Source organism: Luteibacter sp. SVR4-7G (assembly GCF_056755555.1).
In genome coordinates, this window is record NZ_JBPGXO010000024.1 from 1 (window position 1) to 54,866 (window position 54,866).

57 protein-coding genes (1 of these 57 running past the window's edge) are annotated in these 54,866 nt (G+C 66.4%); 23 read left to right on the top strand and 34 right to left on the bottom strand.

Annotation, left to right across the window (positions count from 1 at the left end):
* Positions 1-109 precede the first annotated feature (109 nt).
* A complete protein-coding gene (locus ACR9ZH_RS10760) occupies positions 110-856 on the top strand; it encodes a sulfite exporter TauE/SafE family protein (protein WP_481290739.1) in 747 nt (248 codons plus the stop codon).
* A 12-nt stretch (positions 857-868) separates the two neighbouring features.
* On the opposite strand, the gene ACR9ZH_RS10765 is transcribed toward ACR9ZH_RS10760, so the two are convergent.
* From ACR9ZH_RS10765 to ACR9ZH_RS10790, 6 genes are all read right to left on the bottom strand, one after another.
* Positions 869-1,576 (bottom strand): haloacid dehalogenase-like hydrolase, encoded by a 708-nt coding sequence (locus ACR9ZH_RS10765; RefSeq protein ID WP_481290740.1) that lies wholly within the window; start codon positions 1,574-1,576, stop codon positions 869-871.
* 7 nt (positions 1,577-1,583) lie between these two features.
* Positions 1,584-2,435, bottom strand: a complete 852-nt coding sequence (trpC, locus tag ACR9ZH_RS10770; RefSeq protein ID WP_481290741.1) for an indole-3-glycerol phosphate synthase TrpC — start codon at positions 2,433-2,435, stop codon at positions 1,584-1,586.
* Between the two features lie 48 nt (positions 2,436-2,483).
* Positions 2,484-3,515, bottom strand: coding sequence for an anthranilate phosphoribosyltransferase (gene trpD / locus ACR9ZH_RS10775; protein ID WP_481290742.1), 1,032 nt, complete (start codon positions 3,513-3,515; stop codon positions 2,484-2,486).
* Positions 3,516-3,528: 13 nt separating this feature from the next.
* Entirely contained in the window at positions 3,529-4,125 is a 597-nt protein-coding gene (locus tag ACR9ZH_RS10780) for an anthranilate synthase component II (protein ID WP_481290743.1), read from the bottom strand.
* Positions 4,126-4,268: 143 nt separating this feature from the next.
* Complete coding sequence (locus tag ACR9ZH_RS10785; protein WP_481290744.1) at positions 4,269-5,570, bottom strand: type II toxin-antitoxin system HipA family toxin; 1,302 nt, start codon at positions 5,568-5,570, stop codon at positions 4,269-4,271.
* Positions 5,570-5,818: a helix-turn-helix domain-containing protein gene (locus ACR9ZH_RS10790; protein ID WP_481290745.1), complete on the bottom strand. Its 249-nt coding sequence runs from the start codon at positions 5,816-5,818 to the stop codon at positions 5,570-5,572. The genes ACR9ZH_RS10785 and ACR9ZH_RS10790 overlap by 1 nt, the downstream gene beginning before the upstream one ends.
* Before the next feature lie 184 nt (positions 5,819-6,002).
* Between ACR9ZH_RS10790 and ACR9ZH_RS10795 the strand changes: the two genes are divergently transcribed.
* Complete coding sequence (locus ACR9ZH_RS10795; RefSeq protein ID WP_481290746.1) at positions 6,003-7,034, top strand: aldo/keto reductase; 1,032 nt, start codon at positions 6,003-6,005, stop codon at positions 7,032-7,034.
* 64 nt (positions 7,035-7,098) lie between these two features.
* Here ACR9ZH_RS10795 and ACR9ZH_RS10800 read toward each other — a convergent pair whose 3' ends face one another.
* On the bottom strand, positions 7,099-7,653 hold the full coding sequence (locus ACR9ZH_RS10800; RefSeq protein WP_481290747.1) for a cysteine hydrolase family protein: 555 nt from the start codon (positions 7,651-7,653) through the stop codon (positions 7,099-7,101).
* Positions 7,654-7,787: 134 nt separating this feature from the next.
* On the opposite strand from ACR9ZH_RS10800, the gene ACR9ZH_RS10805 reads away from it, so the two are divergent.
* Genes ACR9ZH_RS10805 through ACR9ZH_RS10815 form a run of 3 tightly spaced genes read left to right on the top strand, consistent with a single transcriptional unit; the run spans position 7,788 to position 9,706 of the window.
* A complete protein-coding gene (locus ACR9ZH_RS10805; protein WP_481290748.1) occupies positions 7,788-8,315 on the top strand; it encodes a DoxX family protein in 528 nt (175 codons plus the stop codon).
* 37 nt (positions 8,316-8,352) lie between these two features.
* Positions 8,353-8,739, top strand: coding sequence for a VOC family protein (locus tag ACR9ZH_RS10810; RefSeq protein WP_481290749.1), 387 nt, complete (start codon positions 8,353-8,355; stop codon positions 8,737-8,739).
* 16 nt (positions 8,740-8,755) lie between these two features.
* On the top strand, positions 8,756-9,706 hold the full coding sequence (locus tag ACR9ZH_RS10815; RefSeq protein WP_481290750.1) for a D-2-hydroxyacid dehydrogenase family protein: 951 nt from the start codon (positions 8,756-8,758) through the stop codon (positions 9,704-9,706).
* A 12-nt stretch (positions 9,707-9,718) separates the two neighbouring features.
* Here the strand turns inward: ACR9ZH_RS10815 and ACR9ZH_RS10820 are convergent, their stop codons facing one another.
* Both ACR9ZH_RS10820 and ACR9ZH_RS10825 read right to left on the bottom strand, forming a co-directional pair.
* A complete protein-coding gene (locus ACR9ZH_RS10820) occupies positions 9,719-10,552 on the bottom strand; it encodes a DUF2884 family protein (RefSeq protein ID WP_481290751.1) in 834 nt (277 codons plus the stop codon).
* A 112-nt stretch (positions 10,553-10,664) separates the two neighbouring features.
* On the bottom strand, positions 10,665-11,303 hold the full coding sequence (locus ACR9ZH_RS10825) for a response regulator (RefSeq protein ID WP_481290752.1): 639 nt from the start codon (positions 11,301-11,303) through the stop codon (positions 10,665-10,667).
* A gap of 389 nt (positions 11,304-11,692) precedes the next feature.
* Here ACR9ZH_RS10825 and ACR9ZH_RS10830 point away from each other — a divergent pair, with 389 nt between their 5' ends.
* Complete coding sequence (locus ACR9ZH_RS10830; RefSeq protein ID WP_481290753.1) at positions 11,693-11,914, top strand: hypothetical protein; 222 nt, start codon at positions 11,693-11,695, stop codon at positions 11,912-11,914.
* Positions 11,915-11,929: 15 nt separating this feature from the next.
* Here ACR9ZH_RS10830 and ACR9ZH_RS10835 read toward each other — a convergent pair whose 3' ends face one another.
* From ACR9ZH_RS10835 to ACR9ZH_RS10855, 5 genes are all read right to left on the bottom strand, one after another.
* Entirely contained in the window at positions 11,930-12,364 is a 435-nt protein-coding gene (locus ACR9ZH_RS10835; RefSeq protein WP_481290754.1) for a PA2169 family four-helix-bundle protein, read from the bottom strand.
* Between the two features lie 65 nt (positions 12,365-12,429).
* On the bottom strand, positions 12,430-13,182 hold the full coding sequence (locus tag ACR9ZH_RS10840; RefSeq protein ID WP_481290755.1) for a DUF2884 family protein: 753 nt from the start codon (positions 13,180-13,182) through the stop codon (positions 12,430-12,432).
* A gap of 62 nt (positions 13,183-13,244) precedes the next feature.
* Positions 13,245-13,787 carry a hypothetical protein gene (locus tag ACR9ZH_RS10845; RefSeq protein WP_481290756.1) on the bottom strand — a complete coding sequence of 181 codons (543 nt, stop codon included), beginning with the start codon at positions 13,785-13,787 and terminating at the stop codon, positions 13,245-13,247.
* A 2-nt stretch (positions 13,788-13,789) separates the two neighbouring features.
* Positions 13,790-14,317, bottom strand: a complete 528-nt coding sequence (locus tag ACR9ZH_RS10850) for a peroxiredoxin (protein ID WP_481290757.1) — start codon at positions 14,315-14,317, stop codon at positions 13,790-13,792.
* A gap of 121 nt (positions 14,318-14,438) precedes the next feature.
* Positions 14,439-14,891 carry a hypothetical protein gene (locus ACR9ZH_RS10855; RefSeq protein ID WP_481290758.1) on the bottom strand — a complete coding sequence of 151 codons (453 nt, stop codon included), beginning with the start codon at positions 14,889-14,891 and terminating at the stop codon, positions 14,439-14,441.
* Positions 14,892-15,073: 182 nt separating this feature from the next.
* On the opposite strand from ACR9ZH_RS10855, the gene ACR9ZH_RS10860 reads away from it, so the two are divergent.
* Together ACR9ZH_RS10860 and ACR9ZH_RS10865 are read left to right on the top strand one after the other, a co-directional pair.
* Positions 15,074-15,487, top strand: a complete 414-nt coding sequence (locus tag ACR9ZH_RS10860; protein WP_481290759.1) for a universal stress protein — start codon at positions 15,074-15,076, stop codon at positions 15,485-15,487.
* Between the two features lie 112 nt (positions 15,488-15,599).
* Positions 15,600-16,421 (top strand): ferritin-like domain-containing protein, encoded by an 822-nt coding sequence (locus ACR9ZH_RS10865; RefSeq protein ID WP_481290760.1) that lies wholly within the window; start codon positions 15,600-15,602, stop codon positions 16,419-16,421.
* A 16-nt stretch (positions 16,422-16,437) separates the two neighbouring features.
* On the opposite strand, the gene ACR9ZH_RS10870 is transcribed toward ACR9ZH_RS10865, so the two are convergent.
* A complete protein-coding gene (locus tag ACR9ZH_RS10870) occupies positions 16,438-17,145 on the bottom strand; it encodes a hypothetical protein (RefSeq protein WP_481290761.1) in 708 nt (235 codons plus the stop codon).
* Positions 17,146-17,253: 108 nt separating this feature from the next.
* Between ACR9ZH_RS10870 and ACR9ZH_RS10875 the strand changes: the two genes are divergently transcribed.
* From ACR9ZH_RS10875 to ACR9ZH_RS10890, 4 genes are all read left to right on the top strand, one after another.
* The gene (locus ACR9ZH_RS10875) at positions 17,254-18,513 is read left to right on the top strand and encodes an MFS transporter (RefSeq protein ID WP_481290762.1); all 1,260 of its coding nucleotides are present in this window, start codon (positions 17,254-17,256) and stop codon (positions 18,511-18,513) included.
* 61 nt (positions 18,514-18,574) lie between these two features.
* Entirely contained in the window at positions 18,575-19,879 is a 1,305-nt protein-coding gene (locus ACR9ZH_RS10880) for a thioredoxin family protein (protein ID WP_481290763.1), read from the top strand.
* 8 nt (positions 19,880-19,887) lie between these two features.
* Positions 19,888-20,571: a glutathione S-transferase family protein gene (locus tag ACR9ZH_RS10885; RefSeq protein ID WP_481290764.1), complete on the top strand. Its 684-nt coding sequence runs from the start codon at positions 19,888-19,890 to the stop codon at positions 20,569-20,571.
* Between the two features lie 95 nt (positions 20,572-20,666).
* A complete protein-coding gene (locus ACR9ZH_RS10890) occupies positions 20,667-20,993 on the top strand; it encodes a hypothetical protein (RefSeq protein ID WP_481290765.1) in 327 nt (108 codons plus the stop codon).
* Positions 20,994-21,069: 76 nt separating this feature from the next.
* Here ACR9ZH_RS10890 and ACR9ZH_RS10895 read toward each other — a convergent pair whose 3' ends face one another.
* Together ACR9ZH_RS10895 and ACR9ZH_RS10900 are read right to left on the bottom strand one after the other, a co-directional pair.
* Positions 21,070-21,678: an NADPH-dependent F420 reductase gene (locus ACR9ZH_RS10895; RefSeq protein ID WP_481290766.1), complete on the bottom strand. Its 609-nt coding sequence runs from the start codon at positions 21,676-21,678 to the stop codon at positions 21,070-21,072.
* Positions 21,679-21,690: 12 nt separating this feature from the next.
* The gene (locus tag ACR9ZH_RS10900) at positions 21,691-22,425 is read right to left on the bottom strand and encodes an SDR family NAD(P)-dependent oxidoreductase (RefSeq protein ID WP_481290767.1); all 735 of its coding nucleotides are present in this window, start codon (positions 22,423-22,425) and stop codon (positions 21,691-21,693) included.
* Between the two features lie 122 nt (positions 22,426-22,547).
* Here ACR9ZH_RS10900 and ACR9ZH_RS10905 point away from each other — a divergent pair, with 122 nt between their 5' ends.
* On the top strand, positions 22,548-23,126 hold the full coding sequence (locus tag ACR9ZH_RS10905) for a TetR/AcrR family transcriptional regulator (protein ID WP_481290768.1): 579 nt from the start codon (positions 22,548-22,550) through the stop codon (positions 23,124-23,126).
* A 71-nt stretch (positions 23,127-23,197) separates the two neighbouring features.
* Here the strand turns inward: ACR9ZH_RS10905 and ACR9ZH_RS10910 are convergent, their stop codons facing one another.
* The 3 genes from ACR9ZH_RS10910 to ACR9ZH_RS10920 form a co-directional block, all read right to left on the bottom strand.
* On the bottom strand, positions 23,198-23,530 hold the full coding sequence (locus ACR9ZH_RS10910; protein ID WP_481290769.1) for a DUF4377 domain-containing protein: 333 nt from the start codon (positions 23,528-23,530) through the stop codon (positions 23,198-23,200).
* Between the two features lie 118 nt (positions 23,531-23,648).
* Entirely contained in the window at positions 23,649-26,342 is a 2,694-nt protein-coding gene (aceE, locus tag ACR9ZH_RS10915) for a pyruvate dehydrogenase (acetyl-transferring), homodimeric type (RefSeq protein WP_481290770.1), read from the bottom strand.
* Between the two features lie 140 nt (positions 26,343-26,482).
* Positions 26,483-28,783 (bottom strand): NADP-dependent malic enzyme, encoded by a 2,301-nt coding sequence (locus ACR9ZH_RS10920; RefSeq protein ID WP_481290771.1) that lies wholly within the window; start codon positions 28,781-28,783, stop codon positions 26,483-26,485.
* A gap of 291 nt (positions 28,784-29,074) precedes the next feature.
* Here ACR9ZH_RS10920 and ACR9ZH_RS10925 point away from each other — a divergent pair, with 291 nt between their 5' ends.
* Positions 29,075-30,703, top strand: a complete 1,629-nt coding sequence (locus ACR9ZH_RS10925) for a reprolysin-like metallopeptidase (protein ID WP_481290772.1) — start codon at positions 29,075-29,077, stop codon at positions 30,701-30,703.
* A complete protein-coding gene (locus ACR9ZH_RS10930) occupies positions 30,622-31,083 on the top strand; it encodes a hypothetical protein (RefSeq protein ID WP_481290773.1) in 462 nt (153 codons plus the stop codon). The genes ACR9ZH_RS10925 and ACR9ZH_RS10930 overlap by 82 nt, the downstream gene beginning before the upstream one ends.
* 6 nt (positions 31,084-31,089) lie before the next feature.
* Here ACR9ZH_RS10930 and ACR9ZH_RS10935 read toward each other — a convergent pair whose 3' ends face one another.
* Both ACR9ZH_RS10935 and ACR9ZH_RS10940 read right to left on the bottom strand, forming a co-directional pair.
* A complete protein-coding gene (locus ACR9ZH_RS10935) occupies positions 31,090-32,370 on the bottom strand; it encodes a peptidase MATCAP family protein (RefSeq protein WP_481290774.1) in 1,281 nt (426 codons plus the stop codon).
* Positions 32,371-32,519: 149 nt separating this feature from the next.
* Positions 32,520-33,266 (bottom strand): FAD-binding oxidoreductase, encoded by a 747-nt coding sequence (locus ACR9ZH_RS10940; RefSeq protein WP_481290775.1) that lies wholly within the window; start codon positions 33,264-33,266, stop codon positions 32,520-32,522.
* Between the two features lie 82 nt (positions 33,267-33,348).
* Here ACR9ZH_RS10940 and ACR9ZH_RS10945 point away from each other — a divergent pair, with 82 nt between their 5' ends.
* The 8 genes from ACR9ZH_RS10945 (at position 33,349) to dbpA (ending at position 41,816) form a co-directional block, all read left to right on the top strand.
* Complete coding sequence (locus tag ACR9ZH_RS10945; protein WP_481290776.1) at positions 33,349-34,281, top strand: ABC transporter ATP-binding protein; 933 nt, start codon at positions 33,349-33,351, stop codon at positions 34,279-34,281.
* Positions 34,278-35,051: an ABC transporter permease gene (locus ACR9ZH_RS10950; protein WP_481290777.1), complete on the top strand. Its 774-nt coding sequence runs from the start codon at positions 34,278-34,280 to the stop codon at positions 35,049-35,051. The genes ACR9ZH_RS10945 and ACR9ZH_RS10950 overlap by 4 nt, the downstream gene beginning before the upstream one ends.
* 4 nt (positions 35,052-35,055) lie before the next feature.
* Positions 35,056-35,775 (top strand): pseudouridine synthase, encoded by a 720-nt coding sequence (locus ACR9ZH_RS10955; RefSeq protein WP_481290778.1) that lies wholly within the window; start codon positions 35,056-35,058, stop codon positions 35,773-35,775.
* A gap of 100 nt (positions 35,776-35,875) precedes the next feature.
* Positions 35,876-37,045, top strand: a complete 1,170-nt coding sequence (locus ACR9ZH_RS10960) for a hypothetical protein (RefSeq protein ID WP_481290779.1) — start codon at positions 35,876-35,878, stop codon at positions 37,043-37,045.
* Positions 37,042-38,028 (top strand): hypothetical protein, encoded by a 987-nt coding sequence (locus ACR9ZH_RS10965; RefSeq protein WP_481290780.1) that lies wholly within the window; start codon positions 37,042-37,044, stop codon positions 38,026-38,028. Before ACR9ZH_RS10960 ends, ACR9ZH_RS10965 begins: the two co-directional genes overlap by 4 nt.
* Before the next feature lie 49 nt (positions 38,029-38,077).
* Positions 38,078-39,154, top strand: coding sequence for a hypothetical protein (locus tag ACR9ZH_RS10970; RefSeq protein WP_481290781.1), 1,077 nt, complete (start codon positions 38,078-38,080; stop codon positions 39,152-39,154).
* A gap of 6 nt (positions 39,155-39,160) precedes the next feature.
* Positions 39,161-40,357 (top strand): hypothetical protein, encoded by a 1,197-nt coding sequence (locus ACR9ZH_RS10975; protein WP_481290782.1) that lies wholly within the window; start codon positions 39,161-39,163, stop codon positions 40,355-40,357.
* An 82-nt stretch (positions 40,358-40,439) separates the two neighbouring features.
* Positions 40,440-41,816 (top strand): ATP-dependent RNA helicase DbpA, encoded by a 1,377-nt coding sequence (dbpA, locus tag ACR9ZH_RS10980; protein ID WP_481290783.1) that lies wholly within the window; start codon positions 40,440-40,442, stop codon positions 41,814-41,816.
* A 221-nt stretch (positions 41,817-42,037) separates the two neighbouring features.
* Here the strand turns inward: dbpA and hrpB are convergent, their stop codons facing one another.
* The 12 genes in view from hrpB to gspE are tightly spaced (at most 60 nt apart) and all read right to left on the bottom strand, a layout consistent with a single transcriptional unit that may run on beyond the window.
* The gene (gene hrpB, locus ACR9ZH_RS10985) at positions 42,038-44,548 is read right to left on the bottom strand and encodes an ATP-dependent helicase HrpB (RefSeq protein WP_481290784.1); all 2,511 of its coding nucleotides are present in this window, start codon (positions 44,546-44,548) and stop codon (positions 42,038-42,040) included.
* Positions 44,549-44,588: 40 nt separating this feature from the next.
* Positions 44,589-46,781 (bottom strand): type II secretion system secretin GspD, encoded by a 2,193-nt coding sequence (gspD, locus tag ACR9ZH_RS10990; RefSeq protein WP_481290785.1) that lies wholly within the window; start codon positions 46,779-46,781, stop codon positions 44,589-44,591.
* 35 nt (positions 46,782-46,816) lie between these two features.
* Positions 46,817-47,590: a hypothetical protein gene (locus ACR9ZH_RS10995; RefSeq protein ID WP_481290786.1), complete on the bottom strand. Its 774-nt coding sequence runs from the start codon at positions 47,588-47,590 to the stop codon at positions 46,817-46,819.
* A complete protein-coding gene (gene gspM, locus ACR9ZH_RS11000) occupies positions 47,587-48,189 on the bottom strand; it encodes a type II secretion system protein GspM (protein ID WP_481290787.1) in 603 nt (200 codons plus the stop codon). The genes ACR9ZH_RS10995 and gspM overlap by 4 nt, the downstream gene beginning before the upstream one ends.
* On the bottom strand, positions 48,170-49,318 hold the full coding sequence (locus tag ACR9ZH_RS11005) for a PilN domain-containing protein (RefSeq protein ID WP_481290788.1): 1,149 nt from the start codon (positions 49,316-49,318) through the stop codon (positions 48,170-48,172). Before ACR9ZH_RS11005 ends, gspM begins: the two co-directional genes overlap by 20 nt.
* The gene (locus ACR9ZH_RS11010) at positions 49,315-50,166 is read right to left on the bottom strand and encodes a type II secretion system minor pseudopilin (protein ID WP_481290789.1); all 852 of its coding nucleotides are present in this window, start codon (positions 50,164-50,166) and stop codon (positions 49,315-49,317) included. Before ACR9ZH_RS11010 ends, ACR9ZH_RS11005 begins: the two co-directional genes overlap by 4 nt.
* Entirely contained in the window at positions 50,166-50,825 is a 660-nt protein-coding gene (locus ACR9ZH_RS11015; protein ID WP_481290790.1) for a prepilin-type N-terminal cleavage/methylation domain-containing protein, read from the bottom strand. Before ACR9ZH_RS11015 ends, ACR9ZH_RS11010 begins: the two co-directional genes overlap by 1 nt.
* The gene (locus ACR9ZH_RS11020; protein WP_481290791.1) at positions 50,822-51,256 is read right to left on the bottom strand and encodes a prepilin-type N-terminal cleavage/methylation domain-containing protein; all 435 of its coding nucleotides are present in this window, start codon (positions 51,254-51,256) and stop codon (positions 50,822-50,824) included. The genes ACR9ZH_RS11015 and ACR9ZH_RS11020 overlap by 4 nt, the downstream gene beginning before the upstream one ends.
* Positions 51,253-51,696 (bottom strand): GspH/FimT family protein, encoded by a 444-nt coding sequence (locus ACR9ZH_RS11025; protein WP_481290799.1) that lies wholly within the window; start codon positions 51,694-51,696, stop codon positions 51,253-51,255. Before ACR9ZH_RS11025 ends, ACR9ZH_RS11020 begins: the two co-directional genes overlap by 4 nt.
* Positions 51,697-51,756: 60 nt before the next feature.
* Positions 51,757-52,182, bottom strand: a complete 426-nt coding sequence (gspG, locus tag ACR9ZH_RS11030; RefSeq protein ID WP_481290792.1) for a type II secretion system major pseudopilin GspG — start codon at positions 52,180-52,182, stop codon at positions 51,757-51,759.
* A 25-nt stretch (positions 52,183-52,207) separates the two neighbouring features.
* On the bottom strand, positions 52,208-53,425 hold the full coding sequence (gene gspF, locus ACR9ZH_RS11035) for a type II secretion system inner membrane protein GspF (protein WP_481290793.1): 1,218 nt from the start codon (positions 53,423-53,425) through the stop codon (positions 52,208-52,210).
* A gap of 10 nt (positions 53,426-53,435) precedes the next feature.
* Positions 53,436-54,866, bottom strand: partial view of a type II secretion system ATPase GspE gene (gene gspE, locus ACR9ZH_RS11040; RefSeq protein ID WP_481290800.1) — the 3' portion only. It continues 285 nt past the right edge of the window; the window shows 1,431 of its 1,716 coding nt (coding positions 286-1,716); its start codon lies beyond the right edge, outside the window; the stop codon is at positions 53,436-53,438.

Here is a 54,866-nt window from a genome sequence, read left to right on the forward strand (position 1 = left end):
GCTAGCCGTGGCGCGATGCCGCGTGCAAGCGCCAGAAGTCGCCCTTCATGCCGTCGTGTCGTCCACCTCGTATATGGTGGTCTCCGGATCCATCGGAGGACGAAAAACCATGGACTGGAGCCAGTTCCTGATCTTCGTCGGCGTCGGCCTGCTCGCGCAGCTGGTCGACGGCGCGCTCGGCATGGCCTACGGCATCGTTTCGAACTCGGTGCTGCTTGCGCTCGGCCTCCCTCCCGCAGTGGCCAGTGCGACCGTACATACCGCCGAGGTCTTCACCACCGGCGTTTCCGGCGGGGCCCACGCCCTGTTCGGCAACGTGGACTGGAAGGCCTTCCGCCGCCTCGCCATACCGGGCGTGGTCGGCGGCGTCATCGGAGCGTGGTTCCTGGCCAGCGTGCCTGGCGAAGCGCTGAAACCCTTCGTCTACGCCTACCTGCTGATCCTGGGGGTGGTGGTGCTCGTGCGCGCGGCCGGACGTGTCGTGTCCCACCACCGCGTGCGGCACAAGGGTATCCTCGGCTTCTTCGCGGGCCTTCTCGACGCCATCGGCGGCGGTGGCTGGGGCCCGATCGCCACCTCGACCCTGCTGGCCCGCGGAGGCCCCGTGCGGCAGACCATTGGCACGGTGAACGCGGCGGAGTTCGTGGTCACCGTCGCCATCTCCACCACCCTCATCGCCCACATGGGCATCCAGCATTGGCCCATCGTGCTCGGCCTGCTCACGGGCGGCGTACTGGCAGCACCCCTCGCCGCCTGGCTGGTAAGACACCTGCCGCCGCGTTACGTGATGACGGCCGTCGGCTGCCTCATCGTCGGCATCAGCCTCTACCAGCTCGGCCGCTACGCCCTGGGCTAGGGACACCGGGCATCAGTACCAGTGCAGTACCTCGAGCCTGTCCCCAAGCAGGCGGCTGGCCTTCTTCACCGTCTTCGCGGTGGGATTGACCAGGCGCGCCGCATCGGCGGCCTTCAGCAGCGGCACGTCCGAAAGGGAATCGCCATACGCGACGGCCCAGGGGCGCGGTACCGCCGCGCGATCCAGCGCGCGCACCTTGGCGTGACCGACGTTGTAGGAGAGGAAGCGCATGCCGAACAGGCCCATGCGGGCCTGCGAGGCCACCAGTTCGCAGCCTCTGAGGTTCACCTCGTCGAGCATCGCCTCCACCATCTTCTGTTCGTTGGCCGTGACGATCACGACCCGGTCGCCGGCATCGACGTGTCTGCGCAGGGTGACCACGGCATCGCGGCAGAACACGCCCGGACGCCGGGCATAGGCGCGCCCGAAGGCGTTCATCAGGCGCCGGCATCCGGCTTCGCTGCGGCCGAAGGTGACCACGCGAAGGAAGAAGACGGCCAGCAAGCGGTTGCCCGCGACGCTGCCGATGAGCAGCGGCACGAAGGGCAGGAGCGGAAGCGCCAGCAACGCGCGCCAGCGCCCAAGGCCGGAAAGACGGTCGCGGTAGAACAGCTCCAGCGTCTGGTGGCGGACGATCACGCCATCGAAATCGAACAATACGACGCGCCTCGCGTCGGCGGCGGAGTCTTCGACTACCGTCGCTTCCATCCCCTGATTCATGCGTTCCTTAGTGCTTGTGCACGGCGGCGTGCGGACGAACGCCGAACAGCTTCTGGAGTTCGGCACCGGGGTCGGCCGCGCGCATGAAGGCCTCGCCCACCAGGAAGGTGTGAATGCCGGCCTCCCGCAGCTTGCGCACGTCTTCCACCGTGTGGATGCCGGATTCCGCGACGATCGCCGTTTCCGAACCGACGCGGTCCTTCAGCCTGAGCGAGGTGCCGAGCGAGGTCTCGAACGTGCGCAGATTACGATTGTTGACGCCGATCAACGGCGCCGGCGTGCCGAGCGCGATCTCGAGTTCTTCTTCGTTGTGCACTTCCATCAGCACGTCGAGATCGAGTTCCGCGGCGAGCAGCGAAAGCTCGGTGAGGCGGCCTTCATCGTAGATGCGATCGCCGTCGGGTTCCTTCTGCGCGAAGGCGGCCACGATGAGCAGGATGCAGTCGGCGCCGATCGTGCGGGCTTCGTACACCTGGTACTCGTCGATGATGAAATCCTTGCGCAGGATCGGCAGGTTGCAGGCCGCGCGTGCCTGGCCCACGAAATCCTCGTGACCCTGGAAGAAGTCGGCGTCGGTAAGCACGGAGAGGCAGGTGGCCCCGCCCTGCTCATAGCTGCGCGCGATGGCGGCGGGATCGAAATCCTCGCGGATCAGGCCTTTGCTCGGGCTGGCCTTCTTGATTTCGGCAATGACCGCCGGATCGCCGTCGTGCAGGCGGGCGTCGATGGCGGCGACGAAACCTCGCGTCGGTTCCAGGTCGGCGATGCGGGCGGCAAGGTCGTCGAGGCTGCGCTTGCGGCTGCGCTCTGCGATCTCTTGCACCTTGCGGTCCAGGATGCGATGGAGAATATCGGACATCGGGGAGTTCCTTGGGTAAGGCCGGGGGACTGGGGAGCCCCGACGATATCAGGCACCGAGCCGCTGCGTCTCGGCCACGAACGCTTCCATTTTTGCACGGGCCGCGCCGCTCGCGATGGTGGCGCGGGCAAGATCGATCCCGGCCTGTATCGACGGCGTGACGTCGGCCGTATAGAGCGCCGCGCCCGCGTTCAGGCAGACGATGTCCTGGGGCACGCCGGGTACGCCGCAGATGGCGTCCAGGAGCATCGCCTTCGAACTATCGGCGTCTTCCACGCGCAGGTTGCGGCTCGATGCCATCGACAGGCCGAAATCCTCCGGCTCGATCTCGTATTCGCGCACGACGCCGTCGCGGAGCTCGCCCACGAGGGTCGCGGCGCCGAGCGAGATCTCGTCCATGCCGTCGCGGCCCCAGACCACCATCGCGTGGCGCGCGCCCAGCGCCTGCAACACGCGGATCTGGATGCCCACGAGGTCGGGATGGAACACGCCCATGAGGATGTTCGGGGCACCGGCCGGATTGGTCAGCGGGCCGAGGATGTTGAAGATGGTGCGGACGCCCATCTCCCGGCGTACCGGCGACACCACCTTCATCGCCGGATGGTGGTTCGGCGAGAACATGAAGCCGATGCCCACGTGCTCCATGCACACCGCCACCTGCGCCGGCAGCAGGTCGATGCGCGCGCCGAGTGCCTCGAGCACGTCGGCACTGCCCGACTTGGAGGACACGCTGCGGCCGCCATGCTTCGCCACGCGGGCGCCCGCGGCCGCGGCGACGAACATCGACGCCGTCGAAATATTGAACGTCGAAGCACCGTCGCCGCCGGTGCCCACGATGTCGAGGAAATGAGGGTGCGGGCCGGTTTCCACCTTGGACGAGAGGTCGCGCATCACGCGCGCGGCACCGGTGATCTCGCCGACGGTTTCCTTCTTCACGCGCAGGCCGGTGAGGATGGCGGCCGTCATGAGCGGGCTCACGTCGCCACGCATGATCTGGTGCATCAGCTCGATCATCTCGTCGTGGAAGATCTCGCGGTGCTCGATCGTGCGCTGCAGCGCCTCGGAGGGAGTGATGGCCATGGAGCGCGGATCCTTACGCGGCGAGCGGCAGCGGCATGCCGAGGAAATTGCGCAGCAGGTCGTGGCCGTGCTGGGTGAGGATGGATTCCGGATGGAACTGCACGCCCTCGATGTCCAGCGTGCGATGGCGCAGGCCCATGATCTCGTCGATGGAACCATCCTCCCGCTCGGTCCAGGCGGTGACTTCGAGGCAGTCGGGCACCGAGTCCTTCTCCACCACCAGCGAGTGGTAGCGCGTGGCCTCGAACGGATTCGGCAGTCCGGCGAACACGCCCTGCCCGCGGTGCCGCACCGGCGAGGTCTTGCCGTGCATGATCTCGCGGGCGCGGATCACCTTGCCGCCGAAGACCTGTCCGATGGCCTGGTGGCCGAGGCACACGCCGAAGATGGGCAGTTCGCCCGCCAGCTCACGCAGGATGTCGATCGACACACCGGAGTCGTCGGGCGTGCCCGGCCCTGGCGAGATCATGATCCGCGAGGGCGCCAGCGCGCGGATGTCCGCGACGGTAAGCGCGTCGTTGCGTACGACCTTGACCTCCTGCCCCAGCTCGCCCAGGTACTGGACGAGGTTGAAGGTGAAGCTGTCGTAGTTGTCGATCATGAGGAGCACGGCGACCACCAATGCGTTGTTCTACAACGAAAGATAGGGAATGAAACCGGCGTGGATGGGGGCGGATGCGCGCCATCCCTTCGACCGGGGAAGTTCATTATCCATGGAACTGGACGTCCATCGATACCTCGGGGGGGGGCGAATTATCCCAGCACCCGCATGCGGGCCCTGATGCCCGCACCGATGGATACGTGCAACGCTTGCGGGAAGCCGGCGGGCAATTCCCCTTCCAGCGAGGACAAGGCAGCCTCCATGCGGGATACCACGTCCTCTATGGCGGCCTCGACGAGTGACTTGGGAACGCCGGCCTTGGCCGCCGACTGGAAAAAGTGCCTGGGCTGGATTTCGTCGACGCGGTAATGCCTGTTCTCGCCCACCGACATGGCCAGCTTCATCTGCTTGCGCTCGATCTGGCGCGCATCGAGGCTGGGTTGTGCGCTGATCACATCGTAGAGCGGGGTCAGGGCATAACCGCCTCCGGGGTACAGGAAGATGCTGAAGTTCTTCGCATGTCCGTCGGTGGCTCCGATCAGCCAGAAGACCAACTGTGCCTGGAACAGCGTGCGGTGAGCCTCGGCAGGCGAGTCGCTGCCCTTGAGCAGGGTCGCGATATCGACCATGCCGGGGCCGCCATCGCTCTGGTATTTGCGCGCCGGCGGCACGGACAGGGCCTGGCAGCAATCTTCCTGAGGCAGTCGCAGCAAACGGCCATTACGCCAGGCCCGGTCGAATCGCTCGACCACCAATGCCTTGGTGCGACCGAACGTCATGACCGCAGCGCGCGCGACTGGCAGCCCGAGATGTTCGAGAAGCTTGAGGCAATAGAACTCGTTCTCGACGCTGTTCGACAGGTCGAGTCCGTTGGGCAGCTTTCCGATCTGTGTCTTGAACAGATGCGTGGTCGGCGTCGTTCCGTGCGGTTTGATCCATTGGCCATCGACACGGAGCAACGCGGTTTTTTCTTGCGCTCCGGCGACCGAGATTCGGAAGTCGTCGTCCCGGGAAAGCCCCAACGGTGCCTGTGAGAGGGAGTTGAGGAGCCGCTCGACGGCCTCTTCGTCGAGAGACTCGCCGGATATGGCTTCCGAGCTTTCCGGCTCCGCCTCGTCATCCGCGATGAATTGCAATGCGCCGATGCAATCCCTGCCGATAACGGCCAAAAGGCTGTACGGATCGGAGCCAGCCGCACCCACCTTCTCGGCGACGCGCCTTCGCAATGCGTCCGAATCCGGCAGCAGATTTTCGAAGACCGCCACGACGGGTTCGCCCCGCCACGACTCTTCGCGCAACGGTAGAGACAATGAAATCGGAAAGGCGGTTGATCGCGCCAACCACGTCTCGTCGTAACGGAATGAAATCGCGCCACCATGTGCCTTGGCCAGATGCCCGACGAGCCGGTCGTTCTGGTAAACCCGCAAGGGCGCATGCCGGCGAATCCTTGCCATCAGCCGATCAGATCGTCGATGTCATGACGGCGGCTACGGTCGGCCACCTGGAGCTCCAGATCGAGAGCCGCGAGCAGCGCCAGCAATGTGTCCAGCCGCGTGGCCGGATTCCCGGTTTCGACCAGGGAAATGGTTTCCTGACGCAGGCCGGTTCGCTCGCCCAAGGCACTTTGACTCAGGCCGAGGCGTTTGCGGTTACGGCGAATCAGGGTGCCGATCTGACTTGGCGTACGAGCGAGTTGCGACATGGCGACCTCCGTGGCGAATATGCGCCAAACCCGATAATTAGGCAATATCGGAATTAACGCATAAAATTCGTTTATGCGATATGGCGCATAAGCCGCCTTCGGTCCGACAATTCCTTGAGACATGGTTGTGGAGCGGCAGCCCCCGCCCCATGCTGAAGAGCGCTTCTCCCCACAAGGACCCTTCATGGAACACCGTCAACTCGGCCGCTCCGGCCTCAAAGTCCCCGTCCTCAGCCTCGGCACCGGTACCTTCGGCGGCTCGGGCGAATTCTTCGAACGCTGGGGCTCCACCCAGGTGAACGAAGCCCGGCGCATCGTGGACTTGTGCCTCGAGCATGGCCTGAACATGTTCGACACCGCGGACATCTACTCGCGCGGCATGGCCGAGGAAGTGCTCGGCGAGGCGCTCAAGGGACGCCGCGACCAGGCCCTGATCGCCACGAAGTCGACCTTCTCGATGGGCGATGGCCCGAACGACAAGGGCTCGTCGCGGTTCCACATCATCCGCTCCTGCGAGGCCAGCCTGCGCCGCCTGCAGACCGACCACATCGACCTCTACTTCATGCATGGCTTCGACGCGCTCACGCCGGTGGAAGAAACCCTGCGTGCGCTCGACGACCTGATCACCAGCGGCAAGATCGGCTACATCGGCGCCTCCAACTTCTCGGGCTGGCACCTCATGAAATCGCTGGCCGTGTCGGAGAAGTATGGGCTTGGCCGCTATGTGGCTTACCAGGGCTACTATTCGCTGATCGGCCGCGACTACGAATGGGAACTCATGCCTCTCGCACTCGACCAGGGCGTGGGCACGATGGTGTGGAGCGCGCTCGGCTGGGGCCGCCTGACCGGCAAGATCCGCCGCGGCAAGCCCGCCGACGCCGGGCGCATTGCGTCCGGCGGCGCCGTGGGTGGCCCGCCGGTGGACGACGAGAAGCTCTACGACATCGTCGACGTGCTGGACGCCATCGCCCAGGAACGCGGCAAGACGATCACCCAGGTCGCCCTCAACTGGGTGCTCAGCCGCCCGTCCGTGTCCAACATCGTGATCGGCGCGCGCGACGAGGCCCAGCTCACGCAGAACCTGGGTGCCGTCGGCTGGACGCTCACGCCGGAGGAAATCGCACGCCTCGACACCGTCAGCCAGACCACGCCGCCGTACCCCTACTGGCACCAGAAGGGCTTCGACGAACGCAATCCGAAGCCGACGACGTGGTGAACGCAGCAATCCGATAAGTACGTGCCCTGCATAACCCCGCCTTCGGTCCCGGCCGGAGGCGGGCTCAGGCTTCGAGCTTCGCCAGCAGTTCCGCCGTGGTGGTCGTTTCCGCCAGGCGCGGGAAGATCTTCGTGATGCTGTTTTCGTGCACGCCGATGTCGAAGTCGGTCATCGCATCAGTGACCATCACTACGTGATAACCGTGCTCGCTGGCAAAGCGCGCCGTGGATTCCACGCCGATGCTCGTCGCGATGCCGACGATGACCACCTGCTCCACGCGCTTGCTGCGCAGCCAGGCATCGAGGTCGGTGGTGAGGAAGGCGCCCCAGCGCTTCTTGGTGACGACATGGTCGCCGGACGCCTGTTCGAGTTCGGGAACGAAGGCGGCAAAGTCGGGATCGTCCGGAAGCTTACGATGACCGGCATCCGTGCGCCCGGGCGCGCCGGCATCCACGTTCACCAGCACCACGGGATGGTTTCTTGCACGAAACGCGCGTGCGAGTGCAGCGGATCGTTCGATGATCTCCGCGGAAGGATGCACCGTGGGCATGGCGACGATGCCCTTCTGGAGATCGACGACGATCAATGCGGCGTTGCTGTCGAGTTGGGTAAGCGGCATAGGAGATGGCCTTGGGGAAGGGAGCAGACCGTTATTGTCCTTCGTGTGCCGCACGTTTTCTTGCGAAAGCGTCTGAAAGGATTTCCTGGAACAGCCGGTCAGCCTTGATTGAACCCGACCAAGGACCATCCACGATGAGCGCATCGCCCGCCGGCAGCGGCCTGGCTTCCCTGTTGTTCGAACGCCCCTCCCGTTTTTCACGCTGGGCGCCGCTGGTGCTTCGCCTCGTCATCGGCGGCGGGTTCATGCAACACGGCTTCGCCAAGCTCCTGCGCGGGCCGGAGATGTTCGCAGGCATCCTCGCCGCCATCGGCGTGCCCGCCCCGGAGCTGATGGCCTGGCTGACCGTCGCCATCGAAATCCTCGGCGGTTTCGCCGTCGTGATCGGCGCCTTCGTCACGCTTGCGAGCATTCCGATGATCGTCGTGCTGCTCGTGGCGACCTTCACCGTGCACCTGCCCTATGGCTTCAGTTCGATCAAGCTGCAGTCGGTGCACAACGGCATCGCACACTTCGGTCAACCGGGTTACGAGTGCGATCTGCTCTATCTGGCCGGGCTCCTCGCCCTAATGCTCTACGGTGCCGGGCCATGGAGCGTGGATGACGCCATCGCGCATGCACCGCGTAAGCTGATGCGGGCGACTTGTCCAACGATGTTGTAGCGAGGATGCTTGCCGTCCCTCTTGGCCGGAACCTCCTATGCCCACGCTCGGCGCCATCACCTTCCTCGTCCACGATTACGACGAAGCCATCCGTTTCTTCATCGACGCCCTGGGCTTCGACCTGCTCGAGGACTCGCCACTGGAAGGCGGCAAGCGCTGGGTCACGGTGGCGCCTCGCGGCTCGCGGGGCACGAAGCTACTGCTGGGTCGCGCGGTGAACGACGAGCAGCGCGCGCAGGTAGGAAGGCAGGGCGGTGGACGGGTGTTCCTGTTCCTCGAGACTGACGACTTCGCCGCCGACCGTACACGGATGCTGGCGCACGGCGTACGTTTTCGCGAAGAGCCGCGAAATGAACGTTATGGCACGGTGGCTGTCTTCGAAGACCTCTACGGCAACGGCTGGGACCTGATCCAGCCGGCCTGACCTGGAAAAACACACCATGAGCGAAGCACGCATCCGCATCGCCATCCTCGACGATTACCAGAACGTGGCGATGCACAGCGCCGACTGGTCGCCGCTGGACGGCCGCGCCGACATTACCGTCTTCCATGACCACGAGGCCAAGCACGAGGCGCTGGTGCGGCGGCTGCAGCCTTTCGATGCCATCTGCGTCATGCGCGAACGCACGCCGTTCACGGCGGCGCTCATCGACGCCCTGCCCCGCCTTCGCCTCATCGCATCCACCGGCCGGGCCAACGCCTCGATCGACCTCGACGCGGCAGCCGCCCGCGGCGTGGAAGTCGTCCACACGAATTATTCGTCCACGCCGACCATCGAGTTCACCTGGGCCGCCATCCTCGGCCTCATGCGCGGCATCGCCACGGAAGCGGCCTCGGTGCGCGCCGGCGGGTGGCAGGTGGGGCTTGGCTCGGAACTGCACGGCAAGACGCTGGGCATCCTCGGCCTGGGACGCATCGGTTCGAAGGTGGCGCGCATCGGCCAGGCCTTCGGCATGCAGGTGATCGCGTGGAGCCAGAACCTCGAGGAAGAAACCGCCAGCGCACTGGGCGTGCGCAGGGTTTCGAAGCCGGAGCTTCTCGCCGGATCGGACGTCCTGACCATCCACGTGCGCCTCAGCGAACGCACACAGGCACTGATCGGCGCAGCCGATCTCGCCGCGATGAAACCTGGGGCAAGACTGGTCAACAGTTCGCGCGGCCCGATCGTCGACGAGTCCGCGCTCGTGGAAGCGTTGCGCACGGGACGCATCGCGGGCGCGGCGATCGACGTCTACGACGAGGAGCCGCTGCCGGACGACCATCCCTTCCGCACCTTGCCCAACGTGCTCGCGACGCCGCACATCGGCTACGTCACTGAGGAAATGTACCGGACCTTCTACGGCGACACCGTGCGCAACCTCGTGGGCTGGCTGGATCGCCAGCCGGCCTGAGGTACCGGCGGATCAGGACGAGGCGACCTTCTTGCGTTCGTCCTCGTCTCCATCGCTCTTGTCGTCGCTGTGCCTGGGCTTGATCGTCATCAGCTCCAGCGGCTTGCCGTCGTCCAGGCGGACCTTCCAGCCACGCTGCAGCTCGGCAAGCTCGTTGAGGCGCGGGCAAATGGTCTTGGCCTTGGCTTCGAGCGCATTGGAACGTTTGTCCATCTCGCGATTCATGGTCTTGTCCAGCGACTCGGCCCTGGCCTGCAGCGCCGCCACCTTGCTCGAATCGCCCGACAGGGCGGCCGTCACTGCGCTCGACGTGACCGAGCCGACGAGTTCGCCGACGGAATCGGAGACCGAACCGGCGAAGGTTTCGGTCATGCGGTCGGCCGACCAGTGGCCGGCACCGATGCCATCGTCGATCTCGCGCAGCGCCTGAGCCTGCTTGCGCTTGAGCTTCTCCAATATGCCGGCGCGCTGGTCGCCATCCGCGAAGGTCAGGGTGACCCTGGTCATCGCCGAGAAGCCCATCTGCACGCCATCCCGCGCGATCTCCGCCACCTGGGGCATCAGCTTGCGTACCCCGTCTTCGTAGCGGCGCAGGGCATCGGCATCCGACCGCGACACCGCGACATCCTTGCCGTCGACGCGCAACGCACCGTCATGCAGGAAGATTTTCGCCGGGACGCCATCGGTACGATGGAAGGAAAGGCCTGCGGATGTCACGTCCACGTCGTAGGGCGTGGAGTACTCATGGTCGCAGCTGGTACTGAAGTTGAGGGTCCCGGCCTGCGCGGCCGAGGCGGCAAGGGACAGCGCGAGAACGGCGGCGCCGGCTATGAACGGGTGACGCATGGTCCTTCTCCCCAGGGTTGGCACGGGTGGGATGCGCCCGGCCACCCCAGGGTTTAAGCCGATCCTGCGGCCGATGCATGGGCGGTTGGTCACCCCCTGACTTCCGGCAGGGTCAGGAAGAGAGACCGCGCTCGCGTGCGTACTCGGAAAGGCGGCTGTCGTGGTCGATGCCGAGCTTGCGCATGGCGTCGCGCTTCTGCCGGCTTACCGTCTTCACGCTGCGGCTGAGCCGTTCGGCGATCTGGGTGATCGACATGCCGCTGACGTACAGCCGCACTACCTCGATTTCCCGCGCCGACAAGCGGGCCGCGTCGGTCTCGGTCTGCACGCCGGCTTCGTCGAACTGGCGGCGGATCGTCGCGCTGAGATAAGGCCGCCCTGCCGCGGCATGGCGCACGGCGACCGCCACTTCCCTGAGCGGCGCGCGCTTGTCGCAAAGACCCAGCGCACCGCGGGAGCGGATCGTCTGCAGCACCGCCGCATTGTTGACCATCGTCAGCACCACGACCGGAAGGCGCGGATAGCGGCGGCGCACGAGATCGATCAACGAGAGCCCGTCGCCGTGACGGCCACCGGGCATCGAGAAATCGGTGACGACCACATCGCAAGGACGCGATGCGAGAAGATCGACAAGCTGGTCGCCGTTGGCCGCTTCGCCGACCACCTCGATATCGCCCGCTGCTTCGAGCGCAGCGCGGGTGCCCATCAGGACCACCGGATGATCGTCGGCAATGATCGTGCGCAGAATCATGTCTTTCCTCGCCGGCGCAAGCTGCTGCCGCCGTCCGTGATGTGTCGCTCGGTACGGCGCGCAGGTTACCGTAAACGTTCGCGAGTGTTCGAAGGAACGCCATGAAGCCGTTGAGATTATTGGTCATTCCACGACGCGCGCGCAGCGCAACGACGACCAGTCGTCGCTGACATGCATGCACGCTCGCATCCGACCATCCACCCGCTGAAATACGGTGATCGGCTACGCCCGCTGCTTACACGACACCGTGGGCGCGAGACGGGAAAAACGATTGAGGATTAGCTCAAGAAAAAAGATCCAAACTTTCAGACTTATCTTATTCTCTCGCTGGCCTCGCGCAGGCCATCCTGTGCGGAACACGCCGTCATGGCACACGCCGGGCCACGCCGATGCTTCCGCATACCATCGAATATCATATCGCCGACATAGGAAATGCCTGGGGCGTCTTTCGCGAAGGCATGCAGATCGCCGTCCGCCTGGACCCTGCGGACGCCATCGCCTTCGCCAATTACTTCGCGGACAGGGAAACCCTGATGTCGCCGCATCGCGTTCGCGTGTCGGCCGACCTGAACCTGCATCGCGCGCTGCGCGAACTTCGCACGGCGGCCTGAGTCGCGAACAGGGAATCAGCGCCCGGCGGCGCTTCCCAGGTTCGTCATATCCAGGTGCAGCAAACGCAGCCGCGCGATATGCCGCCCCACCATGGCGCGATCGCCCGAGGTCGCTTCGAGGCGCAGGAAGGCGTCGAGCAGGCGACGCTCCATCTGCTCCAGCGTACGGATATAGGTTACGTCGGGGTCGTGGGAAAGCTTCGCCGATGCATCCATCATCGTGCGGCGCACGCCGCTCATGGGGCCACCGGCGGTTGCCGGACGCCCGCCGGTCGCACTCACCTGGCCCTGGAGCTCGGCCGCGATCGCGGTGAGCGAGTCGGCGGATTCTTCGAGGATCACCTTGAGGCCAGGCTCGCGCACGCCTCGCGCGGCCTGGCGATAGAGGTCGCGATCGGCGATCACGCGCTTTATCAAACCGTTAACGACGCGATTCGAAGTGCTTTCCATGGGCGGACCTTAGCCCTGCGGCACTTAGCCATCGCTAAACGCGGCGGATCTCGGTCAGCGCGCGGTCATTCGCCTAGTTCGACAAGAAGCAAAGGCTTACCCGAGGCGTCGTGGAGGCCCGATTGCAGATCGACCAATTGGCGGATCGAAGGGCATAGCGCCTGAATCCGCGGCTTCAGCGCGGCCTCGAGCTTCGCCACGACCCGCGCCTGCCCGCCGGTCGACACCGCCGAGACACGGTCACGCAAGGCGGCGGCCCCCTGCAGGTCGCCGTTCATGGCCAGCTCCATCGCCTCCCCGCCGACTTCGTTGGTGAGGATGGGGGCGACATCGGAGACGATTTCCTGCGCGTAGGCGCGCATGGCATCTTCCTGCCAGTCGCGGGTGCTTTGGCTTGCCGCGATGCGGCGCTTGATGTCCGCCACCCGGCTGTTCAACACCTGGTCGAGCCCGCCATTGGCCACCGCGGCCGGCGCCGCAGTGGCGGCTTCGTCACGGACCGCCCGGGCGGCCAGGTCCACGCCGTCGTTGGCGAGCGCCTTGACCTTCGGCACGAGGGCGCGCACCTGGCGCTCGAAAAGCGCCACCCGGTCCTGCTCGTCGGGACGCAGCGTCACCGGCCTGCCGTCGGTTTCCAGGGCGCCGTCGTGCATGCGGACCGCGCGCGGCGCCACGTCGGCCCGGTCGAACACGAGGGCCTCGGGACGAACGGTCAGGTCATAGGTGCTGGCGATACGGCACGTGGTCCCGAGGTCCTGGGCGCCCGCGCCGCCCGCGAAGCAGAGCAAGGCTACGAGGATGGGAAAGCGTGCGGTCATGGCTTGGCCCGGCGGGAAAGCCCACTCGATACCGGGCCGCCGGCGAACGCCCGCTGAACCGTTCAAAGCGGCAGCCGGGCGAACTGCTGGCGGACGCCCACGCTGCCCAGTACCCAGGAGAGCCAGCCGAGCACCGGTACCGAAACCACCTTGAGGACCAGTCCGACCAGAAGGATCGTCCGGTGCTTCTGGCCCATCGCGAGCAACTGGGCCGGAAGCCCCGTCTGGCCCAACACCGCGCCGAGCTGCTGCCACTGGTCGTAGGCCACCCAGGCCGTATACGCCGACCAGGCCAGCAGCAGGAGAGCGATGACGCGCATCGCCCGCCGTCCCCAGTCGCGCCAGCGCAAGGTCGCAAGGGAGACGACGACGACGACGAAGGCAGCCAGCGCATAGGCCAGCGACCACATCACGCCGACCCGCGGATCCCCCGCACCGGCGGCGATGGCCTCGGCGCTCACCGCGCCGACGGCATTGGCGAGGATCACGGAGGCATAGGTATTGATGACGAAGCCGACGGCGGCCAGCAGCATCACCAGCCAGACCACGATGCGCCAGGGCGCGAAAGGACGGGAGCGCTGTGCGCCCTTGGCGGCACCGAACACGATCAGGCGCCCGCCTTCTTCAGCTCGGCGAGGTCGGCCAGCACCTGGCCGGAGTTCTTCTCCGGGTCCACGTCCTTATAGATCTTCACGATCTTGCCGGCGGGATCGATGAGGAAGGTCTCGCGGCGGGCGTACTTCTGGCCCGTCGGCGTGGTGGTCAGCACGTCGTACTTCACGGCCACGGCACTGTCGGCGTCCGAGAGCAGGGGGAACGGTACGTGGTACTTCTCGGCGAATTCCTTATGCGACTTCACGTCGTCGAGGCTCACGCCGAGCACGACCGCGCCGGCCTTGTGCAGCTTGGCCGTATCGTCGCGATAGGTGCAGACCTCGGTGGTGCAGCCGGCGGTGAAGTCTTTCGGATAGAAATAGAGGACCAGCCACTTGCCCTTGTGGGTTTCCAGCGTATGCCAGTCGCCCTTCTGGTCCTGCAGGCGGAAATCCGGTGCCTTGTCGCCCACGGCGGGCGCGGCGGCCCAGGCGGTGGCGGTCACGATGCACAACGCGAGAAAAGTGAGGAGGCGACGCATGGTGGAACCTCGGGGGTGGGGAAGGAATGCCGTGAGTGTACTCGTGGCGTCCGCGGGTTGCGCCAGCCCGTGAGGTTCGCAAGAAAGCGGGGCGCCCGGCGGGCGCCCCGGCAACCAGCCCTTACTTGAGCGGTTCGATCTCGAACTTGCTGAGGTCCACGCCGAGGTTGAAGCCGCGACCGGTGCCCGTCACGGCGAGCGATACCTCGCCCTTGGTCATGGCGGCGCTTTCGGCGCTCTTCACCGCGCCCGCATTGGCGCCGCCGCTGACGTACTCGCCATAGATCTCGTGGATGCTCTTGACGTTGGTGAACTCGCCCTTGCCGCCTTCGATGCTGAACTTGCCGGCAGTGAGGCCGCCGCCCCGCACGTGGATGAGCACGTCGGCGCTCTGGCCGTTGTCGCAGCGCACGTGACCGCGACCGTCGGCTTTCTTGTAGATCGCCGCCCAGCCCGTCGTGTTGAAGGTCATGTGGCACTTCGTCGCGGCTTCCGCCGCCTGCGTCGGCTGGACGCCGAAGGAACCTGCCGCCGCCAGGGCCAGGGCGGCCATACCCGTGATGCGCTTGATCATGTTCGTTCTCCGTTGAAAGTGGCAGGTAACTGCGAGGCGGATTCTCCACTCACGATTGTGAAGAAATACGGAGCGGGCCCGGGAGCGTTCAGGACGGGCACGGCTAGGTGGATGCCCCGTGAACCGTTCACGGAGGAAGTCCGCCGGCCTACTATGACCCCGTTTCCCCAAGGACCCTCCCCATGCCCAGACATATCCTCGTTGGCTACGACGGCTCGGAAACGGCTCGCCGCGCCTACCAGTTTGCCCTTGAACTCGCCGCCTGCGCCGGTGCCCGCGTGCACGTGGTATCGGTCATGCAGATCGACAACGGCGCGGACACCTCGGCCCTGATGATGACCGACAACGGCGAGGAGCGGCTGGCCGCCCTGCGCGAGGAGGTTGCCGCGCTGAGCCCAGGCTCCCGCGTGCCCGTCGAGGTCGACCTCGTCCACGGCAGCCCGGGCGATGCCCTGCTCTCCTACGTGGCCCAGCACGGGGTGGACCACATCGTGATCGGTCACACGGAACGGGGCGCCCTCGCCCGCTGGCTGGTCGGTTCCACCTCCACCGACGTACTTGCCAAGGCCCATGTCCCGGTCACGGTAGTCCGCTGACCCTCGTAAAAACCCGCTCCCCGGCAAGCGTGATGCGCTGGGCGCCCGCCTTTGTCACAATCCTGACATTGCCCGTAGAGGGCGACACGACAGAGACCGGGGAACACAAGCAGTGAGCTATGCCGCCACCTTGCCATGGACGCTCGAAACATTGGACCTCTCCCGGATCGACACCGGGAAGGTCAGGGACAACGAAGACCTGTTCCTTCTGCTGTGCAGCTCGTCCTTCGTCGAAAGCGGATCGGACCTGTACACGCACAACCTCGTGGATCACTTCGCCGGCGACGACGAACTGCAGGGATGGCTGCGCGATCACTGGGAGCACGAGGAATTGCAGCATGGCCGCGCGCTCGCGGCCTACGTGCGCCACGTGTGGCCGGAATTCGACTGGGATGCCGGTTTCAGGAACTTCTTCGCGCACTATGGCTCGGTCTGCACCTCCGAAGAACTGGAGCCGAACCGCGGGCTCGAACTGGCCGCGCGTTGCGTGGTGGAAACCGGCACGGCCAGTCTCTACCGCGCATTGAACGACGTGACCGACGAGCCCGTGCTGCGCGAGCTGACGAACCGCATCAAGAGCGACGAAGTGCGGCATTACAAGCACTTCTACCAATATTTCCGCGTCTATCGCGAGCGCGACGGCATCGGCCGGATCAGCACCTTCCGTACCTTGCTGAAGCGTCTGCGCGAGATCAAGAACGAAGACAGCGACATCGCGCTGCGCCACGTTTTCAACGTGCGCTACCCCGACAAGGCCCACGACGACGCCGAGTTCCGCCGCGTCACCTCGCGCGCGGAAGGCCTGTTGAAGAGGCATATTCCCGCCGAGATGACGGTGAAGATGCTGCTGCGCCCGCTGGACCTTCCACCGAAGGTGAATGCGCTGCTGGAGTGGCCGCTGACGCGAATCACCGAGAAGCTGTTCCTTCATTGAGGGAGCGCGGAGTCGCTCACTTCTTCTTAGGCAACGGCGTCCACTTCTCCGGATCGAAGCCGCCCGTTTCGAAGGTAAGCGTGGTTTCGCCGCGGCTGATCGTCACCACGTCGATCGTCAGGCGCTTCGTCTTCGCCAGGTCTTTCAGGAACTGCGCGTCGTTGCGGAACAGGAGCGCCGGCTCGCCCGTGGGCGGGCGGAAGGCCTTGATCACCTTCGGCTTGCCGTCGAAGGTGGCTTTCAGCGAACAATCGCCCTTGCAGACGAAACCCTTGCCGCTCGTGGCGTAGAGGAACACGCTCTGCCCCCACGCCGTGTGCCGGCGCAGGATGAGCCGTACCGTCTGGTCGCCGGTCGGCCGGCTCGACTGGATGGTGGCCGTGCTCTGCGTGCCCCCCTGCATCGGCGAGGTCTGGTAAAGCCACAGCGCGGCCAGGCGTGCCTTCTCGCTGGCCGCCTTGTAGTTCGTCTCCAGCTCGTCGAGGGTCTTCTTCACCTCGGCGGCGGCGGGCGTATCCGGGTATTTGTCCACGATCTCGTGGCCGATCTGTACCGCCGGACCGTCGTTGTGCAACTTCAGCAGCTGCTGGTAGATCTCGAGCTTCTTCGCCGCTTCACCGGCGCGGTCGTCCGGAACGGGAGCCTGTGCGGCCTGCTGGTCCTGGGGCGACGAGCAGGCGGTGGCGAGCGCGGCGGCGGCGATGAGGATGGCGATACGACGCATGTTCTTGCGAGCCCCAGGTAGGAAGGCCTTAGCTTCTCCGATACGGGGACGCCGATCAAACGTCCGCTGCATGCGCGTAAAATCTGCGCAAATTCTCAAGGATCGCCGATGTCGTCCTCTCCCCCGGCAGCGGTGTCGCTGCTTCGCTATCGCGCCTTCGTGCAGTTCTGGTTCGCCAGGAACGCCTCCAGTTTCGGGTTCCAGATGATGTCGGTGGCCGTCGGCTGGCAGGTCTACGAGATTACCCACCGCGCGCTCGACCTCGGCCTCATCGGCCTCGTGCAGTTCGTGCCCTCGGTACTCCTGGCCCTGCCCGCTGGCCATGTGGCAGACCAGTTCGACCGGCGGCGCATCGTCACCGTCTGCCAGGCGATCGAAGGGATTGCCATCGCGCTGCTGGCTGGTTTCAGCCTTTCCGGGCACCTGACGGAAACCGGGATCCTCGCCCTGGTCTTCGTTGTCAGCCTGGCCAAGACCTTCGAATTCCCCGCACTGCAGTCGATGCTCCCGGCCCTCGTGCCCACGGAGGTCCTGCCACGCGCGATGGCGGCGAACGCCGCTGCCGGACAGGCCGCGATGATCGTCGGACCGGCGTTAGGCGGCCTGCTGTACGTGGCCGGCGCGGCGACGGTGTATGGCGTCTCGGCGCTGCTCTACCTCGTCGCGCTGGTGCTGATGTCGCGGCTGGCGTACGCGCACCTGCCGCCGCGCCGCGAGCCGGCCACGCTCAAGACCCTGTTCGCCGGCATCCATTTCATCCGCAACCGCCCGGCCGTGTTCGGCGTGATCTCGCTGGACCTCTTCGCGGTGCTGCTGGGCGGCGCCACGGCGCTCCTGCCCATCTTCGCGAAGGACATCCTGCATACGGGTCCCTGGGGTCTCGGCGTCCTGCGTGCCGCACCGGCGGTGGGCGCCCTGCTGATGTCGCTCTGGCTGTCGCGGCATTCGCTGGAGCGCCGGGTGGGGCCGATCATGTTCGCCTCGGTGGCGGGCTTCGGCGTCGCGACCCTCGTTTTCGCGGTATCCACCGCGCTATGGCTATCGGTGGCGGCCCTCTTCGCCCTGGGCGCGTTCGACATGGTCAGCATGGTCATCCGGGGCGCCCTGGTGCAGCTGGAGACGCCGGACGACATGCGCGGCCGGGTAAGCGCGGTCAATGCGATCTTCATCAACACCTCCAACCAGCTGGGCGAATTCGAGTCGGGCCTCCTGGCGGCGGCCATGGGCGCAGTGAATGCGACCCTGGTCGGGGGCATCGGCACCCTCGTGGTCGTCGGCCTCTGGGTGTGGTGGTTTCCCTCGCTGCGCCGTCGCCAGGGGCTGGTCTCGGATCCCGAACCCATCGAGGGGGCCAGCGGCACGATCTGACACGGCGGCAAAAGCATGCTATTAAGTGGACGTCTATACCTCCAAAGGGGAAGAAGCCAGCATGAAGCGATTGCTCACCGTCCTGATTTTCGGCCTGGTTGCGACGGCTGCGTCCGCGCATCAGGGTCCTGCCAGCCTCGATGAGGCGCTTGCCCAGGGCAAGCGCGAGCACAAGCCGGTACTGATCGATTTCCAGGCGGTGTGGTGTTACTCGTGCTATTTCATGGCGAGCCACGTGCTCAACGGCAAGGAGTGGAACGACCTGAACGCAAAGGTCGTGTTCTACGAAGCTGATGCTGACAAACCCGACGACAAGGCGTGGATGACGAAACTCAACGTCCACTTCCTGCCCACCTACGTCATGATCGGTCCCAGCGGCGAAGAACTCGGCCGCATCCTTGCCGAGCGGCCACGCAAGACGTTCTACGACGAGATCGCGGGCATCCTTTCCGGCGATGCACGCCTGTCGAAGCAGAAGGCCGACGCCGCGAAAGGCTCCCTCGGTGCCGTCGCCGACGTGCTCGATACCTATCAGCTTCGCTACCAGGGCAGCGAGGGCATGGCGTGGTTCGATACGCTGCCGTCGACGGTGCGCAACGTCTCCGACAAGGACAAGCGCGTCGCCCTCGCCAAGCAGCGCCTCCTGCTTCTCCAGGCGAAGGACAAGAAAGACGACAACGCCATCGTCGACGCCGCGACCAAGGTGCTGGCGGGCAAGATCGGTTGCGATCGGCCCTATGTGCTCGACGACCTGATCGGCGCAAGCAAGACGCGGCCGGCCGACGCCCAGCGCGCCCTGCTCGCGCCGCAGAAGCCGGCTTACGAGCAATACCTCGCATCGCAGATATTCACGGCCGCGCCGGCCTGCGCCGATCAACGCAGCGCCGTGCTCGCGGCGGCGGACCTCGATGCCGCGCTGGGCGATCACGAAGGCGAGCAGGCCGTATTGCGCAAGGCGATCGACCTCAGCCGCGAGAACCTGCACGGCGACCTTCGCAGCGATCGCAACCTTGCCGACAACCTGCGCGTCTACCTCGTTCGCGCGAAGGCCGGCGAAGAGCTCGACACGCTGGAGAAGCAGCTGATCGCCGCCTACCCGGAAGACTACGTATACAACTACCGTTACGGGCGGCGGCTCGTCGAGAACGGCAAGGCGGCGGAAGGCCTGCCCTATCTCGACGCTGCCGCGAAGAAGGCCTATGGCGCCAACCGCATCACCGTCACCACGTTCCAGGTAAAAGCGTTGCGTGCGCTGCACCGTGATGACGAGGCGCGCAAGCGCGTGGCGCAGACGGTGGCCGAGGAAGGCAAGGCGTTTCCGGAACAGACGAAGAAGCTGCAGGAATCGCTGACGGCGGCAGGCTGAATACATCCATGATCGTCGTTCACCACCTCAACAACTCGCGCTCGCAACGCGTGCTCTGGATGCTCGAGGAACTTGGCCTTCCGTACGACATCGTCCGCTACCAGCGGGATCCGAAAACCATGCTGGCGCCAAAGGCATTGCGCGCCGTCCATCCGCTGGGCAAGTCGCCCGTGCTGGTGGACGGCGACGCCGTCGTCGCGGAGTCCGCCGCCATCCTCGAATACCTGCTCGAGCGGTACGGCGACGGCCGCTTCGTTCCCGCCCGGGGCACGGCCGAAGCGCTGAGGTATCGCTACTTCATGCACTACGCGGAAGGCTCGGCCATGCCTCCCCTGCTGCTGAAACTCGTGTTCATCCGCATGGAATCGGCACCGGTGCCGTTCTTCGCCAGGCCGATCGCGCGCATGCTGGCGCGTGGCGCGCAGAAGGCCTTCGTCGATCCACAACTGAAGCTTCATCTCGATTATCTCGAAGACGAAATAAGCAAGACGGGATGGTTCGCCGGCGAGGCGTTCACGGCGGCCGACATCCAGATGAGTTTCCCGCTCGAGGCAGCCGCGAGCCGAGCCGCCCTCGACGCCTCGCGGCCGGGACTGCACGCCTTTCTCGAGCGCATCCACGCGCGCCCGGCGTACCAGGCAGCCCTCGAACGCGGCGGCGACTACGACCTCGCGCCGAAGCCGGAACACTGAATCGCGGCGCAATCGGATCGCCCCTGTTTACGCGCCCCTCACGGCACGGATCGCAGAGTCTGCGGCGTATGTCCCATGCAGCAAGGAGCCATCCGATGAGCAGAAATCGCGAGTTCGCGCGCCAGGTCGAAAGCGCCGTCAACGGGGTCTCCGGCCGCGTTCGTCACTATGCCGGCGAAGCCGCCGGCGCGGGCAATGACCTGCTCGATCGCAGCCGGCGCATCACCGGCAAGTTCGCCCGCAACGCCGGCAACAACCAGCGCATCCGCTACATGGCCGAAGATCTGGCCGATGAAGCCACCTACCAGTACCGCAAGCTTCGCCGCCGCGTGCAGCGCCATCCGGGCGTGACCATCGGCATCGCCGCCGCGGCCATCGGCACCTTCCTGCTGATCCGCCACGCATTGCGCGACGACGATTGACAGGTGCCTGTACGGGCGAAAAGGCCGGGGTTTCCCCGGCCTTTTTCATTTCAGCATGGCTCAGGCACTGCGCGATTCATCCGCCGAACTTGACCAGGTCCTTGAAGATCAGTCCACCCCAGCTTTTCCCGCGCGCGTGAACGAGCATCCCGCCCTCGGCGAGCGCGCCAAGCTGGACCGGCGCGAAACCGAGTTTTTCCGCAAGCGCACCGATCTCCACGGCGGCGTCATCATCATCGCTCGCCAGGAAGACGACTCTCCTGCCACCATGCACGGCCGGGTCCTGGTCGAGAACGGCAGCAACCAGGTGGTTGAAGCCTTTCACCAGCCGGGCCCCGTTGAACGCTTTTGCGACGAAGGCAGAGGACGGTAGACCGTCCAGTTCCTCGAGCGGGACCTGGGTGTTCATGGCGTCGACGACGATTTTTCCTTTCCAACTCGCCAACGCCTTCGCGACCTCCGGGTGCGACTCGAAGCGGACGGCCAGAAAGATGATGTCCGCCTTGGCCGCTTCCGCCAAAGTCGTGGGAATGATCGTAGGACCGATCGCGGCCGCATCGGAGGCGAAGCGCTCCGGATCGCGCGTGGTGGCAACGAGGACGTCGATGCCGTTGCGGGCAAATGCCCTGGCAAGCGCGTGGCCGATCTTGCCGAAGCCGATGATGGCGTGATTTATGCGTGTCATGGATTCCTCTCCTCAGAGCTGCGCCAGACCGCCGTCGACGGCGACCTCGCTGGCGGTCATGAAACTGCTGTCCGGCGAGGCCAGGAACGCGGCTACCGCTCCAATCTCGGCGGGATCGGCCATCCGCTGGAGCGGCGTCATCGCGCCGTAAGCCTTCTGGCCCTCCTCGCCCAGTGCCTGCTTGGCGAGCTCGGTCGCCGTCGCGCCAGGCGACAGCACGTTTACCCGGATGCCCGTGCCCTTCAGGTCCTCGGCCCAGGTGCGCGCGAGGTTGCGTACCGCCGCCTTGCTCGCGCTATAGGCAGTGAATCCCGGAGCGCCCGTGGTGCCGGCACTCGATCCGGTCAGGATGATCGAACCGCCGGCGCGCATGAGCGGCAGTGCCTTCTGGACCGTGAAAATCGTGCCCTTCACATTGGTCTCGAAGGTTTCGTCGATGTGTTCGGCGGTGATCTGGCCGAGCGGAAGCGGGCTTCCGGCCCCGGCGTTGGCGAAGACGATGTCGAGCGTTCCGCGCTCGGTCTCGACCGCCTCGTAGAGCCGGTCGAGATCGGCCGGACTGGAGACCGAACCCTTCACCCCCCGGGCCTTGGATCCGAGGGCGGCCACGGCGGCATCGAGCGCCTCCTGCCGGCGGCCGAAGATGAAGACGAAAGCGCCCTCCTCGATGAAGCGCTTTGCCGCGGCGAGGCCGATGCCGGTTGCGCCGCCGGTGATGACGGCGGTCTTTCCTTCCAGTCTGTTCATGTCGTGTGCTCTTCGTAAGAGTGGCGCGGAAGCTGGAGAAGCGATGGGTGGCGCGGTAAGATATGGATCACTGATCCATATAACGAGTATGTGGATCAGTGATCCACTTGTCAAGGTGACCCATGCGAGCCGATGCCGAAAAAAATCGCAGCCAGATCCTCACGGTCGCGCGTGAGGTCGCCGCAGAGCACGGCGCCGACATATCGATGCGCGATCTTGCCCGCCGCGCCGGCGTCGGCCTGGCCACGCTGCTCCGCCATTTCCCGACCCGGGAAGCGTTGTTCGAGGCGTTGCTGTGCACCCACCTGGACGCACTGACGCAGAAGGCTGGCGAGCTCGAAACCTCGAGGTCGGCTGACGAAGCACTTCTCGTCTGGATGCGGGAGCTGGTGGCATTCGCCCAAAGCTATAAGGGCGTCATCGCCATGATGGCGGCGGCCCACGCGAACCCGGAATCCGCTCTTTATGCGTCGTGCGCAGCGGTGCACTCGGCAGGCGCGCGGCTATTGCTCCGTGCCCAGGGCGAGGGAACGGCGCGCGCCGATATGAATGGGGACGACTTGTTCGCCCTGATAACCGCTCTCGGCTGGGCGATCGACCAACCGTCGTTCGCGCCAAGGGCCGATCACCTCATCCATCTGATGACGAGCGCCATTCTGACGGAGCCGCGGGGCAGCGAGCTCAGGACAGCGAGGGGCTGAACCGGACCGGCATCGGGTGACCGGCCGTCGTGCTCAACGACACCGCGAGACGCCGGTGAGGACGCAGAGCATCATTGCAGCGGATGTTGCTCGACCACCTTGTCCACGTGCCAGCGCACGTTGGATCCGTCCTGCGCCGCACTCCTGGCGTGCACCTCGGTGATCTTCAACAGGTACTCGTTGCCGGATTTCCAGTCGAACCCTTCGACCGGTACGGAGGTGGCCTGCCACGGATCCGTAGGCTTCTCGCGGAACTGCAGGCATTCCGTCTTCATCGCGCCCATGCTGCAGGGCACCTTGCTGCCGGCGATGTAGAGCAGGCGCGAGCGTGAACCGTGGTCCGCCGGCGTGAGGGCACATCCGGCAATGGCAAGGGCGGCAAGGACAAGGATGGCTGAACGCATGACGGCTTCCGGATCGGGTAGGCAGGGAGGAATACCACCCGGCCCATCGACAACGCGTGAGGCGAAAACGACGAAGGCCGGGATAGCCCGGCCTTCGTCATGTTACATGCCCCGGGGATCAGACCGTCATCGGGTTCGGCTTGTCCGCGTCCAGCTTGTATTCCTTGATGGCGCGGCTGACGTCCTTGGCATTGACCTTGCCTTCCTTCGCCAGCGCGGCGAGGGCGGCGTGGGCGATCCAGTAGCGGTCCACTTCGAAGTGGCTGCGCAGGTTCGCACGGGTGTCGCTGCGGCCGAATCCGTCCGTGCCCAGCACCGTGTAACGCATGCCGTCCGGCATGAAGGCACGGATCTGGTCGGCGAACTCGCGAACGTAGTCGGTGGCGGCGATGGCCGGGCCCTGGCGGTCGGCCAGCAGGCCGGTGACGTAGGGCACGCGCTGCGGCGCTTCGGGATGCAGGCGGTTCCAGCGCTCGGCGTCGAAGCCTTCGCGGCGGACTTCGGAGAAGCTCGGCACCGACCAGATGTCGGAGGTGACGCCGAAATCCTTCTCCAGCAGTTCGGCCGCCGCGATCACTTCGCGCAGGATCGTGCCCGAACCCATCAGCTGCACGCGCGGCTCGTTCTTCTTCGCCTTGCCGCCGTCCTTGAACAGGTACATGCCCTTGACGATGCCTTCCTCGCTGCCCTTCGGCAGGTCGGGGTGGGCATAGTTCTCGTTCATCACGGTGATGTAGTAGTAGACGTCTTCCTGCTCCTGCATCATGCGGCGCGTGCCGTCCTGCAGGATCACCGCGAGTTCGTAGGAGAAGGTGGGGTCGTACGACACCACGTTCGGGATCGCACCGGACAGCAGGTGCGAATGGCCGTCCTCGTGCTGCAGGCCTTCGCCGTTGAGCGTGGTGCGGCCGGAGGTGCCGCCGATCAGGAAGCCGCGCGCACGCATGTCGCCCGCCGCCCAGCAGAGGTCGCCGATGCGCTGGAAACCGAACATCGAGTAATAGATGAAGAACGGCAGCATCGGCACGTTGCTGATGCTGTAGCTGGTGCCGGCCGCGATCCAGGCGCTCATGCCGCCGGCCTCGCTGATGCCTTCCTGCAGCACCTGGCCCTTCTGGTCTTCGCGGTAGTACAGCAGCTGGTCGGCATCCTGCGGACGGTACTTCTGGCCGAACGGCGCATAGATGCCGATCTGGCGGAACATGCCTTCCATGCCGAAGGTACGGGCCTCGTCGGCCACGATCGGCACGAGACGGGGACCGAGCTCCTTGTCGCGCAGCATGAGGTTCATGCCGCGGACCAGGGCCATGGTGGTCGAGATCTCGCGATCGCCGGTGCCCTTGGTGATCTGCTCGAAGGCTTCCAGCGCCGGCGCCTTGAACGACTGGTCGGCCTTGCGGCGACGCTGCGGCAGCGAACCGCCCAGCGCGCGGCGGCGCTCGAGCATGTACTGCACTTCCTCCGAGTCCTTGCCCGGGTGGTAGTACGGCACTTCGTCCAGCTTGTCGTCCGGCACCGGGATGTTGAAGCGGTCGCGGAAGGCGCGCACGGCATCCGCGTCCATCTTCTTCTGGTTGTGCGCCGGGTTCTGCGATTCACCGGCGGCGCCCATGCCATAGCCCTTCACCGTCTTGGCGAGGATCACGGTGGGCATGCCCTTGGTGTTCACGGCCGCGTGGTACGCCGCGTAGACCTTGTGCGGATCGTGGCCGCCGCGGTTGAGGCGCCAGATGTCGTCGTCGGACATGTTGGCGACCAGCGCCGCCGTTTCCGGATACTTGCCGAAGAACTTCTCGCGCGTGTACGCGCCGCCGAAGGCCTTGCACGCCTGGTACTCGCCGTCGACGGTTTCCATCATCAGCTGGCGCAGCTTGCCGGAGGTGTCGCGGGCGATGAGCGGATCCCAGTAGCTGCCCCACACGACCTTGATCGCGTTCCAGCCGGCACCGCGGAACACGCCTTCCAGTTCCTGGATGATCTTGCCGTTGCCGCGAACCGGCCCGTCGAGGCGCTGCAGGTTGCAGTTGATGACGAAGATCAGGTTGTCGAGGCCTTCGCGCCCGGCCAGCGAGATCGCGCCCAGCGACTCCGGCTCGTCCGACTCGCCGTCGCCCATGAAGCACCAGATCTTCCGGTCGGTCTTCGGCATCAGGCCACGGTGCTCGAGGTACTTCCAGAACTGCGCCTGGTAGATCGCCTGGATCGGGCCGAGGCCCATCGAGACAGTCGGCACCTGCCAGTAATCCGGCATCAGGTAGGGGTGCGGATAGGACGAAAGACCGCGGCCCTTGCCCGCCACTTCCATGCGGAAGAGGTCCATCTGGTCTTCGCTGAGGCGGCCTTCGAGGAACGAGCGGGCGTACACGCCCGGGGCCGAATGGCCCTGGTGGAATACCAGGTCGCCCGGATGGTCGGCGCTCGGAGCGCGCCAGAAATGATTGAAGCCCACGTCGTACAGGGTGGCCGACGAGGCGAAGCTGGAAATGTGGCCGCCGAGGTCGCCGGGCTTGCGGTTGGCGCGCACGACGGTGGCCAGGGCGTTCCAGCGGATCAGCGAGCGGATGCGCCATTCGATGGCGGCGTCGCCGGGGCTGCGCGCTTCCATGTGCGGCGGGATGGTGTTCAGGTACTCCGTCGTCGGATCGAACGGCAGGTAGCCGCCCGCGCGACGTGTGGAGTCGACCATGCGCTCCAGCAGGAAATGCGCGCGCTCGGTGCCGTCGTGATTGATGACGGCGTTGAGCGACTCGACCCATTCACGGGTTTCGGTGGGGTCGAGGTCCTGGTTCAGGATGTCGTCGATCTGGTCCATGGATGCTCCGCTCGCGCGTAACGCGCGCTCATGGGGACTAAGTGGGGCCGCTGGGGTGGCGGGAAAACCTTTTCATGATAGCGCAAAGGTTCCCGCATACGCGTCGGTACGGCCGTTTCAATCGTGTTAAATCGGGAGAATCAGTCGTTTACGACCGTCCTGGGCTTGCCGGCCCGGATCTGCGCCTCGACACAGGCCACCGAGGTCATGTTCACCACCCGGCGGACCGTGGCCTGCGGGGTGAGGATGTGCGCCGGCTTGGCCACGCCCATGAGGATCGGGCCGATCACCACGCCGTCGCAGAGCACGCGGACCATGTTGTAGGCCGTGTTGGCGGCATCCAGGTTCGGGAACACGAAGACGTTCGCCTTACCCTCCAGGCGCGAGTTCGGGAAGATCCGTTCGCGCAGTTCGGGGGTGAGCGCCACGTCGGCCTGCATCTCCCCCTCCACCTCGAGGCGGGGCGCCCGTTCGCGGATGAGCCCCAGCGCATCGCGCATCTTCCGCGAGCTGCGCGTCTCGCGGCTGCCGAAGTTCGAGTTCGACAGCAGGGCGATCTTCGGCTGGATGCCGAACAGCTTCAGGCGGATGGCCGCCTGCAGCGTGGCCTCGGCGATCTGCGCGGCGCTCGGGTCTTCCTGCACATATGTGTCGAGGAAGAAGAATGTGCCCTTTTCCGTCGCCACGGCGGCCATCGCGGAGGCTTCGGCGACGCCTTCGTCCAGGCCGATGATGTCGCAGATGTAGCCGAGCTTGCTCTGGTAGTTGCCCACCAGGCCGCAGATCATCGCGTCCGCCTCGCCGCGTTCCACCATCAGCGCCGCGATCACCGTCGGACGCGAGCGGACCACCGCCTTCGCCGAGGCGGGCGTGACGCCGTTGCGCTCCATGATCGAGTGGTACAGGCGCCAGTAGTCTTCGAAGCGCGGGTCCGAATGGATGTTGCACATGTCGAAGTCCACGCCCGGCTTCAGGCGCAGGCCCGCGCGGGCGATACGCTTCTCGATGACATCGGGGCGGCCGACCAGGATCGGCCGTGCGAGACCTTCGTCCACCACCGTCTGCACGGCGCGCAGCACGGTTTCTTCTTCGCCCTCCGCGTACACCACGCGCTTGGGATCGGCCTTCGCGCGGTCGAACACCGGCTTCATCAGCAGGCCGGTGCGGAACACGAAGCTGGTGAGCTTCTCGATGTAGGCGGGGAAATCCTCGATGGGACGCTCGGCGACGCCGGAGTCCATCGCCGCCTGCGCGATCGCCGGCGGCAGCTGGATCAACAGGCGCGGATCGAACGGCTGCGGGATGAGGTAATCGGGGCCGAAGCTCGGCGGCTTGCCGCCATAGGCGCGCGCGCTCACGTCCGAGGACTCGCGGCGCGCCAGTTCGGCGATGGCCTGCACGCAGGCCACCTTCATATGCTCGTTGATCACCGTGGCGCCGACGTCGAGCGCGCCGCGGAACAGGTAGGGGAAGCAGAGCGCGTTGTTGACCTGGTTCGGGTAATCCGAGCGGCCGGTGGCCATGATGCAGTCTGGGCGCACGGCTTTCGCGTCTTCCGGCAGGATCTCCGGGTTCGGATTGGCGAGCGCGAAGATGATCGGGCGCTCCGCCATCGTCGCGACCATTTCCGGCTTGAGGATGCCGCCGGCGGAAAGGCCGAGGAAGATGTCCGCGCCTTCGACGATCTCGGCCAGCGTACGCTTGTCGGTGTCACGTGCGTAACGCAGCTTGTCCGGATCGAGGTCGGTACGGCCGGTGTGCAGCACGCCGTCGCGGTCGAAGGCGAGGATGTTCTCCTTGCGCATGCCCAGGGTCACCAGCATGTCGACGCAGGAAATGCCTGCGGCACCCATGCCGGTGGTCGCCAGCTTCACGTCCTCGATCTTCTTGCCGGTGACCAGCAGCGCGTTGAGCACCGCCGCGCCAACGATGATCGCCGTGCCGTGCTGGTCGTCGTGGAACACGGGGATCTTCATCCGCTCGCGCAGCTTGCGCTCGACCACGAAGCACTCGGGCGCCTTGATGTCCTCGAGGTTGATGCCGCCGAAGGTCGGTTCGAGGCTGGCGATGATGTCGACCAGCTTGTCAGGGTCCGTCTCGTCGATCTCGATGTCGAACACGTCGATGCCGGCGAACTTCTGGAACAGCACGCCCTTGCCTTCCATCACCGGCTTGCCGGCCAGCGCGCCGATGTTGCCCAGCCCGAGCACCGCCGTGCCGTTCGAGATCACCGCCACCAGGTTGGATCGCGCCGTGAGCTCGGCGGCCTGCCGGGGATCGGCGACGATCGCGTCGCACGCGGCGGCGACGCCGGGCGAGTACGCGAGCGACAGGTCGCGCTGGGTGAGCAGCGACGTGGTGGGCGTGACCTTGATCTTTCCCGGACGGGGAAGGCGGTGATATTCGAGAGCGGCTTGCCTCAGTTCCTCGGAAATGGCCATGGGATCCTGTGGGACGTAACGAGTAGGAAGGGCGGGCGGCCTCGCGGACCGCGACGCAAGCGGCCATGTTAGCACCGGGTGGCGGGGTCTCCGCCGCTACGGGTGTGAGGCATTGCGACAGGCTGTAATACGGATTCCCCGCCATCAACGGGATGCATAGCAGCCTTGCAGGACCGTGCGTTGGCGTACGGCGCAGGGGCGGCCGACGTGACGACCGGTGTCCGCCTACAGATTCTCGCCGGGCGCTTGGGGCTTCATCGGCAATTCCCGATGCCCCTGAAAGGATTCAACATGTTCCATCGTCATCCACTGCTACGCGCCGCGTCCGGGTGCCTGCTGTTCGCGACACATGCCGTCATGGCGACCGACACGATCTGGCGGGATGCTCCGCTGCCGGCCCCTGCATCCACGGCACGCGCCGCCAGCGACCTTCCCGCGCACTACCGCAGCGTGCTGCTCGACCGGCCCGCGCTCGACGCCGGCCGGCGGCGTTCCCGCCGCGCCGACGCGCCGGAAACCCTGGAACTTCCGCTTCCCGGCGGCGGCAGTTCCCGCTTCGAGCTCGAACGCTCCGATGTCTTGCCTCCCGGGCTGGCCGCCCGTTATCCATCGCTGACCAGCCTGCGCGGGCATGACGGAGCGGGCCGTCGCATACGGATCGACATGGCTCCGGACGGTGTCCATGCCAGCGTGCGCGATCCCGACGGCGACTGGATGGTACGCCCTGTAGCACCCTCGTCCGCGGCAAAGCGACAGACCGCCGAGCCACACATCGTTTTCCGCCGCGTCGACGCAGGCCCGGCTCGCGGCCGGAAGGAATCCGCGCCGGCCCACGGCACCGCCACTTCCGCGGGCAGGCCGGCGGGACGCCAGGCGCGAGCCAGCCACGCGGGTGGCGTGGTACGGACGTTCCGTATCGCCATGACGGCCACGCCGGCCTATACGAAGCACATGGGTGGCACGGTGGAAGCCGGGCTCGCCGGCATCGTCCGCACGGTGAACCGGGTCAACGAGATCTTCGAGAATGACCTGGGCGTGCACCTCGTGCTGGCCGAAGGCAACGACCGGCTCGTCTTTACCCCTGGCGGGGACAATCCCTTCGCGGACGTGCAGGGCTCGGACGCCGACATCGTCAGGCGCAACGTCGAGGTGGTCTCGCGGGTCCTGGGCGATGATGCGTTCGACGTGGGTCATGTGCTCGACGGACAGCGCGATGCCGGCATCGTTGGGGACATAGGCGTTACGTGCAAGCGCTGGACGGGACAGGCCGATGACCGCGACCTTTCCAAGGCCGCCGGCATGACCGGCAGCAGCCGGCCCTTCGGCGACGCCTTCCATGTCGATTTCGTGGCCCATGAACTCGGGCATCAGTTCGGCGCATCCCACAGTTTCAACGGATGCCAGGCGGGGGACCGCGACGAAGCTTCGGCCTTTGCTCCCGCCAGCGGCTCCACGATCATGGGCTATGCGGGCCTGTGCGGTTCCCACGACCTGCAGCCGCGAAGCGATCCCTACTTCCACGCAAGCAGCATCGAACAAGTGGCGGCGTGGACGGCGAGCGCCGGCGGCGCATGCGCCTCCTCGCGGATCAATCCATTGCCGGCGCCCTGGCTCGACACCGAAGGCTGGCATAAGCCGTTGATCGTCCCCGCGCGCACGCCCTTCCGGCTGGCCGGGCTCGCTTCCTTCGCCGCGCCGTCCGCGCAACTGACCTATACCTTCGAGCAGATGGACCTGGGCGATATGCAGAAGCCGGGCGTCGCCCTGGCCGATACCGGCGCCGGGCCGCTATTCCGCTCACGGCTGCCCAGCCCTGCCGGGGAACAGGCCTTTCCGCCATGTCCGTCCTGCTCGGCGAAGAGCCACTGGGCCTCGGTGACGCCTTTCCCACGGGCAGTCGCGACCTGCGTTTCCGCGTGACGGTGCGCGACAACCTCGATCAGCTCTCGCACGTGGTCTCCGCCGAGCGGGTCGTCAGGGTGTTCGACACCGGCAAGCCTTTCAAAGTGCTGGCACCGAGGGCGTCCGCCGTCCTGAGGCGCGGCAAGCCACGCCTCGTGCAGTGGGATGTCGCGCGCACGGCCGTCGCGCCCATTGCCTGCAAATCGGTACGGATCGACCTGTCCGTGGATGGCGGCCGCACCTTCCTCGACACGCCACTGGCAGAGGATGTGTTCAACACCGGCCGCCGCACGGTCACGGTGCCGCTGGATGCCGCCCCGACCCGCCGCGGAAGGCTCCGGGTCGGCTGCGTCGACGGGCGCTTCTTCGCGCTGTCGGGCGAGGTCGGGATCCGCTAGCCGCGCTCAGAGGCCGAGGGAGATTTCCTCGGCCTCCACACCCGCCATGTGGATGTGGTTCACGAACAGCGAGAAGGCGAGCTTGCCGGCCAGGCCGTGCACGTGTTGCATCCATGGCGGCAGGTAGCGCGGCAAGGCGATGTCGCCGCTTTCGAAGTGCGCCTCGAGGCTCATCACGTCGTGCAGGGCGAGCTTGCCCGCGAAGAGATTGCGCAACAGGTCCAGCCGGCGCTGGCGCAAGGCCCAGCGGAAGAATGTGTGCACGGCAAGCAGGCCGCTGAGGTAGACGTTGTCCTTCGCGAACGCCGAGCCGCCCGTCAGCGGCACGCCGCGGAACACGCGCTGCGCCGAATGGAAGCTGTCCGCCACGTTCTGTCCGCAGGCGCGGAAGTAGCGGAATACCTCCACGAAGTCGGCGCCGTTCAGGGCCATGTCGATGGCCAGGATGCGCAGGCTGATCCGCTTCAGCCGTGAGATGTCGATGGCGCCCGACATCAGCTCGGCGAACACGGCGAGCCCCTCCTGCGTCGCGGTGACGCGCGGCGAGGTGCGCGCCAGCGAGGCCAGCACGGGCTGCTCGCGTCCGTTCAGGGCCGTGAGCGAATGCACGAAGGCCTCGTGCGCCAGCAGCTGGTGACGGTCGTACTCGGTGAAGCGCACGCCGCCGCGCAGGCGGATGCGAGTGGCGCCGGCCGCCGCTTTCGCGGTGAGTTCCGGATCGACCTCGACCGAGATCGTGCCCGGTGAGAAAAAGGCGTCCAGCCGCTCGGCCATGTCGCGGCGCAGTTCCTCGGCCGGGATGTTGCCGGTGGCGTCCTCGGTCTCGAGGTCGGCGCCCAGCTCGTCGGCCAATTCCACGAAATAACGGGCCGCGTCGAGATTGCTGCGGTTGCTGCCAGGGATGGCGTCGCCCGGCTTGCCGTAGAGCAGGACGGAGGTATCGGTGACGCGCTCGGTGCCGGCGGCATGCAGCATGTCCGCTGCGATCCGCCAGGACTCGGCCGTGCGCCGCAGGTATTCCGCGATGGGATGGTCCTCGTCCGCCTCCGCCTCGATGGCCTCGAGTTCGGCACGGGTGTCGTCGAGCGCCGGCGGACGGTAGCGAATATCGGGGATCGAGAGACGTCCTGCGCCGAACTCCTCGATCAGGCGTTCTTCGATCGAAGCCGGCCAGGAGACCGTGGGGAGGATGCGGATGGTGCCGGCGGCCGCGAGGAGGCGCTGGTCGAGCGCCGCATAGCGCCTCATCTCGGGCGACAGGTGGTGCGGGGCGGCCTGGGCATGCATGGGTGCGGAGTATAGCCCTGTGGGAGCCGCTTCAGCGGCGATCCCGCGGCAGCGGGCAAGCTTGCCGCGAGCACCCAATCGCCGCTGAAGACGCTCCCACACAAAGCACGGTCTTGCAGGAGAACATAGGATCCCCCACAAAAAGCCGGTCAGCGAGAGGAAATATATTTTTCGCGGCGGATGTGCTGCACCGGCAGGCCGTGTTCCTTCAAGGCTGAAAACGCCGCGTCGACCATGTTCGGGTTGCCGCAGAGGTAGGCGATGTCGCTCTCCCCGTTCGGCTCCAGCTCGGCCAGCATGTCCTGCACATAGCCCAGGCGATCGTGCGGTCGCGGGCTGGGCCGGGCGCCGCGGGACAGGCAGGGGTAGAAGTCGAAACCCTCGTGAGTGCGCGCGAAGGCCTCGAATTCCTCGCCGTAGAGCAGTTCGCCCTCGTTGCGCGCCCCGTACAGCAGCACGAAGCGGCAGCCGCGTGAGGCGATCAGGGCCTCGATCTGCGGCAGCATGGCCCGGTACGGGGTGACCCCGGTGCCTGTGGCGATAAGGATGTAACGCTTGTTCTGGTCGCCTTCCATCAGGCAGAAGCGGCCGTAGGGGCCGCTGGCGTCCACCGTGCCGCCGTGTTCCAGCCCGCCCAGCAGGGCCGTGGCGGCTCCGCCGTCCACGTAGCTCACGGCGATCTCGATCCGTTGCACCGGGCCACTGCCGTCGCCCACGGTACCCACCGAATAGCTGCGTTTGGTCGGCTTTCCGTCGTCGTAGTGGAAATGCACCTGGAGGAACTGCCCCGGCACGAAGGCCAGCGGCTGGCCGTCCACCCGCTCGAAGGAGAGGTGGCGCACCGTCGGGGCCAGCATGAAGCTGTCGACGAGGCGGAGCGGGAACTGTTCGGCCATGGAAAGTCTCTGTTGACGCCGGGGAACGAAGCGGCCCGGCAAAGCCCGGTATAATAGGCGGCTTGTCATTTCGGCGCAGCCCATGACCACTCCCGCTTTAAACGTCAACGATTTACGGAAGACCTACGGCAACGGCGTGGAGGCCCTGAAGGGCATCTCCCTCACCGTGCAGCCGGGCGATTTCTTCGCCCTGCTCGGCCCGAACGGCGCCGGCAAGTCCACCCTCATTGGCATCCTGTCCTCCCTCGTGAACGCGTCCTCGGGCGATGCCGAGGTGTTCGGGGTGTCCATCCACAAGCATCGCAGCGAGGCGATGCGGCTGATCGGCCTGGTTCCCCAGGAGATCAACTTCAACCAGTTCGAAAAACCTTTCGACATCTGCGTGAACCAGGCCGGCTTCTACGGGATCGGCCGCGCGGAGGCCTCGGAGCGCGCCGAAAAGTACCTCAAGGAGCTCCGGCTCTGGGACAAGGCACACCACCAGGCGCGGATGCTCTCGGGCGGCATGAAGCGGCGGCTGATGATCGCCCGCGCGATGATGAACGAGCCGAAGCTGCTCATCCTCGATGAGCCCACCGCGGGCGTGGACATCGAGATCCGCCGCTCCATGTGGCAGTTCGTCAGCGGCATCAATGCCGCCGGCACCACGGTGATCCTCACCACGCACTACCTCGAGGAAGCCGAGCAGCTCTGCCGCAACATCGCCATCATCGACCAGGGCCGCATCGTGCAGAACACCACGATGAAGAGCCTGCTCGCCACCCTCGACGTCGAAACCTTCGTGCTCGACGTGTCCGCCGTGCCGGACACGCTGCCCGCCCTGCCCGGCGTCATCCTGCGCAAGCTCGACGACCACACCATCGAAGCCGAAATGTCCCGCGCGCACGACCTCAATTCCCTGTTCGCTGCGCTGTCCACGCACGGCGTCACCGTCACCTCCATGCGCAACAAGGCCAACCGCCTCGAGGAACTCTTCGTGAGGCTGGTCGAGCACGGCCGGGAGAACGCGGCATGAGCAGCTCCACCAACCTCGTCGCCCTGGGCACCATCGTCCGCCGCGAAATCATGCGCATCATGCGGATCTGGACGCAGACGCTGATTCCGCCCGCCATCACGATGACGCTGTACTTCGTCATCTTCGGCAAGCTCATCGGCAGCCGCATCGGCACGATGCACGGCTTCACGTACATGCAGTACATCGTGCCGGGCCTCGTGATGATGAGCATCATCACGAACAGCTACGGCAACATCTCCTCCTCGTTCTTCGGCGCCAAGTTCGGCCGCTTCGTCGAGGAGATGCTGGTGTCGCCGATGCCGAACTGGGTGATCCTGCTCGGTTACGTCACCGGTGCCGTGGCCCGCGGCGTGATCGTCGGCGCGCTAGTGCTGCTCATCGCGCTGTTCTTCACCGACCTGCACGTGGCCCACCCCATCGTCACCTTCCTCTCGGTGGTGCTGGGCGCCTCGGTGTTCTCGCTGGCCGGCTTCGTCAATGCGGTGTTCGCCAAGAAATTCGACGACATCGCGCTGGTGCCGACCTTCGTGCTCACCCCGCTGACCTATCTCGGCGGCGTGTTCTATTCGGTGGACCTGCTGGGCGAGCCGTGGCACACCATCTCGCTGGCCAACCCCATCCTGTACATGGTGAACGCCTTCCGCTTCGGCGTGCTCGGCGTGAGCGACGTGCCCATCGTCACGGCCTTCGTCGTGATGCTGGTGTTCGTGATCGGCCTGGCGGCGGTCGCCCTGCGCCTGCTCACGCGCGGCGTCGGCCTGCGCTCCTGAGGCCATGCGGGTCAACAAGTACATCAGCGAGTCGGGCATCTGCTCGCGGCGCGAAGCCGACGACCTGCTGGCCGCCGGCCGCGTCACCATCAACGACGAGGTCGTCGGCATGGGCGCGAAGGCGCTCGACGGCGACGTCGTCAAGGTCGATGGCGAGGTGGTCGTCGCACGCACCCTCATCGCCAGCCCGGCGAAGAGTCGCGGCGTCTACATCGCGTTGAACAAGCCGGTGGGCATCACCTGCACCACCGACACCACGGTGGACGGCAACATCATCGATTTCGTCGACCACCCGCAGCGTATCTTCCCGATCGGCCGGCTGGACAAGGATTCCGAAGGGCTGATCCTGCTCACCAGCAACGGCGACATCGTCAACGAGATCCTGCGCGCGGAGAACCACCACGAAAAGGAATACCTCGTCGCGGTGAACAAACCCGTGACCGACGAGTTCCTCAAGGCCATGGCCAAGGGCGTCATGGTCCACGGACAGATGACGAAGCCCTGCCGTACGAAACGGATCGCAAAGTACGGGTTCTCGATCGTCCTCACCCAGGGGCTCAACCGGCAGATCCGCCTCATGGCCGCGGCCTTCGGCTACCGCGTCACGCAGCTCCGCCGCGTGCGCATCATCAACGTGAAACTCGGTCATCTCAAGGTAGGCCAGTGGCGCAACCTCACCGAGTCCGAGCTGAAAGGTCTGCTGCCCGGCCGCACCAGCTTCTAGGCCCTCGCCCGGTGTAGGGCACCCCTGACTCCAAGCCCCACACGCTCCCACACCGATCACGAGAGCGGCCCTCTATGGGCGATGCCGGCGGTCGGAGAAAATGGATCCTCCGACGCATCTTGCATGCGTGCAGATACGGAGTTTCCCCGACATGAAGTCAATCATCCGGCTGATCTTCCTGGCCGCGCTTGTGTCATCGCCCGAGCGCGCCATCTCAGCCCCACCCATCGTCGACGTTCATCGCGAACTCGTTCGCTACCGGGCAGTTCACCACGGCGTTTCACGCGCGCTCGCCCACGATACGCGCGGTTTCATCAACATGTTCCTGGACGATCCCTATTCGCCCTATAGCAAGGTCGAACCTCTACCTTCGATCGTGAATGAAATCTGGTGGCCCGACTTCGTCGAGGGTTTGCCGATCGCCGCAGCCGACAAGGGCCGCGCAGCACTCGACACGCTGCAGTGGCAGCTGGGCCTCACCAAAGCCAGGCCAGGCATCGAACTCGCCGTCAGCGAATCGCAGGCGAAGCTCTATGGCGGCAGGGAAGTCGCGGCCAACGCCCTGAAGGCCGGCGTCGACGCGGACATCTTCTGGAAAGCCAGGGACCTCAATGGAAGCCTTTCCACCGTCGCCGCGGGCTACGCCGTCGCCCTGCAGTTGCTTCGCGACAAGGTCAACACGGTAGCGCCTTCCGATCACGCGGCCGCGGGCATCAAGCCGGACGTACTGGAGCGCTACCTGAAGCAGGACAAGCCGGGTGCCGTCAGTGAATACGACACACGGTATCTCGACGACCTCCTGAATTTCGCGATCGGCGACAGCCGGCTGAAACTCGATGCCAAAGGCGATCCCCAGCTACCTGCCCACCTTCGGGTGGCGCGTGTGGCCGCGGCCTATTCCGATGCGGCCGGCTACTTCACCGACCCACCCTGCAAGGGCAACACACCGTCGGCGGGCGACGACTCGATGCCAGCTAGCGGACAGCTCTGCCTCATCGCTGCCACCGACCGTGCGGTTCATGCCTGGTACCGGAAGGAAAAGCGTTGGCAAACAGAAGCGCTGCACCTTCACCGGAGCCAACACGAGGGCAAGCACGGCTTCCTGACCCTGATAACCGTGGTGCTCGCCCTGACTGATCTTGCCGCTTTTCTCGAACCGGTCGAGGCCTCCTTCGTCGACGAACTCGCCGCGTCGGGTGAACTCGAGGGAGCGGACGCCGAATTTGCCGCCAATCGCTCCAACCGCCTGACCTGCAGGATTGAAAAATGATCAAGCACTTCACGCTCGCGGTGCTGCGGGCAGTAGCAGTGACGCTATACCTCGCTTCGGCCACGGCCCAGGCGGGCAGCATCGAGATTGTTCCCGGCGGCGACGACGCCATGATCGCGATGCTCAAGAGCCATTCCGACACCTTTGCCAATGCCTACCTGAGAATGTTCCAGAGGGAACGCCTGTCACTCAGTGGCAGGCCTCTCAACAAGATCAAGGCCGCCATGCATACGTCCGTCATCGCACGGATGGAATACACGTACGAGAGGAACGGCAAGACGTTTACGCGCACTTACTACGGACGAAGCGGGCCCGCCATGAAGGTTGTCTACGAGAGAGCCACCTTCCCTACGCCTGCGAGCAACGGCGCATCGGCCAGCTCAACTGGCGGCGAGACATCGGGATCGGACTCCGGATCCCGACGATACATAGCCACGCCTGAAGACATCGCCCGTGATGCGGAGGAGCGAATCTACTACCCCCGGGACCCATCCTTCGTACGCGCGCCCAACCTGTCTCCCGAAGGCTCGATGGTGGAGGCGACCGAGGTGAAAACCGCTGACGGAAGGGTCGTCAGTCACGCTTCCGATGCGGAGCTGAAAATATTCAGGAAGATCGAAGCGGACATCGCATCCGGCGAAGTGAGCAAAGGAGGCAAGCTGCTCGGCTACGTGAGCAAGGCGGTATGCGACTCATGCGAGCGGGCCTCCGCCGCGTTCGCGGAGGAGTTCGATATCGACGGCACGATCTACCAGCTCGTCGAGCCTGCGAGCGGTATATCCGAACTCGATCCACTGCTGGCCAAAAGCAATGCTTCATCCATCAAGTTGAAGAGCATACGCAAGGCGTTCGCCGACAGGCATTTCAGCGCAGCTGGAGTCAGCGCGCCGATCGAAGATTATTGGATGGAGGTCGATCGACTCGGCGCGATCGAACTCGAAGAATCCGGCAGCATCCGCACCGGAGCGCCGTGCGGTGAATGACCGCCGGAGCCATCCCGGGTACCCCGCCGCACGCTGCGGCTGCTTAGCCATGCTCGCCTTCCTCCTGCCGGTTTGCGCGTCGGCGGCAACCCTCGATGGCATCGACCTGCTGTCCCGCCTCCAGCGCGAACGCGTGGCTCGGCTGGGTGCCCGGGATGCTTTCACTACCACCAACGCGGCACTCATGGGCCAGATGCTTGTCGATCCTTCCTCGCCCTACTCGGCGACGGTGGAGAAGCCCCGTTTCATCAACGAGGTCGACTGGCCCGAAGTGCTCGCCGGTTTGCCTGGCAACGTCAGCAGCGAGGACGCGCTTGCAGCGCTCCACCGGGATCTCGGCCTTGGCCGTGCCAGGCCCGGTATCGACGTTACCCCCGGTACGGGGTTTCGCGATCCCTTCCTCGGCGCCAATGCGGCCAAGGCGTCCGTAGATGCCGATATCTTCTGGCACACCTTGGACATGGCTGGCTATCGACATTCGGCCAAGGCGGCGACGTATGCCGTCGCCGCGCAGATCCTGCGCGAGCAGTTGGCGACAACCGCTCCAGAGCGCTGGGCCGTGGTTGGCGTCGACGCGGGCGTGTTCCGGCGCTTCATGGCAACGCAGCATCTGGACGAGGTGGCCGATTACGATCTGGAGTACCTTTCCACCCTCATACAGCACCGCCTTATCCACCGGGAAGTGGCCACGTCGGGTGTTCGCAACCCGCCGGTCGCCTTCCGTATCGCCCGCGTTGCCGCCGCTTATCGCGATGCGCAAGGCTATGTTGCCGCTCCACCCTGCAATGCCGATGCTTCGCCGGCCTGGCGAAGCGCGGGCACGGGAGCCGATGGCGACGAACGTCCGCTCTGCTTCGTGGCGGCAACCGACCGCGCGGTGCATCGCTGGTACAGCGGGGAAATACAGCGAGAGGCGGCCTGGGTGCCTCCGGCGGAACATTCCGGCCTGCAAAAAGCGCTCGACTTCGTTGGCGCCCTGCTTGCTCTCGTCGACCTGGCGCCGCTCGTCGAAGTGATGGAGGCCGTCGTAGCCGACGAACTGGCTACCGCCGAGATATTGACGCCGGCCGAGGCTGAGGTCGCCGCTGAGCGCGCCGATCTTCTTTCCTGCGCCATCCCGGAGTAGAGGTCCATGAAGCGATGCTGCATCGCGTTGTCGTTGGCCGCCCTCGCCGTACCCGGTGCGACCCTGCGTGCAACCGGCGCCGTCACCATGAGCCGGGTCACGCTCGACGAGGGCAACGTCACCGCGCTGCTGGAAAAGACGAGCCAGTATCACGTAGACGCGATGCGCAACGTGATCGATGCACACTATCGGGACAACTATCGCGCCATCCGTTGGGAATCCCTGGAAAACACGATGCGTGATGCACCGCTGGCACGCCTGGAATACCACTACACCTTGAATGGCGTCGAGCAGGTCAGGGTGTATCACGCCATGGGCGGCCGGCCGCTCGGATCGATTGCGCGGTCGATCTTCGAGGGTCCCACCCGTCCTGGCACGCCGGAGACGCCGGTCTCGCCCGGCATACCGGGCGCGCCGGCCGATGGCGATGAGGCCCTGACGATCGACCCCTATGACCTCGAGAGCGAAGCTGTCGTCGATGCCGAGGACAGTGTTTTTTTTTCCGGCTTCAACGAGTCCAACGTGCGTGCCCGGATTCTCCCCGCCGAAGGCTCGGTGCTCAACGCTTTCGCCGACGAGGAACGCAATCGCGCCTTCGATCCCGAATTCAAGGCCATGCGTGCCATTGAGCACGATCTCATCACGGAAGCCTTGCCCCGAGGAGGAACCGTTCGGGGCTTCGTGAGCACCGCCACGTGCTCATCCTGCAAATACGCGATGCAGCGGATGGCCGACACCTACGGAATGGATATTCACATGACGAATATCATCGACCGGCTTACGCCCAGCGCACGGCATCGGCTCATCAATGCCGGGACGGCGCGCATCAAGGGCGCACTCCTGGTGGACGCGGCGAGCGGGCGGCCGCTGATGGCAGCCGATCTGCTCCACGGCGCACGCGCGGGCCAGATCCGGCAGACACTGAGCCCCCGGGCCATGGGCCGCACCTTCAAAGGCATGTCATGGACCCGCCGCACGTTACAACTGGGGATACCGATAGCTCCCCGCCTTCCCCGGGTTTCGGAGAGTTCCGGCTCGCCCGGAAACTCCGGCAGCGAGCGGTCTCCCTCGGTCCTCAGCGAGAGGCCGCCTTCGAACGAGAGGCCTTCTTCCACCAACAGCGAGCGGGCCTCTTCGACCGGCGGTTCGCGACCTCCTTCGGTCAACAGCGACGCCGTGGAAACATCCGGCCCGCGCTGCTGAGGCAGCCGGCAGGCAGGGTCCGCCCGCCCGCGAACGAGGCGGTCCAGCAGTACTCGCGCCTGTACCGTGCGATCATGAGGGCATGAACGACTTCAGCCAGACCGATCTCCTGCCCGCCCTCGTGACCGCCGTGGACTCCCTGGGCTACAAGGCGATGACCCCGATCCAGCAATTGAGCCTGCCGCCGATCCTGGCGGGCCGCGACGTCATCGCCCAAGCCCGCACCGGCAGCGGCAAGACCGCCGCCTTCGCGCTCGGCCTGCTGCAGAAGATCGACGTCGAAGCGATCCGGCTGCAGGCCCTCGTGCTGTGTCCGACGCGCGAACTCGCCGACCAGGTGAGCAAGGCGATCCGGCGTTTCGCCGTGAACATCCCCAATATAAAGCTCCTCACGCTGTGCGGAGGCATGCCACTTGGGCCGCAACTCGCCTCGCTCGAACACGACCCGCATATCGTGGTGGGCACGCCGGGCCGCGTGCAGGAGCACCTTAAGCGCGGCAGCCTGCATGGCGGCGGCATCAAGGTGCTGGTGCTCGACGAGGCCGATCGCATGCTCGACATGGGCTTCGAGGAAGCCATGGACGACATCGTCAAACGCATCGCGAAGCACCACCAGACCTTGCTCTTCTCGGCCACCTATCCCGATGCGATACGTGCCGTCAGCGCGCGCATGCAGCAGGATCCGGTCAGCGTGTCCGTGGAGGAAACGCATGACGAGACCAGCATCGAGCAACGCTTCGTCGAAGCGGAACCGCCGGTCAAGGCCGACGTGCTCGCGCGCATCCTCACCCAGGAGAAGCCCGAGGCTGCGCTGGTTTTCGTCAATATGCGCAAGGACACCGAGACCCTGGCGGCCGAACTCGACCGGCGAGGATTTTCCGCGCTGGCCCTGCATGGCGATCTCGATCAGCGCGACCGCGACGAGGTGCTGGTGCGCTTCGCCAACCGCAGCTGTACGGTGCTCGTAGCGACGGACGTGGCAGCACGCGGCCTCGACATCGCCGACCTGCCCTTGGTGGTGAGCTACGACGTCGCACACGATCCCGATACACATACGCACCGCGTCGGCCGCACCGGCCGCGCCGGGGCGATCGGTCTCGCCATCCTGCTCGCCGGTTCGCGCGAGTCGAACAAGCTGCGTGCGATCGAGGAGCGCCTTGGCGCTCCCCTCGCCCGCTATCCGGCGAAGCCGGGGGGCGATGGCAGGAAGGTGCTGAACCTCGCGCCGATGAAGACACTCGTGATCGACGGCGGGCGCAAGGACAAGATGCGCCCGGGCGATATCCTGGGCGCGCTCACCGGCGATGCAGGCCTCGACGGCAAGGACATCGGCAAGATCGACGTCTATGCCACGCGCGCCTACGTGGCGATCCGCCGCGACCTCGCCAACAAGGCGCTGGAGCGCCTGCGCGCAGGAAAGATCAAGGGTCGCAACTTCCGCGTCCGCGCACTTGCCTGAGCGGACGGCGCTGACTCACCGGATCACCCGCGCTGGCCGGATCATTGTAGGAGCGCGCCTCGCGCGCGACATGTTTTGAGGCCGTGACCCGGAGCTGGCGCGCAAACTCCAGACCTGGCGCGAAAGGCGGTCGCGCGCAAGGCGCGCTCCTACAACGCGGTGATCAGGCACCGCGGGTTTCGCCCCGTTTGATCAGGCATCGCGAGGTTTCGCTCCGTTGATCAGGTGCCGCGCGGTTTGGCACGGTGGGTGGCCGTGGCTGTCCAAGGGTCGTCTGGCCAAGGATGCTTCGGATAGCGGCCTTTCAGTTCCTTCTTTACTTCCGGATAGGTGCGATCCCAGAAACCCGCCAGGTCCTGGGTGACCTGGATGGGCCGCCCCGCGGGCGACAACAGGTGAAGCGTCACCGGTACGCGCCCATCCCCCACACGCGGCGTGTCGGCCAACCCGAACAGTTCCTGCAGCTTGACCGCCAGCACTGGCGGGGCCCCCGCATCGTCGTCGCGCGTACCGTATTCGAGCCGACGCGTCATGCCGCTCGGCACTTTCAGTTCCTCCGGCGCATGCGCATCCAGTGCGCGGCGCTGGTCGTAATCCAGCATCGACGCCAGTGCCTGCGACAGTTCGGCTGCCTGCAGCGCCTCCAGCCGTCGCTTGCCCACGAGGTGGGGCGACAACCACGCGTCAAGGTTGCGCAGGAGCGCCTCGTCGCCGACATCCGGAAGACCGAGTTCGGGACGCCACGCACGCAGCGCCTCGATGCGTGCGCGCAGACGCAGGGCCTGCTCGCTCCACGGCAAGACCCCGATGCCGCGCGCCCGGATCGCGGCCAGCAGCACCTGCATCGCATCGTCGTCGGTCAGGGGTACCTGCCGGCGCGACACGACGAGTGCATCGAAGCGCCGCTCCTCGAAGCCCTCGGCGATCTGCCGGGCCTCGTCCCAGCGCACCACGCGCTCGACCACGAAGCGCTCGGCGTGGTCGCGCTCGAGCACCGTGGGATCGAATGGCGCCGCCGCGAAGACAAGGCTGTCGCGCGCATCGAGGCGGAGGTCGAGCACGACCAGCCACGGTTCCCCGTGTAGGGCGCTTGCCTCGTGCAGGCGTGCGCCGCGACCGTTGGCCAACTGGTACCGCAGCGGTTGCGCATCGTCGCGGCGAGCGACGCGGTCCGGAAACGCGTGGACGAGCAGGTCGCCCACGGCGTGGCTATCCGGCACGCCGCTCGCCCCGGTGCGTACGCCCAGGCGACGGCGCCAACCCGCCGCGGCCTTCTCGATCGCCGCCAGCGCACCCACGTCGGCGGAACCCTTTTGGGCGGCGCGAGCGCCGCCGTCGCGCCACAGGTGGAGCGCAGCGACACGCTGGCGAAAATCGTCGGTCCTTCCCTGCTCTCCGCGCAGCGGAGACCGCGCCTCGACAAGCGCCAGCAGGTCGGCGACGAGCGGGCGATGCGAGGCCGGCGCACGCAGCGCAGCGGCGGCCAGGCGCGGAGTCGCACCCAGCGCCAGCATCTCCCTGCCGAGGCTGGTGATGGCAGAGTTGCCGTCGATGGCGCCCAGCCGGCGCAACAGGTCGCGTGCCTGGCCCATCGCGCCTGCAGGCGGCGCATCCAGCCAGGGCAGTTCTTCACTGCCCCAGCCGGCCAGTTCCAGCGCGAGACCGGAGAGTTCGGCGTGCTCTATCTCGGCGCTGCGCGCCGGCTCCAGCCGGCGGCTCTGCGGCCAGAGACGATAAGCGACGCCTTCCGCGACGCGGCCCGCGCGGCCGGCGCGCTGGTCGGCCGAGGCCTGCGAGATCGCGACCGTCTCGAGACGCGAAAACCCGGATGGCGGATCGAAACGCGGTTCGCGCGCGAGGCCCGTATCGACGACCGCGCGAATGCCGGGCAAGGTCACGCTCGATTCCGCGACGTTGGTCGCCAGCACGACGCGCCGCACCCCCGGTTCGGCGGGCGCGAGTGCGAGCTGCTGCTCCGCCAGCGAAAGATCGCCGTGCAATGGGACCACATCGACCTCTTCCATGCCGCGCTCGAGCATGCCCCTCGCGCGCTCGATCTCGCGTCGGCCTGGCAGGAAGGCGAGCACGTCGCCGTCCGTTTCGCGAAGCGCGAGCTGCACCGTACGAACGAGATGCTGTTCGATCGTTTCCTGCGTTCGCGCCGGCGGGTGCTCGATGCGGACGGGGAAACTGCGTCCAGGACTGGATAGCCGCGGTGCATCCAGCCAGCGGGCGATACGTTCCCCGTCCAGGGTCGCCGACATCACCAGCAGACGCAGGTCAGGACGCAGCGCGGCTTGCACGTCGAGCGCAAGCGCCGCACCGAGATCGCCGGCGAGGTGCCGCTCGTGGAATTCATCGAACAGCACCACACCGATGCCGTCGAGCGACGGATCGTCCTGGATCATGCGGCCGAGGATGCCCTCCGTGACCACTTCGATACGCGTGCGCGGGCCGACGCGCGACTCGAAACGGATGCGGTATCCGACCGTTTCGCCCACTTCCTCGCCGATCTGCCGGGCCATGAATGATGCGGCCGCGCGCGCGGCGATGCGCCGGGGCTCGAGCATCACGATGCGGCCGCCGGCAAGCCAGGCCGCGTCCAGCAGGGCGAGCGGCACTTGTGTGGTCTTGCCGGCGCCTGGCGGCGCCTCCAGCACCAGGCGAGGGCACCTGGACAAGGAGTCGACGATCTCGGGCAGCAGCGCGGAGATGGGGAAGACGGGAGTCATGCGCGGGTATGTTACGCAAGCCCGCAGGCGCGGTGCGAAGTCAGCCCTCCACCTCGCTCCCCTGCGCAGGCGACGGTTTCGTGGCCGAGGCTTCGAACGGCCGCAGGGAGCGGAACTTGCGCCGGTAGTCGTCGGAGACGCGCTTGGCGTCTTCACCGTTCGCGATCACCCTGGGCGTGATGAGCACGATCAGTTCCGTGCGGCCGGTTTCGTTCGAACGGTCGCGGAACAGGGCGCCGAGCAGCGGAATGCGCGACAGCACGGGCACGCCGCTCTGCGTCGTGCTGGCGCGGTCCTGGATCAGGCCGCCCAACAGGACGGTCTGCCCGCTCTGCACCGCGACCTGGGTAGTGAGCTTGCGCTTGGAGATGGGAAGATTGCCCTCGCTCACGCGCGTCATGTCGGGGCGGCTCACCTCCTGGACGACATCGAGATACACGAGCCCGCCGGGATTGACCCTGGGACGTACGTCCAGGATGACGCCGGTATCCTTGTACTCGACTTGCCCTATCGGATTGCCGCCGCCCAGGCCGGGGGTAAAGAAGGTCTGCTTGACCGGGAACTGATCGCCCACCTGGATGCGCGCCTTCCGGTTGTTGACGACGACGAGCGACGGCGCGGACAGCGTCCTGGTATTGCCGTTCTGCTCCATGGCGCGGATCGCCACCGACATGTTCCTGTTCGCGAACGAATAATAAAACGTGTCCGTTGGCCGTTGAGGCGCATTGCCCAGCTTCCATTGCTGCTTGTTTCCGGGCTGCGTCACATCGCCGTTGCCGCCGGCGAGGCCCTCCAGATACCACTGGACGCCAAAGCGGAATTCGTCGACGAGGTCGACTTCGAGGATGCGCGTTTCGATCTGCACCTGCAGGGGCGTGGCGTCGAGCCGGTCGATCGCCTGGCGGATTTCCGCCCACTGCGAAGGCCGCGCCCGGATCATCAGCTGATTGTTCGCGTCGATGGCCGTCACCCGGATACCGGAACGCGCATCGCCCGAGGGCGTGGACGCGGCCGCCGGTTTGGGCGGGCTGAAGAAGGATGACGATTCGTCCTGCGAGCCATCGCCGGCAAGCGCCGTCGTGCCGCCGTTCTTCACGTCGGTATCCTGGTCGCCGAGCGACGTGGCGGAGAGGCCGGGCGCGACGCTCGGCGGGGAATCCCCGGCCACTGCGCCACCGAAGACGTTGCCCACGTATTTCGCCACGTCCGATGCCAGCAGGTTGCGTACCTCGTAAACGAACAGGCGCGGCTCGTTGCCGCCTCCGCGGTCGATGCGGGCGATCCAGTCACCCACCTGTTCGACATGCTCCGCGCGCGTCGCGATCACGACCAGCGCATTGGTCCGTTCGATGGGAATGAAGCGGAACAGGCCTGCGATGGGCGTGGCGCTTTTTTCTCCGAATACCGATTCCAGCGCCGGCAGCAACTCGCCCACCGAGGCGTTCTCGAGGCTGAAAACGCCGACCGACATGCCGGCCACCCAATCCACGTCGAAGGTATCGATCGTTTCCTGGTAGTTGGCCAGTTCGTCGCGCGTACCGGCGACAACGAGCACGTTGCGCGCCGGATCGGCGAGCAGCACCGCGCCGGGCAGGACGAAGGGCTCGAGCAGCTTGGCCATCGCCGGTGCCGCCACATGGCGCAGCGGGAACAGCCTCGCGTTCGTGCCCGCCGCCGGCCTGGCGGCCTTCAGGCTCGGCGAGACGCGTCCCGCCACGGCACGGCTGGCTGGAAGGATGCTGTACCGGCCATGCTCCCGCACTAGCGCGTTGCCGGTCCACGAAAGCAGCGTTTCGAGGATCGGCAAGGCCTCTTCCTGCCTCACGGGCTTGGCGGTGGAGAAGGAGATGGAGCCCTCGACGCCCGGTGCGATCGAATAATTGGCGTCGAGGAGATCGCCAAGGATCGCCTTCACCACCGCCTCGATCGGCTGGTTCTCGAAGTTGAGCGTGACCGTACCCTGGCCTTTGACTTCGGGCTTTGGCGTGTCGGCCGCGCGCGCGCGAACGAAGCGGCCGTTGCCGCGGCTGATATCGCCGGCGTGCCGCGCGGCCATCGCGTCCGCTGGATGCTGCGCATCATCGCCGGCGGGAGGAAAGGGAATGGGCACCGGCGCATCGACGCCGCTGAGGGCTTCGCGTTCCAGTCTGCCGTCCGACTTCAGGTTGTTCGGGGTGCAAGCCGCCGTCAGCAAGGCCATAAGCACGGCCGTGCCGAGCATTCCGCGTTTCATGATGTGGTTCCTCCTTCCGTGGGGCGCGATGTCCGCTACTTCGAATCCGTGGCCTGCTGCTGTCGTTGCTGCTGTTCCATGCGGCGCTTCTGCACCGCCTGCTTCAAGGCTTCGATGCGCGCGCGCTGGAGTGCGTCGTCGTCCTGCCGCGGCTGTGCCGTGCGCTCGGCAGACGGTCGCGGCAGCGACGGTCCGGTCATGCCGGATGTGGCCTGCCGCTCGACGTGCACGCCACCGTCCGCTGCCGCAGGCTGCGGCCGCGGCGGCACGGGCGGCTGGCCCGGCATCGGTGGCATGCCCGGACGTTGCTGGCCCTTCGCGGGCGCATCGGGAGCGGCCACCTTCAGGGTGAGTTCGCGGCGTTCGCCGCCGCTTTCGAATACCGCACTGCGCGGCGACAGCGATGCCAGTGTCCAGTGACCGTCGGCGAGCGCGCTGCCTTCCTTCACCCGCACGGTGCTGTCCTTGCTCTTGTCGCGGAGCAAGGCCATGCGCAGGCCGGGTGTGACGATGATGCCCGTGAGTTCGAGATCGCCGATGTTGCCGGTGTCGTCGCCCGCGTCCGCCACGGCGGCCGGTTTGCGGTCCGCCATGAACAGCGGGCGTTCCCAGACTTCGGCGAAGCGCGCCAGCATCGTCGGTGCCGGCATGGCCACCGGGCGGGCTGCAGGCAGGGGCTGGGGCGGGCCCGGCGGGTCCCAGCGCACACCGCGGCCCACGCCCAGGAGCAGGGATACGAGGAAGGCAGCCAGGACGACCGCCACGGTGGCGAGGACCGGCGTCATGCGCCGCTGGCCGGCCGCGTTCACGAAGCCGCCTTCGCCGCACCCGCGGCATGGATGTAACCGGAAACGGTGAACTGCACTTCCATCGGTGCCGCGGCGCCGGAGCGCACGGCGACAGGGTTGCGGTAAATGCTGAAGTCTTCGATGAAGAGGTACGGGGTCTTCTCCTCGATGTCGTGCAGCACCGCCGCCATCGGCTGCATCTGGCAGCGCAGGCTGATGTTGACGGTGACCTTCCGGTACGGATCGCCGGCCTTTTCCTGGCTGGGCACGGACATCTTCTGGACGACGTCGCACGCACCGTCTTCGCGATGGGCGGCAGCGACGTCCACGATGCGCTGCATGAGGCCGGCGGCAGCGGCGTTTGCATCATCGCCCGGCAGGAAGGCATCGCTGCGCGTCTGGCCCTGCTCGAGCGCGGCCAGGCGCTTCAGCAGCTGCGGACGCTCCGCGATGGCTGCGGCGTAGCGCCGCTCGGTATCGCGCAGGTCGTCCATCTGCTCGGAGATGGCCAGCTGCGGCGCCACGAACCACCAGTGGACGAGGGCGAAATAGCCGGCAACGACCACGACCACGAGCAGCAGGATCGCGGCGGCGCGGGATTCAGCGGGCTTCATGCGCATTCGCGGTCTCCGGCTTTGGCGTCAATGCCTTCGCCTGCATGTAGAAGCGCTCCTTGCCGGAGGTGGGATCGGACTGGATGGTGCCCTGGAAGCTCGGTTCACCGATGGTGCGCGCGCCCTTGAGCGCGTCGATCAGTCGCGCCGCCTGCGGGCTCTGGCCCTGGAAGCCCAGCTGTCCCGTGGCGTTGAGCGTGAAGCGCTCCAGCCAGGTGTCGTCCGGCAGCCGGTGGGTCAGTTCCTCCAGCACGGGAAGGATGGCGGGGCTTTCGGTCTTCTTGCGGGCGAGGAAGCCGGATGCGCCGGCGCTGTCGGTCAGCCGCTGGCGCAACGCCGCGACCTTCTGCGCATCGGCGCGCATCGATTCGACGGTGGCGGACATCTGCTCGAGTGCGGCATTCCTGTTCTGCAGCCACATGGCCATGCTGGCGACGACGAGCAGCACGATCACCGCCACCAGCGCCGCATTGAGGCGCCGGCGGCGATCGACCCGCCGCGGCGCGCGCGTCGGGGGCAGCAGGTTGACGCCGGCCAGGGCGCTGCCCTGGCTTACGTCGACACGGTCGGGGTGAATGCCGAGCGCAGCAAGTTCGTCGAGCAGGGGATCGAGCGTGGAGCGCGGCGTGGCTGCGAGTTCCGCGACGAAGCGCCCTTCGGCGGCGCTCTCGTCGAGTTCGCGGACGCCGTAGTGGATGTCCTCGGCGCGGAAGGGCGTCTGCCGGTCCAGGTCGAAGCCGACCACCTGGCGCAGGTTGTCGCGAGCCGCGACCGGCAGCACGAGGCGGCGGCGCAGCACCTTCGAGGAGGGAAGCACGAGCGCGACGCGCCGGTCGGCGGGGTCGGCTTCCGCGAGCGCGTGGGCCAGCAAGCCGGCGCGGTGCTCCGCTCCGTCGATATCGGCAATCTCGGCGAGGGCATCGACCTCGCCGTCGCGGCGCAGCCTCCAGCCGCCCTCCGTCCTCTCGATGGCGTACCAGCGTTGGCCCCCGGCGAACGCGGCGCGCCAGCGCGCCGGCACCAGGGGTGCCAGTTCGCCGCCCCACCAGCGCAGGAAGCCGGGCAATGCGCTGCCTCGCCAGGCACGGCGCATGCGATCGAGCTGTAGCTGGGAGGCGTCCTGCAATGTCGTCATTCAGCGTCTCCTTCGCGCCAACGCAACACGGCGTAGGGCTGGGCTCCCGATCTTATCCCACGCAATCGGATCGTCGATGTAAGGGAACTCTTGGTTCCGTCGCTAAGGATCGCTTCCGCACGTATCGTGTGCGTGACACCGTTCCCTCCCGCGGCGGCGGAACCGTCGAGCTGGCCGCGCTTCGCCAGGACCGCGGCGGCTCCCGCCTGGCCGAGACCGGGGATCGCCGCGAGCGCCAGCGGCTGCGCGTGTTCGCTGTTGGGCCGCTCGCGGCCGGACCAGATGGTGAGGACCGGCGCCACCGCGGTCCACGTCGCCGGGTCCATGCCCAGCACCATGCGCGCTTCCTCCACGGAGGCAAACGGGCCGTTGCGCGGTCCGTAGGCCAGCCCGGCCGCCTCGTACTGGGGCTTCTTCGCGCCGTTCGGCGAGGCCGCGTCGCCGGGGCGGCGCCAGTCCTGGATGGCGGCGGAAAGACTGTGGGCCTTGTCGTCGGCCATGCCCGCGGCCTTGAACAGGCTCGTGAGCACGTCCCCGGACGCCGCGTTGAGGTCTACCTTGCCATCCTCGTCGACGATGGTGATGGTGACTTTCGCGTCGTCGAATTCGAACGGGTAAGGCCGGCCGTCCGCGACCCAGCGCGAGCCGACGTTCCGGCTCTGCAAACCTTCGATGGCACGCATGACGCCGGCCTCGGCCGCGTAATGCGCCCGCGTCTGCGCGTACTGGTAGCGGGCCTGCAATCCCTCCGTGCGCGCCAACGCGGCGAACCCTCCCAGCATGATCGCCAGCAGAGTGCAGCCCCAGAGCACGATGAGGAGGGCCACGCCCCGGTTGCGCCGCGCCATCATCGGGCTCCCCTGCCCGGGAGGCGCCCCATGAAACCGTTGCGCGACGCGGAGGGATCGATCCGCACGGGCGCCACCAGCGTCGGAAAGGCGACGTTACCGTCCGCCTGCAACTCGAGCCGCACCAGCGAAGGGGTGCGGCGGCCGTCGGACCATTCGCCTTGCCAGTCGCCCGGACGGTTCTGTTCGTCCATGCCGCGATAAGCGAACGCGCCCTTGCGGATGCCCCGCAGGAGCACTTCCGGCTCGCCGAGCGGCTGCGGATCGCTGCCGTCGGGCGGCAACAGCGCGAGACGCACTTCCAGGCGGTAACCGGAGCGGCCGTCCTCGACCAGCGCGACCGTCTGCAATTGCGGGCCGAGCCTGGAAAGATAGCCCGGCAACGGCGCGACGAAGCGCAGCGTATGGTCGTCGCCGGCAAAGACGATGGGATCGCCCTCGTCGGTCTGGTCGAATGGCACGACCAGTGCCTGGGCCAGTTCGGCGCGCAGGAAATTCTGCGCCGAACGGATGGCGTCCATCCGTTCGATGGCGGCATCGCCGCTGCGGACGATGCGCGTCGCCGTGCTGATGCCGGAATACACGCCGAGCAGCACGATCGTCAGGAGGGCGAGCGCCGCGAGCACCTCCATGAGGCTGAAGCCGCGTGCGTGCTTCATGGCGCACCGCCCCCACCCGAACCGGCAAGGCGCAGCGTGGAGAAGCGCGCGTGCCGCTCGTCGCCGCCCTGCCCCCAGATGACGTCGAGGTCCAGGCGGTACATGCCGCCGGCGCCTTCGTCGGCTCCGCTCTGCGCATCGTCGGCGGGGACGTCGCCGGGGGGCTGGTAGCGGCTGACGTTCATCCGCCAGCGATAGGTATCGTCGAAACGCCCGTCACTCGCGCCTTCCCGCACCGGCTCCATGACGAACGCACCGTCCAGCAGGGTGCGCGCGCGCAGCGCCGCCTGGGTACGTTCGTTGGCCCTCGCCGTGAGGCTGAGGGAACTCCCGGCGACCTGCATGAGCGCCGCGAAGGCGATCGCGAGCACTGCGATCGCCGCAATCACTTCGAGCAGGCTGAAGCCGCGCTGGCGAAGCCGCGCGTTCATTTCGTATCCACCACGCTCACAGCGCCGGTAAGCCATGCCACGTTGACGTGCCACTCGCGCTGGCCGCGCTTGAGCGTGATGCGTCCGCCGGTCGAACTGCCGTCGGGGAAGAAGCGGATGCGCCCCGTGGTCGCGTTGGCCTGGTCCTCGCGCGCGCTGGTGATCGAGACGCGCATGTCCTTCGGCAGGCGGACGCCGGGCTTGCCCGGCGCCTGGTACGTCGAAGCCGCGGTATCCACCTCGAGGGCGAGGCTCTGGCCGCGAACGATCGATTGCGCGCGCGTCCAGCGCAACGCCGCCGCCAGCTCGCCGCTGGCCGCGTTGACACGCGCGCTGGCGAGCCCCTGCGTCACGGGAATCGAGACGGCCGCGGCGGCGATCGCGATCAGGAGGATCACGGCCAGCATCTCGAACAGCGTGAATCCCCGTGGGAAGCGCATCACCTTGATGGCCCTTCCTGAGGTCATGACGTTGCGTAAATCGATCGGAGTCCTGGACTCTTACTGCCAGTTGCCGGCGTCGGCCGAATAGCCGTCGCCGCCGGCCTTGCCGTCCTGCCCGTAGAACACGAGGTCGAAGCTGCCGTGTTCGCCCGGGTAGCGGTAGCCGAAGGCATGGCCCCAGGGATCCTTGAGGTCGGATGCCTTCGCGTACGGGCCTTGCCAGTTGCTGGCGTCGGCCGGCTTCGTCGTGAGGTCTTCCAGCGCGTGCGGCGGCGTGCCGTTGTCGAGCGCGTAATTCTCGATCTTCTGGCTCAGCGTGGTGAGCTGCGCCTTGCCTGCACCGTACTTGCCCTTGTCGACGTTCTTGCCGACCTGGGTGACCACGATGGCGCCGATGATGCCGATCAGCACGATCACCGCGAGCATTTCCAGCAGGGTGAAGCCGCGGGCATGACTGTGGCGGAGGGTACGATTCACACGCATGGGAAAGCTCCTTGGAACGGTTTGATCAGTTGATGTTGCTGGTGAGACTGAGCAGCGGCAGCAGGATCGCCGCCATGATGAAGGCGACGAGCACGGTCATCACGATGGTGAGCGTCGGCACCAGCGCCGCAAGCAGGCGGTCGATGGCGCGCTTGGCTTCCACGTCGAAGGTGTCGGCCACCTTGAGCAGCATGGTGTCCAGTGCGCCGGCTTCCTCGCCTACCTGGATCATCTGCAGGGCCAGCCGGGGGAACCGCTCGGTCTGTGCCAGCGCCGAGCCGAGGCCGGCGCCGCCCTTCACGCGGTCGGCCGCCTGTTCCAGCGCAAGATCGAGCGCACGGTTGCCGGTGACCTGGCGCGCAATGGCCAGCGACGACAGCAACGGTACGCCGTTCTTCAGCAGCGTGCCCAGCGTGCGTGCGATGCGGGCGGTTTCCACCTTCAGCAGCAGCGGGCCCGCCACACGCATGGTGAGCAGCCGGCCGTGGAAGGCGAGCCTGGTCTCGGCGTCGCGCAGACGCATGCGCAACACGGCGACCAGGAGGACGAGGAGGACGGCGAACGCCCACCACCAGTCGCTGATGGCCGTGCCGAGCGCCAGCACCACCTGGGTGATGAGCGGGATCGGCACCTGCATGTCGGCGAAGATCGGCACGAACTGCGGCACCACATAAGCCAGCAACAGCACCAGCGATCCGAGCACGCCCACCATGAGGAAGGCGGGATAGATCAGGGCGTTGATGATGCTGCCGCGCAAGGCCTGCGCGCGCTCCAGGTAATCGGCGAGGCGGCGCAGGGTCTCGTCCAGCGAACCGCCCGCCTCGCCCGCACGTACCAAGCTGACGTACAGGCGCGGGAAGACGCCGTTTTCTTCGTCGAGCGCCGTGGACAAGGTGGTGCCGCCGCGCACGCGGTCGCGGATGCGTTCGACCATGTTCTTCGCCCGCTCACCTTCCGGCAGGTCGAGCAGGATGCCGAGCGCGCGGTCCAGCGGCTGGCCCGCGCCGAGCAGCGTCGCGAGCTGGTGCGTGAACTGGGCAAGCTGGTCGCCGGTGAACGGTCCCTTGCGGAACATCGCGGCGATGCCGCTGCCCGAGGATTCGCCATCGGCGGGCGCGGCCTCCAGCGGCGTGTGGCCCTGGTCGTGCAGGCGGGCGACGACGTCCTCGACGGACACGGCCTCCATCCGGCCCGAGAGGACCTCTCCTGCGGCACTGATGGCACGGTAGCGAAACTGGCTCATGCGCGCATGCCTACGATTCCTGCGTGACGCGCAGGACTTCCTCGATCGTGGTGATGCCGGCCACGGCCTTCGCCAGGCCGTCCTCGTACATCGTGCGCATGCCTTCGGCCCGCGCCTGGCGCTCGATCTCGCCGGCATCCGCGCGCTGCATCACCAGCCGGCGCAGCGGATCGCTCATCACCAGGAATTCCATGATGGCGCGCCGCCCGCGGTAGCCCGTGGGATTGGCTGCGCTGGAGCCGGGCTTCCACAGGCGGATGGGACGCTCGTCGGTGTACTTGTGCAGTTCGAACTGCTCGATCACCTCGGGCAGCGCCTCGTAAGGGATGGCCGTCTCCGGGTCTAGGCGGCGCACGAGGCGCTGGGCCAGGATGCCGTTCACGGTCGAACCGAGCAGGTAATCCTCCACGCCCATGTCGAGCAGGCGGGTGATGCCGCCCGACGCACTGTTGGTATGCAGCGTGGACAACACGAGATGGCCGGTGAGCGCGGACTGGATGGCGATGCGGCAGGTTTCCAGGTCGCGCATTTCGCCGATCATGATCACGTCCGGGTCCTGGCGGACGATGGAGCGCAGCGCGCCGGCGAAGTCGAGGCCGATCTGCGGCTTCACCTGGATCTGGTTGATGCCTTCGATCTGGTATTCCACGGGATCTTCGACGGTGATGATCTTCACGTCCGGCGTGTTGATCTGCGAGAGCGCCGTGTACAGCGTCGTGGTCTTGCCCGAGCCGGTGGGTCCCGTGACCAGCAGGATGCCGTGCGGGCGGTCCAGCACCTCCACGAAACGGCCGCGGAAGTTCTCGGTGAAACCCAGCGAGGCGAAGTCGAACACCACCGACTCGCGGTCGAGGATACGCATCACCACCGATTCGCCGAAGCTGGTCGGCACGGTCGATACGCGAAGGTCGAGTTCCTTGCCCTGCACGCGGAGCTGGATGCGGCCGTCCTGCGGCAGACGCCGCTCGGCGATGTTGAGCCGCGCCATGATCTTCACGCGCGAGATGACCGCCGCGGTGGAGCTCGAAGGCGGTGCTTCCACTTCGTGCAGCACGCCGTCGATGCGGTAACGCACCTTGAGCCGGTTCTCGAACGGCTCGATGTGCACGTCCGACGCGCGCTGTTCCACCGCGCGCTGGAGGATGAGGTTGACCAGGCGGATCACCGGTGCCTCGGAGGCGAGGTCGCGCAGGTGCTCGACGTCGTCTTCCACGGCCGCGTTGCCGTCCAGGCTCTCCACGATGCTGCCCATCGCCGAGCGGCCCTGCCCGTAATATCTCTCGATCAGGTCGTCGATCTCGGAGCGCAGGCCGACGCGAAGCTGGACATCGCGCCCGGTGGCCAGGCGTACGGCCTGCAACGGGTAGGGATCGGCCGGGTCGGCCACGAGCAGGACCAGGCCGTCCTCGCCTTCGCGGACGGGCACGACGTGGTACTGCTT

Coding starts and splice junctions, on each gene's coding strand:
- ACR9ZH_RS10880 (WP_481290763.1), top strand. CDS start 18,575: ATGAAGCGATTGCTCACCGTCCTGATTTTCGGCCTGGTTGCGACGGCT.
- ACR9ZH_RS10800 (WP_481290747.1), bottom strand. CDS start 7,653: ATGCCGCTTACCCAACTCGACAGCAACGCCGCATTGATCGTCGTCGAT.
- ACR9ZH_RS10920 (WP_481290771.1), bottom strand. CDS start 28,783: ATGGCCATTTCCGAGGAACTGAGGCAAGCCGCTCTCGAATATCACCGC.
- ACR9ZH_RS10950 (WP_481290777.1), top strand. CDS start 34,278: ATGAGCAGCTCCACCAACCTCGTCGCCCTGGGCACCATCGTCCGCCGC.
- ACR9ZH_RS10835 (WP_481290754.1), bottom strand. CDS start 12,364: ATGGAAAGCACTTCGAATCGCGTCGTTAACGGTTTGATAAAGCGCGTG.
- ACR9ZH_RS10900 (WP_481290767.1), bottom strand. CDS start 22,425: ATGAACAGACTGGAAGGAAAGACCGCCGTCATCACCGGCGGCGCAACC.
- ACR9ZH_RS11010 (WP_481290789.1), bottom strand. CDS start 50,166: ATGGCGCGGCGCAACCGGGGCGTGGCCCTCCTCATCGTGCTCTGGGGC.
- ACR9ZH_RS10905 (WP_481290768.1), top strand. CDS start 22,548: ATGCGAGCCGATGCCGAAAAAAATCGCAGCCAGATCCTCACGGTCGCG.
- ACR9ZH_RS10930 (WP_481290773.1), top strand. CDS start 30,622: ATGTCCGTCCTGCTCGGCGAAGAGCCACTGGGCCTCGGTGACGCCTTT.
- ACR9ZH_RS10810 (WP_481290749.1), top strand. CDS start 8,353: ATGCCCACGCTCGGCGCCATCACCTTCCTCGTCCACGATTACGACGAA.
- ACR9ZH_RS11025 (WP_481290799.1), bottom strand. CDS start 51,696: ATGCGCTTCCCACGGGGATTCACGCTGTTCGAGATGCTGGCCGTGATC.
- gspF (WP_481290793.1), bottom strand. CDS start 53,425: ATGAGCCAGTTTCGCTACCGTGCCATCAGTGCCGCAGGAGAGGTCCTC.
- gspM (WP_481290787.1), bottom strand. CDS start 48,189: ATGCGCATGAAGCCCGCTGAATCCCGCGCCGCCGCGATCCTGCTGCTC.
- ACR9ZH_RS10965 (WP_481290780.1), top strand. CDS start 37,042: ATGATCAAGCACTTCACGCTCGCGGTGCTGCGGGCAGTAGCAGTGACG.
- hrpB (WP_481290784.1), bottom strand. CDS start 44,548: ATGACTCCCGTCTTCCCCATCTCCGCGCTGCTGCCCGAGATCGTCGAC.
- ACR9ZH_RS10975 (WP_481290782.1), top strand. CDS start 39,161: ATGAAGCGATGCTGCATCGCGTTGTCGTTGGCCGCCCTCGCCGTACCC.
- ACR9ZH_RS10955 (WP_481290778.1), top strand. CDS start 35,056: ATGCGGGTCAACAAGTACATCAGCGAGTCGGGCATCTGCTCGCGGCGC.
- ACR9ZH_RS10785 (WP_481290744.1), bottom strand. CDS start 5,570: ATGGCAAGGATTCGCCGGCATGCGCCCTTGCGGGTTTACCAGAACGAC.
- ACR9ZH_RS10830 (WP_481290753.1), top strand. CDS start 11,693: ATGCTTCCGCATACCATCGAATATCATATCGCCGACATAGGAAATGCC.
- ACR9ZH_RS11005 (WP_481290788.1), bottom strand. CDS start 49,318: ATGACGACATTGCAGGACGCCTCCCAGCTACAGCTCGATCGCATGCGC.
- trpC (WP_481290741.1), bottom strand. CDS start 2,435: ATGTCCGATATTCTCCATCGCATCCTGGACCGCAAGGTGCAAGAGATC.
- ACR9ZH_RS10870 (WP_481290761.1), bottom strand. CDS start 17,145: ATGCGTCGTATCGCCATCCTCATCGCCGCCGCCGCGCTCGCCACCGCC.
- ACR9ZH_RS11020 (WP_481290791.1), bottom strand. CDS start 51,256: ATGAACGCGCGGCTTCGCCAGCGCGGCTTCAGCCTGCTCGAAGTGATT.
- ACR9ZH_RS10940 (WP_481290775.1), bottom strand. CDS start 33,266: ATGGCCGAACAGTTCCCGCTCCGCCTCGTCGACAGCTTCATGCTGGCC.
- ACR9ZH_RS10970 (WP_481290781.1), top strand. CDS start 38,078: ATGCTCGCCTTCCTCCTGCCGGTTTGCGCGTCGGCGGCAACCCTCGAT.
- ACR9ZH_RS10890 (WP_481290765.1), top strand. CDS start 20,667: ATGAGCAGAAATCGCGAGTTCGCGCGCCAGGTCGAAAGCGCCGTCAAC.
- trpD (WP_481290742.1), bottom strand. CDS start 3,515: ATGGCCATCACTCCCTCCGAGGCGCTGCAGCGCACGATCGAGCACCGC.
- ACR9ZH_RS10825 (WP_481290752.1), bottom strand. CDS start 11,303: ATGATTCTGCGCACGATCATTGCCGACGATCATCCGGTGGTCCTGATG.
- aceE (WP_481290770.1), bottom strand. CDS start 26,342: ATGGACCAGATCGACGACATCCTGAACCAGGACCTCGACCCCACCGAA.
- ACR9ZH_RS10855 (WP_481290758.1), bottom strand. CDS start 14,891: ATGATCAAGCGCATCACGGGTATGGCCGCCCTGGCCCTGGCGGCGGCA.
- ACR9ZH_RS10860 (WP_481290759.1), top strand. CDS start 15,074: ATGCCCAGACATATCCTCGTTGGCTACGACGGCTCGGAAACGGCTCGC.
- ACR9ZH_RS11015 (WP_481290790.1), bottom strand. CDS start 50,825: ATGAAGCACGCACGCGGCTTCAGCCTCATGGAGGTGCTCGCGGCGCTC.
- ACR9ZH_RS10925 (WP_481290772.1), top strand. CDS start 29,075: ATGTTCCATCGTCATCCACTGCTACGCGCCGCGTCCGGGTGCCTGCTG.
- ACR9ZH_RS10885 (WP_481290764.1), top strand. CDS start 19,888: ATGATCGTCGTTCACCACCTCAACAACTCGCGCTCGCAACGCGTGCTC.
- ACR9ZH_RS10765 (WP_481290740.1), bottom strand. CDS start 1,576: ATGAATCAGGGGATGGAAGCGACGGTAGTCGAAGACTCCGCCGCCGAC.
- ACR9ZH_RS10760 (WP_481290739.1), top strand. CDS start 110: ATGGACTGGAGCCAGTTCCTGATCTTCGTCGGCGTCGGCCTGCTCGCG.
- ACR9ZH_RS10945 (WP_481290776.1), top strand. CDS start 33,349: ATGACCACTCCCGCTTTAAACGTCAACGATTTACGGAAGACCTACGGC.
- ACR9ZH_RS10960 (WP_481290779.1), top strand. CDS start 35,876: ATGGATCCTCCGACGCATCTTGCATGCGTGCAGATACGGAGTTTCCCC.
- ACR9ZH_RS10840 (WP_481290755.1), bottom strand. CDS start 13,182: ATGACCGCACGCTTTCCCATCCTCGTAGCCTTGCTCTGCTTCGCGGGC.
- ACR9ZH_RS10935 (WP_481290774.1), bottom strand. CDS start 32,370: ATGCATGCCCAGGCCGCCCCGCACCACCTGTCGCCCGAGATGAGGCGC.
- ACR9ZH_RS10875 (WP_481290762.1), top strand. CDS start 17,254: ATGTCGTCCTCTCCCCCGGCAGCGGTGTCGCTGCTTCGCTATCGCGCC.
- ACR9ZH_RS10895 (WP_481290766.1), bottom strand. CDS start 21,678: ATGACACGCATAAATCACGCCATCATCGGCTTCGGCAAGATCGGCCAC.
- gspG (WP_481290792.1), bottom strand. CDS start 52,182: ATGCGTGTGAATCGTACCCTCCGCCACAGTCATGCCCGCGGCTTCACC.
- ACR9ZH_RS10820 (WP_481290751.1), bottom strand. CDS start 10,552: ATGCGTCACCCGTTCATAGCCGGCGCCGCCGTTCTCGCGCTGTCCCTT.
- ACR9ZH_RS10805 (WP_481290748.1), top strand. CDS start 7,788: ATGAGCGCATCGCCCGCCGGCAGCGGCCTGGCTTCCCTGTTGTTCGAA.
- ACR9ZH_RS10850 (WP_481290757.1), bottom strand. CDS start 14,317: ATGCGTCGCCTCCTCACTTTTCTCGCGTTGTGCATCGTGACCGCCACC.
- gspD (WP_481290785.1), bottom strand. CDS start 46,781: ATGAAACGCGGAATGCTCGGCACGGCCGTGCTTATGGCCTTGCTGACG.
- ACR9ZH_RS10815 (WP_481290750.1), top strand. CDS start 8,756: ATGAGCGAAGCACGCATCCGCATCGCCATCCTCGACGATTACCAGAAC.
- dbpA (WP_481290783.1), top strand. CDS start 40,440: ATGAACGACTTCAGCCAGACCGATCTCCTGCCCGCCCTCGTGACCGCC.
- ACR9ZH_RS10910 (WP_481290769.1), bottom strand. CDS start 23,530: ATGCGTTCAGCCATCCTTGTCCTTGCCGCCCTTGCCATTGCCGGATGT.
- ACR9ZH_RS10790 (WP_481290745.1), bottom strand. CDS start 5,818: ATGTCGCAACTCGCTCGTACGCCAAGTCAGATCGGCACCCTGATTCGC.
- ACR9ZH_RS10795 (WP_481290746.1), top strand. CDS start 6,003: ATGGAACACCGTCAACTCGGCCGCTCCGGCCTCAAAGTCCCCGTCCTC.